The 43,444-nt window shown below is 33.7% G+C and carries 35 protein-coding genes, 7 tRNA genes and 1 pseudogene (1 of these 43 only partly in view); 28 read left to right on the top strand and 15 right to left on the bottom strand.

What is annotated here, in order from left to right; translation table 11 throughout:
• Positions 1-4: 4 nt before the first annotated feature.
• A tRNA-Phe gene (locus HX049_RS01650) sits at positions 5-77 on the bottom strand.
• Positions 78-103: 26 nt separating this feature from the next.
• Positions 104-176: transfer RNA gene (locus tag HX049_RS01645), tRNA-Phe, on the bottom strand.
• Positions 177-304: 128 nt separating this feature from the next.
• On the opposite strand from HX049_RS01645, the gene HX049_RS01640 reads away from it, so the two are divergent.
• The 7 genes from HX049_RS01640 to HX049_RS01610 all read left to right on the top strand — a co-directional run bounded on the left by HX049_RS01640 (position 305) and on the right by HX049_RS01610 (position 7,660).
• Positions 305-1,054 (top strand): type III pantothenate kinase, encoded by a 750-nt coding sequence (locus tag HX049_RS01640; RefSeq protein WP_286413558.1) that lies wholly within the window; start codon positions 305-307, stop codon positions 1,052-1,054.
• Positions 1,032-2,297 carry a hypothetical protein gene (locus tag HX049_RS01635; RefSeq protein WP_286413557.1) on the top strand — a complete coding sequence of 422 codons (1,266 nt, stop codon included), beginning with the start codon at positions 1,032-1,034 and terminating at the stop codon, positions 2,295-2,297. Before HX049_RS01640 ends, HX049_RS01635 begins: the two co-directional genes overlap by 23 nt.
• 18 nt (positions 2,298-2,315) lie before the next feature.
• The gene (gene lptC, locus HX049_RS01630) at positions 2,316-2,873 is read left to right on the top strand and encodes an LPS export ABC transporter periplasmic protein LptC (RefSeq protein ID WP_286413556.1); all 558 of its coding nucleotides are present in this window, start codon (positions 2,316-2,318) and stop codon (positions 2,871-2,873) included.
• 1 nt (position 2,874) lies between these two features.
• Positions 2,875-3,066, top strand: a complete 192-nt coding sequence (locus HX049_RS01625) for a hypothetical protein (RefSeq protein WP_286413555.1) — start codon at positions 2,875-2,877, stop codon at positions 3,064-3,066.
• 237 nt (positions 3,067-3,303) lie between these two features.
• A complete protein-coding gene (locus HX049_RS01620) occupies positions 3,304-5,409 on the top strand; it encodes a peptidylprolyl isomerase (RefSeq protein ID WP_286413554.1) in 2,106 nt (701 codons plus the stop codon).
• A 114-nt stretch (positions 5,410-5,523) separates the two neighbouring features.
• A complete protein-coding gene (fabD, locus tag HX049_RS01615) occupies positions 5,524-6,396 on the top strand; it encodes an ACP S-malonyltransferase (protein WP_006257278.1) in 873 nt (290 codons plus the stop codon).
• Between the two features lie 85 nt (positions 6,397-6,481).
• Positions 6,482-7,660, top strand: a complete 1,179-nt coding sequence (locus HX049_RS01610; RefSeq protein ID WP_286413553.1) for a multidrug effflux MFS transporter — start codon at positions 6,482-6,484, stop codon at positions 7,658-7,660.
• A 61-nt stretch (positions 7,661-7,721) separates the two neighbouring features.
• On the opposite strand, the gene HX049_RS01605 is transcribed toward HX049_RS01610, so the two are convergent.
• Positions 7,722-8,852, bottom strand: coding sequence for a DegT/DnrJ/EryC1/StrS family aminotransferase (locus tag HX049_RS01605; RefSeq protein ID WP_006257280.1), 1,131 nt, complete (start codon positions 8,850-8,852; stop codon positions 7,722-7,724).
• 170 nt (positions 8,853-9,022) lie between these two features.
• On the opposite strand from HX049_RS01605, the gene HX049_RS01600 reads away from it, so the two are divergent.
• The 3 genes from HX049_RS01600 to HX049_RS01590 all read left to right on the top strand — a co-directional run bounded on the left by HX049_RS01600 (position 9,023) and on the right by HX049_RS01590 (position 13,452).
• Positions 9,023-10,258, top strand: a complete 1,236-nt coding sequence (locus HX049_RS01600; RefSeq protein ID WP_435793521.1) for a 3-deoxy-D-manno-octulosonic acid transferase — start codon at positions 9,023-9,025, stop codon at positions 10,256-10,258.
• Positions 10,259-10,945: 687 nt separating this feature from the next.
• Positions 10,946-13,099 carry a S46 family peptidase gene (locus HX049_RS01595; RefSeq protein WP_286413551.1) on the top strand — a complete coding sequence of 718 codons (2,154 nt, stop codon included), beginning with the start codon at positions 10,946-10,948 and terminating at the stop codon, positions 13,097-13,099.
• 119 nt (positions 13,100-13,218) lie between these two features.
• The gene (locus tag HX049_RS01590) at positions 13,219-13,452 is read left to right on the top strand and encodes a hypothetical protein (protein WP_286413550.1); all 234 of its coding nucleotides are present in this window, start codon (positions 13,219-13,221) and stop codon (positions 13,450-13,452) included.
• A gap of 203 nt (positions 13,453-13,655) precedes the next feature.
• Here HX049_RS01590 and HX049_RS01585 read toward each other — a convergent pair whose 3' ends face one another.
• A complete protein-coding gene (locus HX049_RS01585) occupies positions 13,656-15,179 on the bottom strand; it encodes a GH3 auxin-responsive promoter family protein (protein ID WP_286413549.1) in 1,524 nt (507 codons plus the stop codon).
• Between the two features lie 111 nt (positions 15,180-15,290).
• On the opposite strand from HX049_RS01585, the gene HX049_RS01580 reads away from it, so the two are divergent.
• Entirely contained in the window at positions 15,291-16,088 is a 798-nt protein-coding gene (locus HX049_RS01580; protein ID WP_286413548.1) for a DUF2797 domain-containing protein, read from the top strand.
• Between the two features lie 49 nt (positions 16,089-16,137).
• On the opposite strand, the gene HX049_RS01575 is transcribed toward HX049_RS01580, so the two are convergent.
• Together HX049_RS01575 and sppA are read right to left on the bottom strand one after the other, a co-directional pair.
• Positions 16,138-18,768, bottom strand: a complete 2,631-nt coding sequence (locus HX049_RS01575) for an AsmA-like C-terminal region-containing protein (RefSeq protein WP_286413547.1) — start codon at positions 18,766-18,768, stop codon at positions 16,138-16,140.
• A 135-nt stretch (positions 18,769-18,903) separates the two neighbouring features.
• Positions 18,904-20,670, bottom strand: a complete 1,767-nt coding sequence (gene sppA / locus HX049_RS01570; protein ID WP_286413546.1) for a signal peptide peptidase SppA — start codon at positions 20,668-20,670, stop codon at positions 18,904-18,906.
• A 126-nt stretch (positions 20,671-20,796) separates the two neighbouring features.
• Between sppA and folK the strand changes: the two genes are divergently transcribed.
• On the top strand, positions 20,797-21,945 hold the full coding sequence (folK, locus tag HX049_RS01565; RefSeq protein WP_286413545.1) for a 2-amino-4-hydroxy-6-hydroxymethyldihydropteridine diphosphokinase: 1,149 nt from the start codon (positions 20,797-20,799) through the stop codon (positions 21,943-21,945).
• The gene (locus HX049_RS01560) at positions 21,935-22,495 is read left to right on the top strand and encodes a DUF1543 domain-containing protein (RefSeq protein WP_286413544.1); all 561 of its coding nucleotides are present in this window, start codon (positions 21,935-21,937) and stop codon (positions 22,493-22,495) included. The genes folK and HX049_RS01560 overlap by 11 nt, the downstream gene beginning before the upstream one ends.
• Before the next feature lie 45 nt (positions 22,496-22,540).
• Here HX049_RS01560 and HX049_RS01555 read toward each other — a convergent pair whose 3' ends face one another.
• The 6 genes from HX049_RS01555 to HX049_RS01530 form a co-directional block, all read right to left on the bottom strand.
• Positions 22,541-23,263 (bottom strand): DUF3667 domain-containing protein, encoded by a 723-nt coding sequence (locus tag HX049_RS01555; protein WP_286413543.1) that lies wholly within the window; start codon positions 23,261-23,263, stop codon positions 22,541-22,543.
• A 168-nt stretch (positions 23,264-23,431) separates the two neighbouring features.
• Complete coding sequence (locus tag HX049_RS01550; protein ID WP_286413542.1) at positions 23,432-23,962, bottom strand: YceI family protein; 531 nt, start codon at positions 23,960-23,962, stop codon at positions 23,432-23,434.
• A gap of 121 nt (positions 23,963-24,083) precedes the next feature.
• Entirely contained in the window at positions 24,084-24,929 is an 846-nt protein-coding gene (locus tag HX049_RS01545; protein WP_286413541.1) for a DUF3806 domain-containing protein, read from the bottom strand.
• 106 nt (positions 24,930-25,035) lie between these two features.
• Positions 25,036-26,088 carry a serine hydrolase domain-containing protein gene (locus tag HX049_RS01540; RefSeq protein WP_286413540.1) on the bottom strand — a complete coding sequence of 351 codons (1,053 nt, stop codon included), beginning with the start codon at positions 26,086-26,088 and terminating at the stop codon, positions 25,036-25,038.
• A 104-nt stretch (positions 26,089-26,192) separates the two neighbouring features.
• Positions 26,193-27,134, bottom strand: a complete 942-nt coding sequence (locus tag HX049_RS01535) for a DUF3806 domain-containing protein (RefSeq protein ID WP_286413539.1) — start codon at positions 27,132-27,134, stop codon at positions 26,193-26,195.
• Positions 27,135-27,531: 397 nt separating this feature from the next.
• Positions 27,532-28,056 carry an RNA methyltransferase gene (locus HX049_RS01530; protein ID WP_286413538.1) on the bottom strand — a complete coding sequence of 175 codons (525 nt, stop codon included), beginning with the start codon at positions 28,054-28,056 and terminating at the stop codon, positions 27,532-27,534.
• A gap of 232 nt (positions 28,057-28,288) precedes the next feature.
• Between HX049_RS01530 and HX049_RS01525 the strand changes: the two genes are divergently transcribed.
• The 9 genes from HX049_RS01525 to HX049_RS01485 all read left to right on the top strand — a co-directional run bounded on the left by HX049_RS01525 (position 28,289) and on the right by HX049_RS01485 (position 33,909).
• A complete protein-coding gene (locus HX049_RS01525) occupies positions 28,289-28,576 on the top strand; it encodes a hypothetical protein (RefSeq protein ID WP_286413537.1) in 288 nt (95 codons plus the stop codon).
• A gap of 163 nt (positions 28,577-28,739) precedes the next feature.
• Positions 28,740-29,258: an FUSC family protein gene (locus HX049_RS01520; RefSeq protein ID WP_286413536.1), complete on the top strand. Its 519-nt coding sequence runs from the start codon at positions 28,740-28,742 to the stop codon at positions 29,256-29,258.
• Positions 29,259-29,329: 71 nt separating this feature from the next.
• A complete protein-coding gene (gene mutS / locus HX049_RS01515; protein WP_286413535.1) occupies positions 29,330-31,927 on the top strand; it encodes a DNA mismatch repair protein MutS in 2,598 nt (865 codons plus the stop codon).
• A gap of 201 nt (positions 31,928-32,128) precedes the next feature.
• Positions 32,129-32,201 (top strand) — tRNA-Gly (locus HX049_RS01510).
• A gap of 9 nt (positions 32,202-32,210) precedes the next feature.
• A tRNA-Leu gene (locus HX049_RS01505) sits at positions 32,211-32,296 on the top strand.
• Between the two features lie 108 nt (positions 32,297-32,404).
• A complete protein-coding gene (locus HX049_RS01500; RefSeq protein WP_286413534.1) occupies positions 32,405-32,776 on the top strand; it encodes a hypothetical protein in 372 nt (123 codons plus the stop codon).
• Positions 32,777-32,923: 147 nt separating this feature from the next.
• Positions 32,924-33,009 (top strand) — tRNA-Leu (locus HX049_RS01495).
• A 387-nt stretch (positions 33,010-33,396) separates the two neighbouring features.
• Positions 33,397-33,482 (top strand) — tRNA-Leu (locus HX049_RS01490).
• 341 nt (positions 33,483-33,823) lie between these two features.
• Positions 33,824-33,909, top strand: a tRNA-Leu gene (locus tag HX049_RS01485).
• A 742-nt stretch (positions 33,910-34,651) separates the two neighbouring features.
• Here HX049_RS01485 and HX049_RS01480 read toward each other — a convergent pair.
• Positions 34,652-35,434, bottom strand: a pseudogene (locus HX049_RS01480) (recombinase family protein); the annotation flags it as partial.
• A gap of 61 nt (positions 35,435-35,495) precedes the next feature.
• Entirely contained in the window at positions 35,496-35,657 is a 162-nt protein-coding gene (locus HX049_RS01475) for a hypothetical protein (RefSeq protein ID WP_286413533.1), read from the bottom strand.
• 206 nt (positions 35,658-35,863) lie between these two features.
• Here HX049_RS01475 and HX049_RS01470 point away from each other — a divergent pair, with 206 nt between their 5' ends.
• The 4 genes from HX049_RS01470 (at position 35,864) to HX049_RS01455 (ending at position 38,185) form a co-directional block, all read left to right on the top strand.
• Entirely contained in the window at positions 35,864-36,259 is a 396-nt protein-coding gene (locus HX049_RS01470) for a helix-turn-helix domain-containing protein (protein WP_286413532.1), read from the top strand.
• Positions 36,260-36,396: 137 nt separating this feature from the next.
• Positions 36,397-37,080: a nucleotidyl transferase AbiEii/AbiGii toxin family protein gene (locus HX049_RS01465; RefSeq protein ID WP_286413531.1), complete on the top strand. Its 684-nt coding sequence runs from the start codon at positions 36,397-36,399 to the stop codon at positions 37,078-37,080.
• 39 nt (positions 37,081-37,119) lie between these two features.
• The gene (locus HX049_RS01460; protein WP_006260078.1) at positions 37,120-37,437 is read left to right on the top strand and encodes a DUF6922 domain-containing protein; all 318 of its coding nucleotides are present in this window, start codon (positions 37,120-37,122) and stop codon (positions 37,435-37,437) included.
• Positions 37,438-37,714: 277 nt separating this feature from the next.
• Positions 37,715-38,185 carry a JAB domain-containing protein gene (locus tag HX049_RS01455; protein WP_286413530.1) on the top strand — a complete coding sequence of 157 codons (471 nt, stop codon included), beginning with the start codon at positions 37,715-37,717 and terminating at the stop codon, positions 38,183-38,185.
• A gap of 79 nt (positions 38,186-38,264) precedes the next feature.
• Here the strand turns inward: HX049_RS01455 and HX049_RS01450 are convergent, their stop codons facing one another.
• The gene (locus HX049_RS01450) at positions 38,265-38,699 is read right to left on the bottom strand and encodes a DUF3408 domain-containing protein (protein WP_286413529.1); all 435 of its coding nucleotides are present in this window, start codon (positions 38,697-38,699) and stop codon (positions 38,265-38,267) included.
• Positions 38,700-39,452: 753 nt separating this feature from the next.
• Between HX049_RS01450 and HX049_RS01445 the strand changes: the two genes are divergently transcribed.
• Together HX049_RS01445 and HX049_RS01440 are read left to right on the top strand one after the other, a co-directional pair.
• A complete protein-coding gene (locus tag HX049_RS01445; protein WP_286386449.1) occupies positions 39,453-41,915 on the top strand; it encodes a hypothetical protein in 2,463 nt (820 codons plus the stop codon).
• Positions 41,908-43,444, top strand: partial view of a helicase-related protein gene (locus HX049_RS01440; RefSeq protein WP_286413528.1) — the beginning only. Its footprint extends 2,060 nt past the window's final position; only the first 1,537 of its 3,597 coding nucleotides appear in the window; the start codon lies at positions 41,908-41,910; its stop codon lies beyond the right edge, outside the window. Before HX049_RS01445 ends, HX049_RS01440 begins: the two co-directional genes overlap by 8 nt.

Genomic DNA, 43,444 nt, shown 5'->3' with positions numbered 1-43,444 from the left:
TTAGTGGTGCCTCCAGGAATCGAACCAGGGACACATGGATTTTCAGTCCATTGCTCTACCAACTGAGCTAAGGCACCTTTTATTTCGCTTAAGTTTAAATTAGTGGTGCCTCCAGGAATCGAACCAGGGACACATGGATTTTCAGTCCATTGCTCTACCAACTGAGCTAAGGCACCAATTGGCTTTTAGTATTGAACAATCTTGTTCTGTTAAGCGGTTGCAAATATAGAACAGATTTTCGTTCTTCCAAAACTTTTTAGAAAAAAAATCATTTACTACCTTTGTCTCACACAAGAAACACACTATGATTCTAGCAATTGATATAGGCAACACAAGAACCAAATTAGCTATCTTTGAAAAAGATACGATTTTAGAAACTCAAATTTTTGAAATAAATCTACTAGAAGAAAAAATAAAAAATATTTTAAAAAAAGATCAGCCTAAGCCTAAAGTTATACTCTCTTCTGTAGGAAAATTAGAATCTACAGCTTATAAATGGTTAATAGAAAATACAGAAGTAATAGAAATTAGTCATAAGAGCCCCTTCCCTTTTATAAATAAATATGCAACTCCTACTACTCTAGGTATAGATAGAATGGTACTTGCCGCAGGAGCTACTATACTATATCCAAATTCTAATCGTTTAGTTATTGATACAGGTACTTGTATCACATACGAAGTTATAAATAACAAAGATGAATATCTAGGTGGAGCTATTTCTCCAGGTTTAAGTATGCGCTATAAAGCTTTAAATCATTATACCGCAAAGCTTCCATTATTAGAGCCAGTTACTATAGATTATCTAATCGGAAACCAAACTGATCAATCTATTCACTCTGGTGTAATTAATGGTATAACACTCGAAATAGAAGGCATCATAAATCAGTATAAATCCTTATATCCTGATTTAAAAATAATTTTGACTGGTGGAGATACACTTTTTTTGGTCAAAAGATTAAAAAATGTCATATTTGCTAATTCAAACTTTCTACTAGAGAGTCTGAACAATTTATATCAATACACAATTGAAAATGATAAAAAAAATCTTCTTTAGCCTGAGTTTACTATGCGGTACAGCTGCTCTAGCTCAACAAGGCAATGCGTCTCCTTACTCTTATTATGGCGTAGGTAATATTAATTACAATGGTACGAATGAATACAAAGCTATGGGGGGAACAAATGTTTACGCAGATAGTATTCATATAAATTTAAAAAACCCTGCTTCATTTGGCAAGCTTAAGCTTACTACATTCTCACTAGGTGCGACAGGTACTTCTTATAATTTTAAGACTGATGCTGGTTCAGAAAATGCAAATAGACAGACAATAGACTACGTTGCTGTAGGATTACCTATCGCTAAGAAATTCGGTGTTGTTTTCGGTTTATTACCTTACTCTAATGTTGGTTATAAAATCAATGGTGAAAGAACCAATCCGCAAGGACAAAAGATAAACTCTAGATATGAAGGTGATGGTGGAGTAAACAGAGTATTTTTAGGTGCTGGATATGAAATCAACAAGAACTTTGCTGTTGGATTTGATGCTGGATACCACTTTGGTCATACTAACAATGATTTATACGAAAACATCACAGATATCGGAGATGGAACATCTCTTCAGAATATTACCAGAGAATTAAGAAGATTAGACTACAAGGGATTCTCTTTTAATTTCTCAGCACAATATACAGGTAAATTTAAAGGTTACGACTGGCAAGCTAACGTGACTTATAGTCCTGAAACTAAATGGACAAATGATAACCTTACGAAACTACAAGTTCTTAAAGGAAGTCAAATAGCTGATCAAAAAACAGTTATTGATGATTCTAAAAACATTACTAATCCTCAAGCTCTTTCGATGGGTCTAGGTTTTGGTAAAGAATTTAAATGGTTCATAGGAGGTCAATATACATTTACACAAACAAGTAAGTTAACTGACTCTTGGAATAAAACGAGTATCTCTAACTTTGAAAACTCTAACCGTTTCTCTCTTGGGGGATTCTATATTCCTAAATACAACTCATTTAGCAGTTACCTAGATCGCGTCGTATATAGAGCTGGTTTCAGATACGAAAATACTGGACTTATCTTACATGACAAGGCTATCAACGATATGGCTGTTAATCTTGGTGTAGGACTACCTATTGGAGAACGCCGTAAATTCACTAACCTTAATATTGGTTTTGAATATGGTAGTAGAGGAACTAAAAACAACGGATTAGTTAAGGAAAACTATTTCAGTGTTTATGTAGGATTCTCATTAAATGACCTTTGGTTCCAAAAACGTCGTTTTGATTAATTTGTAGCAAGCTAACAAATGAAATTACTTTCTAAATTATTAGGTACATTATTCTTCTTTTCAATCGCGATAAGTCTCTTTTCTTGTGAAAGTAACTTTAAGGAAATACAAAACTTCAACAAAGTAAGTTTCTTTCCAGCCAGTGAAGTAGAGAATATGCGCGGTCAATACATAGATTCAGGAAGAGTCAAAGCTATTTTAGTAAGTCCAAAAATGCTAGACTACAGCAATGTCAAATATCCCTTTACCGAATTTCCTGATGGAATTCACTTAACGATATATGACAAGGATAAAAATAAAAATACTGTAATAGCCGATTACGCTATCCGTTATACTAAGACAGACCTAATAGACCTACAAGGAAATGTGGTAATAACAACACATGATGGTAAGAAGCTTGTTTCTGATCAACTTTACTACGATCAAAAAAACGAATGGTTCTTTACAGAAGGCAAATACAGAGCCTCTACTGATAGCGAAAACTTCACTAGAGGAATAGGAATAGACTTTGACAGTAAAATGAGCAAAGTAAAAGCAACTAACAGTTACGCCGAAAGCGTAAAAAACAACGAATAAAATGAAAGCATTACGCATAATACCTTTCCTCTACTTATTTATCGCAGTATTATTTATATACGATGGTGTATCTAAAATAGTAGCTGGTGACACAGGATCTTGGTTGAATTTCTTAATAGCGGCAGTAGCAATATTCATGTTCTTCTTCCGAAGAAAATTCTTAAAAAAGATGGACGGATATAACAAAAAATAATATACTAGAAAAGGCGAGATATTGATAATCTTGCCTTTCTTTTTTTTACTAAACCTACACTAATAATCCTCTCTTATCTACTCTATTTCAACAATTATTATAAAAAAACAAATTAATTATTCTGAAATCTAAATAAAAACTTAACGAAAGCACTAAAATAATAGCACTACCCCTTTTATTATTAAATAGATAATTGTATTTTCGCTCACTGAAAAAAATTACACATAACAAAAAAGCATGGCAGTTTTATCAAAAATTAGACAAAAATCCGCTCTGTTAATTGCCGTAATTGGTATTGCTTTATTAGCATTCGTTATTGGCGACGTAGTAAGAAGCACGGGAGGTGGACTATCTAGAAACATTGGTAGCGTAGATGGTGAAGAAATTAATACTCAAGAATTCCTACATAAAGTAGCTCAGGCTGAGAAACAAGGTCAGATGAGTAATACTCAAGCAGGAGTAATGGTGTGGAACAGCGAGGTAAATAATATTTTACTTACTAACGAATTTGAAAAGTTAGGTTTAAGACTTGGTAAAGACCAATTAGTAAACGTTGTTAAAAACAACCCTACATTCGCTAACAATCCAGAATTCCAAAATGAAGTAGGACAATTCGACATCAACAAATTCAACCAATTTGTTGCTATGATGAAGAACGCTGGACAGGAGCAATGGAACCAGTGGTTAGCTTATGAAAAAGAATTAGAGAAAGTTGGTTTAGAGCAAATGTATTTCTCATTAGTTCAAGGAGGTATTTATACTACTAATCTTGATGCTAAAGCTGCATACTCTAACGAGAATGACAAAGTATCTTTTGACTATGTTACTGTTCCTTATTCTACTGTGAATAATGAAGAAGCTGCTGTTTCTAATACAGAGATATTAGACTACATGAAAAAACATGCTAACAGATTTAAATCTGAGCCTACTCGTGTATTACAATATGCTTTCCTTCCTAGTCAGCCATCTGCTGCTGATAAAGAAGCTGTAAAAGAAGTAATAGAAGGTTATTTAAAACCTACTGTACAATACAATGCTACAACTAAAAAGAATGATACTATCCCTGGTTTTAAAACTGTAAAAGATATTGAAACGTTTGTAAATACAAATTCAGATATCAAATTTGACAGTTTATACTACGCGAAGAAAGATCTTCCTTTAGAATACCAAGAAGAATTGTTCAACTTACAACCTGGTCAAACTTTCGGTCCATATATTATGGGAGATTACTACTGTATCTCTAGAATGATTGATAAAAAAGCAGGTCAGAGAGTTGATGCATCTCATATCTTAATCGGTTTTGCAGGTTCTGCAGCACCTGGTGCAACAAGAACTAAAGAAGAGGCTAAAGCAAAAGCAGAAGAAATTTTAGCTAAAGTAAAAGCTAACCCTTCTTCATTCGCTATGGAAGCAATGATGCAAACAGAAGACCCAGGTTCTAAAAACAACGGTGGTAAATACGAAGATATCCCAAGAGGACAAATGGTTAAGCCTTTTGACAACTTTATCTTTAACAATGCTACTGGAACTATCGGTTTAGTAGAAACTGACTTTGGATACCACATCATCCAAGTAAATAATAAAAAAGAAGGTGCTAAATTAGCAACTGTAGCTCGTAAAATAGAAGTATCAGACGTAACTGCTGATGACTTATTCACTAAAGCTACTCAACTAGAACAAGATGCTCCTACAGCTAAAGACTTTATCGCTACAGCTGAAGGACTAGGTTTCAACGCTCAAAAAGAGGTAACTATTCGTCCATTCGAAGAGTTCTTACCTGGAGTAGGTAACCAAAGAAGTATTATCTCTTGGGCTTTCAATAAAGAGACTAAAGAAAGTGCTATTAAGAGATTTGACAATGCTGATGGACATATCATCGTGAAAGTAACTTCTAAAAATGATACAGGTCTTGCACCAGTAGAAGAAGTAAAATCAATCATTGAGCCAATCTTAATGAACGAGAAAAAAGCAGTTGTCATTAGAAAGAAAATGACTGGAAATACTATTCAAGAAGTATCTAACAGTTCTAAAGCATCTATCGCATCAGTAACTGATGTAACTACAGGAGCTCCACTTATTACTAATATTGGTAATGAACCATTAGTGGTAGGAACAGCTTTCGCTACAGCAGTAAACAAGGATTCTAAATTAATCGACGGTTTGCAAGGTGTATATATGGTACAAACTAAAAATGTAGCTAAAGCTCCTGAATTACCTGCTGGTTATGCTAGCTATAAAGCTAAAATAGAAAACAGCGTTAGAGGTATGGCACAAATGCAAGTACTGAAAGTATTAAAAGACAATGCTAAGATTAAAGATAATCGTGTAGGTGTTATCCAATAATACAAAAACATATCATAACGAAGCCATCTGTATATCAGATGGCTTTTTTTATGTCTATATGGTTTACTAATAAAAATACCTTATTTTTGCCTTACAAAATTTAAAACTAAACTTATGAAAGCATACGTATTTCCAGGTCAAGGAGCTCAATTCACAGGAATGGGGAAAGACTTATACGAAAACTCACCTATAGCTAAAGAGATGTTCGAAAAAGCAAATGAAATCCTTGGATTTAGAATTACAGATATCATGTTCGAAGGTACAGCTGAAGAACTAAAAGAAACTAAAGTAACTCAACCGGCAGTATTCTTACACTCAGTTGTATTAGCTAAAACATTAGAAAACTTTACACCTGAAATGGTAGCTGGGCACTCACTAGGAGAATTTTCAGCATTAGTAGCTAATGGTACTTTAGCTTTTGAAGATGCACTTAAACTAGTTTCTCAAAGAGCGATGGCTATGCAAAAAGCATGTGAAATCACGCCTTCTACTATGGCTGCTGTACTAGGTTTAGAAGATAGTATCGTAGAGCAAGTATGTGCTGGTATAGATGGTGTAGTAGTAGCTGCTAACTATAACTGCCCTGGACAATTAGTGATCTCTGGTGAAACTACAGCTGTAGAAAAAGCTTGTGAAGCACTAAAAGAAGCTGGAGCGAAGAGAGCATTATTACTTCCTGTAGGTGGAGCATTCCACTCTCCTATGATGGAACCTGCTAGAGAAGAACTAGCTGCTGCTATCGAAGCAACTACTTTTAATACTCCTATCTGTCCAGTGTATCAAAACGTAACTGCTAGTGCAGTAAGCAATCCTGAAGAGATTAAGAAGAACCTTATCCTACAGCTAACTGCTCCTGTAAAATGGACTCAGTCTGTAGAACAAATGATTGCAGATGGAGCTTCTTTATTTACAGAAGTTGGACCAGGTAAAGTATTAGTTGGACTAATCAAAAAAATCAATAAAGAGGCAGAAACTCACTCTGCATAACAAATTGGTAAAACATACAACAATTATATCATAACAAAAATCCTTGGTTGTACGCTTCCAAGGATTTTTTTTTAAAACCTATATAGTGGACAAACTTTCAGCACAAGAATGGATACTTATCTTCACTCTAGTCAGCCTTACTGCATTAGGCCCATTAGCTATAGATATGTACCTTCCTGCATTCCCCAAAATAGCACACGATCTAAATACTGAGATCAATAGAGTACAGATATCACTCTCTACATTCTTAGGAGGATTAGCAATAGGGCAACTCTTTTGGGGACCTGTATCAGATAAGTATGGTAGTAAAAAACCAATTATACTATGTCTGTCTATTTTTATACTTTCATCTCTAGCCGTAGTATTTGTAAAGAACATTGAGGTCATGTGGCTATATCGTTTTTTACAGGCCTTCGGTAGTAGCGGTGGAGTAGTTATCGCAAGAGCCATTGTCAATAAAAGGTTTGACAAAGATCAGACACTTAAGATATTTAGTATACTAGCAGTGATCGGAGGTATAGCTCCTATCATCGCTCCTATATTAGGTAATATAGTCTTAAAGTATCTAGATTGGACACACGTATTTACTACGATGGCCTTGTTTGCTACACTGAGTATCGGTATGACTGTATTCTGTCTAAAAGAAGACTACACGAATAGAATACCTACTCTAAATGTAGGAGGTATACTAACGAATTATTTTAAGCTCTTTAAGAACAAGCTGTTTATAAGATATACTATTATCGGAAGTATAGCCTATAGCTGTCTAATGATCTACATCTCTAACTCTCCTGTGCTAGTAATGGAAGTAGGAGGACTATCGAGTACACACTTTAGCTTTGTATTCATGGCTAACTCATGTGGTCTAATGTTAGGGTCGTTCTTAACCTCTTCTATTTTGAGAAAAAGACTATCTCCTAAAAATATTATTAAGTTAGGAGCGAGTACACAGTTTATAGCTGCTTCACTACTATGGTTATTCATACAGTTAGATTTGAGCATATATATACAGTTAGTACCTCTTTTCTTCTTTGTGATGCCATTAGGACTACTATTCCCTACTACGACTACTTTAGCATTAGCACCCTATAAAGCAGAGTCAGGTATAGCGTCAGCTCTTTTCGGAGCTTCTCAACTAGCCTTTACCTTCATGACCTCTATCTTATTAAATAGTTTGAATAATGGCTCTATGAGCATCGTAGCACTCTCATTAGTAGCATGTGCACTTGTTTCGTTCACACTAATATCTACAACAAAAGAATAACATCTATACATAAAAAAAGCAGACCTTATCGGGTCTGCTTTCGTTTTATAGTACTATAAGACTATCCTAAGAATGCCTTAATCTCATCTGTTATAAACTTGATTTGCTCTTCGTCTAGCTCAGTGTGCATAGGTAGAGAAAGAACCTCTTGTACCAACTGATTAGTCACTGGGAAATCAGCCTCATTATAACGAGGATCTAAATATGCTTTCTGATTGTGTAATGGTATTGGGTAATAGATAGCACATGGGATACCTTTGCCTTGTAAGTGTGCTAATAATGCATTTCTATCAGCATTCACGATACGCAATGTATACTGGTGGAACACGTGACTATTCTCATCTCCTACTACTACAGGAGTAACGATATTAGGATGATTAGCTAAAGCAGCAGAATACATCTGAGCAGCAGTACGTCTAGCTACGTTATAAGCATCTAGATTAGGTAACTTAGCATTTAACACAGCAGCTTGGATACTATCTAGACGAGAGTTCACTCCTACTACATCGTGGTGATAACGCTCATACATACCGTGATTCACTATTCCTCTTAACGTATGTGCTAATGCATCATCGTTAGTGAAGATAGCTCCACCATCACCATAACATCCTAAGTTTTTAGATGGGAAGAATGAAGTAGCAGCTACATGTCCGATAGCACCTGTTTTTACCACTTTTCCATCAGGATAAGTATAATCTGCACCGATACCTTGTGCGTTATCTTCGATCACATATAAGTTATGCTTCTCAGCTAACTTCATGATAGCGTCCATATCAGCAGACTGTCCGAATAAGTGTACTGGTACGATAGCTTTAGTTTTAGGAGTAATAGCTTTTTCGATTGCTTCTATAGAAATATTGAATGTATCAGGACATACATCTACTAATACAGGAGTTAATTGTAATAAAGCGATTACCTCTACAGTAGCTGCAAAAGTAAAGTCAGCTGTGATTACTTCATCACCTGGTTTTAAACCTAATCCCATCATAGCGATCTGAAGAGCATCAGTTCCGTTAGCACATGGTATCACGTGTTTAACTCCTAAATATTGCTCTAAGTTTGCCTGAAATGCGTGTACTTGTGGTCCGTTGATAAAAGCAGAAGATTCTAATATTTCTTGAATCGACTGATTCACTTCTTCTTTAATTCCTTCATATTGACCTTTCAAGTCAACCATTTGAATTTTTTTCATTCTAATTGTCTTTTATATCTTTTGAACTATTCATATAATTACCAACAAGTTACCTATATAAATAGCACTTAATTTCGATATTAGTTATCACTACAAAAATAATAAATTCTTTGTGCCAAAGCTCAAACTTTATCAAAAGAAACGTAATTTCGCTCAATAAAGATTTACCTATGTTTTTCCTATATAATATACTGACCTATATTTCTATATTCTTCATCCGTATTATCGCTCTATTCAACAAAAAGTTAGGCTTATTCGTTGCAGGGAGAAAACAATCTTTTCGAATCTTAAAAGACAATATACTTCCTACTGATAAAGTGTTTTGGATACATGTAGCTTCGTTAGGCGAATACGAACAAGGGCTTCCTGTCATGGAGCAGCTAAAACAGAAGTACCCTACGCATAAGATAGTACTTACCTTCTTCTCTCCTTCTGGATATGAAGTGAAGAAAAACAATACTAACGCTGACGCCACATTATACTTACCTATGGACACACTAGCGAATGCTAAAAAGTTCTTAGCCTTGTGCCACCCAGAACAAGTATTCTTTGTGAAATATGAATATTGGCCTAATTATTTAAACCAATTGCGCCAACAGAACATTCCTACCTATTTAGTGTCAGGAATACTAAGACCAGATCAGGTATTCTTTAAGTGGTATGGAGGGTTCTACAGAACAGCATTAAAGGCATTTACATACTTCTTCGTTCAGAATGAAGTATCTAAGACACTTCTAAATCAATTGCAATATAACAATGTAGAGATAGTAGGTGATACGAGATTCGATAGAGTATCCCAGATATTAGAACAGCACAATGAATTGGCATTTCTAGAAGCCTTTACCTTAAATAAAATGGCGAAGACTATCGTCATCGGTAGTTCATGGCCAGAAGATGAAAAGATTCTAGCCAATTATATCAACAATACACAAGATAGTTCTATCAAGTTTATCTTTGCGCCACATAATATCAAAAAGGATCAGATAGATAATCTCGTTCAAAGCTTAAAGAAACCAACTGTACTACATAGCCAACATCAAGAGAAAAATCTTAGCCAGTACTCTGTCTATATTATAGATGCCTACTCTATATTGACTAAAGCTTATAGTTATGCAGATATTGCCTATATAGGAGGAGGTTTTGGAGCAGGTATTCACAATATCCTAGAAGCCGCGACCTATGGAGTGCCTGTTATTATTGGTCCAAATTATAAAAAGTTCCAAGAAGCTAAGGATTTGATAACATTAGGTAGCTGTATAGTAGTAAATTCACAATCAGAATTAGACCAAATCTTTGATGAATTATTATACAATGACGCTAAAAGAATCGAATTAGGTAAAACGAGCAATCATTTTATCCTTAAAAATAAGAATGCTACAGAAAAAATAATGAAGCATATACACTAAAAGTAAAAAGGTAAGTAATCAAAGTGGTTACTTACCTTTTTTATATGAATTAATAATTATACTAGTCGTGAACTTTTATATAAAAAGTCTACTCGATCGGATTTTAATCCCGATGTACCAATATAAGACAAAATATTGATTACTGCAACACCACAATCACTAATTATGATTTTTTCAACACACTAATTCTCTTTTTTGCGTTCTCACACACCTTTTTTTCGCATTAGAAACTACTTTTTTGAAAAGATAACACCTAACACAAGACAGGGTACAGTCTCATACCAAAAGGGTGCTATATAGACATAATTCCAGCAACACTTAGATTCGCCACTACACGTTCCTCTCCTTATATATACATAGTATTATAGTTGTCTTATCTCTCCCTCTAAACACACCTCTCTATCTATAAGATAAGGTAACTTCTCTCCATACTTACATTCTATCAAATAGGTGCTTATAATGAGTTTCAATAGGAATGAGTCCATAGTGAGTCTGTTATGAGTGCGTAGTAAGTCCGTTATCTAGGCTGAATAAACGGAATCGGTACAGACAGATTACTTTCTTATAAAACTAAAACTACGAATCATTATACTCCAACAGTACTATCACGTATTAACATATTTCGATTTTAGCGTTCCCATGTAATATTGTATCTTGCCAGCGAATTCAATTCTAACTAACACTTTTATGAATAAAAAGATTAAAAATCTATTTAAGGCACTTGTAGTATTGGTAGCTTTACCTATCTATGCACAACAAGGTGGGATGTGGATTCCTTCTCTGCTAAAGGGAATGAATGAAACAGAAATGAAAAGCCTTGGAATGAAGATGTCTATCGAAGATATCTACGATGTGAACCAATCTAGTATGAAAGATGCAGTACCTCACTTCAATGGTGGGTGTACTTCTGAAGTTATCTCTTCACAAGGTCTTTTACTAACTAATCACCACTGTGGATATGGACAGATCCAAGCACACTCTTCTGTAGAGAATGATTACTTAGCTAACGGATTCTGGGCTAAATCTATGGCTCAAGAGCTACCTAACGAAAACTTAGAAGTTACCTTCATCGTTCGCATAGAGGATGTGACTAAAGAAGTAATGGCTGGTATCGTAGCTAAAGATTCTGAAATAGAGAAACAAGCTAAGATCCAAAAGAACATTACTACAACAGTAGCTAAATTCCCTAAAGAAAAATGGCAAGACAATAAGATTAAATCTTTTTATGAAGGAAATCAATATATCTTATTCGTAACAGAGACTTTTAAAGATGTACGTCTAGTAGGTGCACCACCATCATCTATTGGTAAATTTGGTTCTGATACAGATAACTGGGTATGGCCACGTCACACAGGTGACTTCTCACTATTCAGAATATATGCTGACAAAGACAATAAACCAGCTGCATACTCAAAAGATAATGTACCTTACCGTCCTAAGCACTTCTTCCCTATCTCTCTTAGTGGTGTAGAAGAAGGTGACTTCACTATGGTATTTGGTTACCCAGGTAGAACACAGGAGTACTTACCATCTTATGCAGTAGAACAAATCGTAAACGATCTAAACCCTGTAAGAATCGGTATCCGTGATAAAGCACTTAAGATCACTGATGAGTTTATGCGTGCAGATCAAGCAATCAAGATTCAATATGCTTCTAAATATGCTAGCACAGCTAACTATTGGAAAAAATGGATCGGAGAAAGCCAAGGTCTAAAAAAGACTAACGCTATACAAGCGAAACAAGACTTCGAAAAAGACTTCATCGCAAGAGCTAAGAAAAATAAAAACACTAAAGCTTATGCTGATATCCCTGCTAAGTTTGAGAAACTTTATGGAGATATTAAACCTTATGCTATTAGTAAAGATTACTTCGCTGAAGTAGTACAACGCAATGCTGAACTTCTAGCTGCGGCTTGGAGAGTATATGCTTTAGAGACTTATGCGTCTAACGAACAAGCATTCAACAGCAGACGTGAGAACTTAATCAAAGGGCAAGACAAGTTCTACAAAAACTACAGCAAAGCAGTTGACGAGAAAGTATTCGAGGCTATCGTAGAAATGTATGCAAAAGATGCACCTAAACAATTCTTACCTAAAGAATTAAATGGAGCTAACATCTCAGCTATCACTAAAGATATCTATGCGAATAGTAAATTAACTACTTATGCAGGATTACAAGAATTATTAAAAGGTAATGCTGATCAAGTAGTAAAAAATATCAATAACGATAAAGGATACGCTTTTGCTAAAGCACTAATCGAAAACTATATTCAGAATGTATTACCTAAATACGAAGAATTAGAAAGAGAAATAGCAGCTTTACAACGTACGTTTATGAAAGCTCAGTTAGACTTATATCCTGATGCTAGAATATTCCCTGATGCTAATAGTACACTACGTGTTACTTATGGTAAAGTAGATGGGTACTTCCCTAAAGACGCTACGTACTACGAACCTGTAACTCATTTAGAAGGTATTATGGAGAAATATGTACCTGGTGACTATGAATTCGACGTACCTGCAAAATTAGTAGATCTATATAATAAGAAAGACTACGGACAGTATGCAGATAATGGTAAATTACCTGTGAACTTCATCGCTACTAACCATACAACTGGAGGAAACTCTGGAAGTCCAGCTATCGATGCAGAGGGTAATCTAATAGGGTTAAACTTTGACCGTGTTTGGGAAGGAACGATGAGTGATATATACTATGATCCATCTATTTGTCGTAACATTATGGTAGATGCTAGATACATTTTATTCATTATAGATAAGTTTGCAGATGCAAAACATCTAATTGAGGAGATGAAATTAGTAGAACCTAAGAAAAACAAGTAATTAAAACATTGGTTTACAACAACTTACTGATTAAAAAAAAATATTCAAAAAAAGTTTTGCGAACCAAAAAATTCATATATTTGTCACGAATTAATAATTAACTTTTATAATTTAGTAAGATGAAAAAAATCGCATTAAGCATCGCTTTAGTAGCAATGATGGGAGTATCTTTCGTTTCTTGTAAAGAAACTGCAAAAGAACCAGCTGTAGAAGAAACAACAACTGAAGAAGTAGTAACTGAGGAAGCTCCAGCTACTGAAGAAGTTGCTCCAGAAGCTACAGAAGAGGCTCCAGCTACAGAAGAAGCTCCAGCTACTGAGGAAGCTCCAGCTACAGAAGAAGCTGCTAAATAATTTTAGCAAAACTGTTCATAAAAAAGACCCTGCCAGGCAGGGTTTTTTTATACCCATATTTTTCTAGTCCAATACTTACCTCAACTTAAATACAATACTGTATTACAGTTAATTACAATCAATTCTTTTAAAGCACTAATAACTAGATATAAAAAAAGCATCCATTAAAATGAATGCTTTGATATAGATTTTATTCTAGTAGATTACACAAATATACGTTGCATTGATAGCAGTTCTTCTAATAATATACGTTCATTAGATAAACGTGGTACCTTATGTTGTCCTCCAAGTTTATTGTTATTCTTTAGCCAATCATAGAATAGATTTTTACGAGCACTGTGTAACACTAATGGATTTAAAGTCATATTATTCGTACGCTTCGCCTCATAATCTGAGTTGAGAGCTTGTAGATTCTTATCTAGTACTTCACTGAACAATTGTAAATTATCAGGAGCTTTACTGAACTCTACTACCCATTCGTGAGCACCTTTCTCTTTTCCTTCCATAAATATAGGTGCTACCGTGTACTCAGCTACCTCAGCATTAAATTCAGCACAGGTCTTTGCAAGTGCTCTGTCTGTATTCTCTATCATCAGTTCTTCACCGAATACATTGATAAAATGTTTAGTACGTCCTGTTATTTTAATACGGTAAGGTAATAGACTAGTAAAGCGCACTGTATCTCCGATTAAGTATCTTACTAATCCTGCATTAGTAGTGATCACTAGTGCATAATTCTTACCTATCTCTACTTCTGATAATGGGATTATCTTTTGATTAGAAGTTCCGAAAGTATCCATCGGAATAAACTCATAGAATATTCCGTAATCTAACATTAATAATAGTTCATTACAGTCATTCTGATCTTGGATAGCAAAGAAACCTTCAGAAGCATTATAGATCTCATAATATCTAAATCGATCACTAGGTAGTAGCTTCTTATATTGATCCTTATAAGGCTCAAAACTAACTCCTCCGTGGAAATACACCTCAGCATTAGGCCATAGTTCTAATAAATCTCCCCTACCTGTCTCTTGTATAATGCGGTTTAACAACACTAACATCCATGAAGGTACTCCTGCAAAACTAGTTACATTCTCATTCCTTACTTCCTTAATAATCGCATTCATCTTACTCTCCCATTCAGACATCAGTGATGTCTTATTACTAGGAGTACTACTTAACTCTGCCCAAAAAGGCATATTATCAATTAAGATAGCCGATAGATCTCCAAAGAAAGTATTCTTATCTTCATAAAGTTGTTTACTTCCTCCTAACCTTAAGCTCTTCCCAGTAAATAACTGTGAATCTTCATTGTTATTTAAATATAAACACAGTAAGTCTTTTGCTGCTTTATAATGACAATTCTCTAATGCTTCATTACTCACAGGTATAAACTTACTTTTTGCATTGGTAGTTCCACTTGACTTAGCAAACCAACGAATAGGCTCTGGCCAAAAGATATTATTCTCTCCTTGGCGTGCACGTTCTATATAAGGTTCGAACTCCTCGTACTTAAATAAAGGCACTCTCTCTGCGAAATCTCCATAGCTCTTAATACTATCGTAGCCAAACTGCTTTCCTAAGATTGTCTTCTCATTTGTCTTCATTAAATTCAAAAACAAGTCATTTTGTACTTCATTTGGGTATTTTCTAAATAGATCTATCTGGTGAATTCTCTTCTTCAATATCCAAGAAGCGATAGAATTAATAATTGTGAATGCCATATCTTATTAATTAGTCAAGTATCTAATCTTTTCATTATGAAAAGTTAGTAATTACAGTCGTAAATGTTTTTTCGTACTTTTACAACTTACCCAAAAATAACAATTTTATCTATGCAATACGAAGGAGTTTTAAACAAAATGCAGACGGAATTTAACACCCCTATTGAATACTATTTAGTATTTAAAAGCAACTTCATCAATATAAATCAGATTCTTGACAGAAACATAAAGATTGAGTTTACAGGATATGAATGTTTAAACTGTGGACAGCACAAAAAGATATTTAGACAAGGTTTTTGTTATGAGTGTTTTTACTCTAGTGCGCAAGTAGGTGATTGGATCATGAGGCCTGAGTTAAGTACAGCTCACCTAGGGATAGAAGATAGAGACCTAGAGTATGAAACGAAGGTACAGATACAACCACATATCGTATATCTAGCAGTGGCTAGTGATGTAAAAGTAGGGGTAACTAGAAAAACACAAGTACCTACTAGATGGATAGACCAAGGAGCTTCTAAAGCAATAGAGATAGTAGAAGTACCTAATAGATATTTAGCAGGAATCACTGAGGTAGCTCTAAAAGATATGTTTACAGACAAAACGAATTGGAGAAAGATGCTACAGAATGAAGTACTAGAAACCAACTTAGAAGAAATAAGAAATTCTCTAAAAGAGAAACTACCAGAAGAAGTAAGACCTTACTTTGATCAAACTGACTCTTCTATCATTAATCTAGATTACCCTGTCATACAGTTTCCAACAAAGATAAAAAGTCTTAACCTCGACAAAACTCCTTCTTATGAAGGTAAATTAAAAGGTGTCAAAGGACAATATTTACTATTCGAAGATGGTACTGTATTTAATATCCGTACTTATGAAGGATATATGATTAATATCGAAATCATTTAATACATACATAAAATAAACGAGCTCCATAATGGAGCTCGTTTATTTTATACTATTCTGTTTCTTCGGTCTTTTTCTTTTTACCGAACAGCCCTTTTAAGCCTTCACTAATTTTGTTGACTGTTTCTTCAGTTTCATTTTTCTTTGTTGTATTCTCTTCACCTGAGGTATTATTTTCCTTCTTCCCTCCTAAGATATCTAACAATGCATCTTTACCTTTTCCAACTAATTGATTCTTTTGTTCTTCTAAGATTTCATTTGTAATATTCTTTACTACATCAGCCATATTAGCAGACACCTTTGGGTTGGTAAAGTCACCTGTTACCCCTACTTTCACAGGTATTGCATCAAACTTATTACTAGATTTAGGTCCTAAAGCAGTCAATGCATTAGCGACATCATTACCTAGTAATTTAGCTGGTACTTTAAAGTCCAAAGCATAATTAAGACTTTGATCAAAGCCATGCTCTCCTGATACAGTCACTGCTAAGTCTTTTGTTTTTATATCAAAAGGTTTAAACTGTACACGTCCATTATTAAAAACAATATGCATCTTTTTATTACTCAAATCTAGATTCTTCAAATCAATGAAGTTCAACGCTCCATCTAATGAAGATAATAGTTTAGAATTCTGAGCATTAATACTAGCATTCGCTAAATCACCTTTTATATCACCTGACATTGTATTTAAATCTGGTGATAAATCTGCAGCATTTAACTTCCCTTTCATCACTACAGCTGCATTTACTTTTCCTGACATTACATTAGCAATAGGTGCTACAGCTTTTAAAAACCCTAAATCAGTAAAAGTCTGTTTGATATCTAAGCTTTGTAATCCTAAGTTCATATCAAATGTAGGTATAGCTTCTTTTGTTGACACATTTCCTCCAAAAGCTATTTTCCCACCAAAAAGATCTGTTGACATATTCTGAAGACGTGCAGCTTCATCCTTAATCACTAATGTTCCTTTTACATTTTTAAGTGTTAGGTCATCGTATACTACCGTCTTTGCATTTGCATTAATTGTACAATCTAAGAACCCTGGAATCTTTAATGGATCAGATGCTTTTGTCGTAGTTGATTTCTCTTTCTTATCTTCTACTTTAGAAGTGTCTTCTTTTAATAAATCAGCTAATACAAAATTATTAGAGTTTAAATTAAAGTTCCCTTTTAAGGTCTGTTTCTTAAATAAGAAACCATATAGGTTATCTAATCTTCCGTCTGCATTTAAATCTGAAGTACCCGTTTTTATAGCAAGCTTATTTAGCGTAACATTACTTGTATTAAAAGTAAGAGCTGCCTCTTGTATTTGCATTGGCTTAGCCATCGCATCTGTGCTAAAATTAAAACCTGTCAAAGATATGCTACCACTGTTTTTTATATTTTGATATTGCTCTTTCTCTACAGAGTTCATATCAAAATTAGTAGCTACTTTCGCTTTTAATATCCCTGTCAGTGGTGTATCTAGTTTCACAGGATATGCTTTAGATACATTTGCTAAATTAATAATCCCATCAAAATTTGCATCTACTAACGCATTCTCACTAATGTTCTTAATCTTCGCTTTCGCATTGAATACATCTTGATCTATCTTAAATGACAATTGGTTAATATCTACATACAGATCTTTCATTATCCCTGTCTCATTCATCACATTAACATCTAATAGAATATTTTGTACTGCTTTAGGAAGATCTGGGTACTTAAAAGAAGCATTTTTTGCATTCATGTGAATAGCTAGTGTAGGAATAGTCATTTCTGTCATTTTACCTTTTACCTTTCCTTCTACTTTAAAATCACCTGATGTAGTCACCCCTTTTAGATTACCCGCATAAGCTTCTGGTATTAATCCTAAGAAGTTTTTAAAGTCCGAATCAGGAGTAGCAAAACTCAAGTCAAACTGCTGTCCTTCATCTAATAACTGAACTGAACCATCAAATGCTAATGGCAACTGATTAATCAATGCTTTATTCTCTTTAAACGAATACAATTGCTTCGTCATATCCATTCCGATTAAAGCTTTCAATGATAAGTTGACCTCATTCAAAAACTTTGTACCATCCATTACAAACGAAACTTTTGCTTTAGACTCTGTATCTAAATCCAGTACATCATCTGATAGATTACCCGTCCCTTGGTGATAGAACTCGTTAATAGTAAACATCATCTTACTCCCTAAATCTTTATACGTTAGGTTTAGATTGTCTATCTTATAATGATCTAAAGCTAAAGAGAACGGATCTTTATCCGAAGAATCCTCATCCTCTTCATCTTCCTTTTTTAATGCTATATCATAGTTAGCTACTCCTTGTTCATTCACTATCACGTTAACTTTAGCATTCTCTACCAAGATATCTTCTATACTCATAGGCTTATCAGCTCCATTGAACAACTCCATAATAGACATCTTTAGTCCTATCATTTTTGCAGATACTAAGGTATCTCCTGCAAATGGTTCTTTATTCACAACAGCCAAATCCTTAATCACTACTGTTGCCTTAGGAAAGTTACGTATAAAGCTCAGGTCTACTTTCTCGAATGTCACCTTCGCATTTAAGTTGTCATTAATAGTTTTAAGCACTAAATCCTGTATCTTTCCCTTAAACAAAATAGGCGTTAGCATTAGTAAGATAAACAATCCCAACACTATACCTCCTGTCCACTTTAAAACCTTTTTATTCATAACTTTTCATTTTATTACAAAATAACAAAAAAAAAGAGTTATCCCTAGTTTAAAAGGATAACTCTTTATTCGATATTAATCAATTTATGCCTTCTTTAACTAAAGCATAAATTTGACTATAACATTATCTTATAACTACTCTATTTTTACTTCAAAAGGCAATATTGCTTGTACACCTCTCATATTGTTGAAATAGTTAAGTCTCTCTATCATTTCATAGTTAGCTTCACCTATCTTTTCTTTGATTAACTCTTCTTCTGATTTAAACACAGAAGCACCTAAATACCCTCTAAGCATATCTTCGAACTTCATTTTATACTCTGGGTAGTTTACTACTTTATAGTCGTCTATCTCTACCTTTTTAGCAGCATAAGCGATAGCTGTATCTAATCCTCCTAATTCATCTACTAGTTTATTTTCTAGTGCATCTTTTCCAGTCCACACTCTACCTTGCGCTAATTCATTTACTTGTTCTACTGTCATCTTTCTTCCATCAGCTACTCTCTGAACGAATGTAGTGTAAACATCCTCTATACCTTCTGTCACCATCATTCTAAAGCCTGGATCAACATCTCTAAACGGACTATAGTTAGCCGCATTATCATGTGTCTTCACCTGCTCTGCATTTACTCCATACTTTGTAGCTAATGCTTTAAAGTTCGGAACCATACCGAATACCCCTATAGAACCTGTAATCGTTCCTGGATCTGCGAAGATTCTATCTGCATTACTAGAGATATAATACCCTCCTGATGCAGCTACATCTCCCATAGAAACAATCACTGGCTTCACTTTTTTAGTCAACTCTATCTCTCTCCAGATTAATTCAGAAGTCAGAGCACTACCACCAGGGCTATTTACTCTTAGTACGATAGCTTTTATCTTATCATCTTTTCTTGCTGCTTTTAGAGCACGGTTGATAGATCCTTCACCGATATAGCTTACACTACCTTCACCATCTCTAATCTCCCCTTGTGCATAGATTACCGCAATACGGTCCTTAGCTGTTTTGGCACTATTTTTTACAATCACATCTTTAACGTAATCTAAGATATCTACGCTATTATAATCTTTATCTCCTTCTACACCTAATTCATGTTTGATAGCTGCATGATACTCATCCTCATAAGCTACTTTATCCACTAATCCTGTTTTTAAAGCTAATTTAGGTGTTCTAGCTCCTAGATTATTTGCTATCATATTTAAGCTATCTACAGATATCTTTCTGCTCTTAGAGATATCGTTAACTAATGTTTCCCAAATAGACTTTAAGAACACTGTTGTCTGCTCTCTATTCGCCTCACTCATATGTTCTTGTAAGAATGGTTCTACAGCACTTTTATATTTACCGTGTCTCATTACTTCCATTTGTACTCCCGTTTTGTCTTGTAATCCTTTTAAGTAAAGAATCTCTGTAGACAATCCCTTAAAGTCTAACCCTCCTACTGGGTTAACATAAATAGTATCTGCGATAGAGTTTAAATAATATTCTCCTTGTGAATATACATTAGCATAAGCCAATACGAACTTACCTGTTGCTTTAAACTCTTCCAGTTTATTTCTAATCTCGCGTTTCTGTACTACTCCTAGCATAGAGTTATTATTCAGAATAGAGATTCCCTTAATACGATCATCTGTCTTTGCATACTCTATAGCCGCTAGTACGTCAGACACACCATCTTTCCCAGCTTCTCTAAAGCCGAATTCTTTCATATTATATTTACCTGCATAGTCATATTTCACACTAGATAAATCTAAATTAATAACTGAACTATCTTTTACCGTAACAGTATCAGAACTACTTCCCATAGCTACGCCAATGATCATCAGTCCAAAAAATAATATTCCGAAGAATATAAACAGACCTACTATCGTAGCTAAAACATTTCTTAAAAACCTCATATTAAAAACAATTTATCTTATTAGTATTCAAATTATAAAAAAAGTTACAGATTATACCCGTAAATTTGCATTATTAACTGATACAAAAGTAACGATTATTCAATTTTCTTTTATTTACTTTGCCCCATGTTTACGCAAAATCAAATAGTATTATCAATAGGTTCTAATCAAGGAGATAAATTATCTAACATAGAGAAATCTATCGAGCTGATTAACAAGCATATTGGTACAGTCATTAAAATATCACCTATTTACGAATTTCCTGCTTGGGGTTTTGAGAGCGATCCTTTCTTTAATTGTGCTGTATTATTACACAGTACGCTAAAGGCTGAAACGGTCATTCTAAAGGTACTCGAAATAGAACAAATACTAGGCAGAATACGTCCACAGCACACAGTAGGGTATAGTGCTAGACTAATAGATATCGATATTATCTCTTATAACCAAGAAGTGTATAATACTGACAATCTATCTGTACCTCATCCCTTGATGCAAGACAGACAGTTCGTACTACAGCCATGCGCAGATCTAAACTTAGAATGGGCACACCCTATACTAAAACAAAGTTTCAAAGAATTATTGAATAACTGTAAAGATAAAACATCTTTTAAGATTGTAGGAGAGATAAAAAGTCCAATTCTTCAATATGGCTTTACTCATGTAAACTTTATCGCTATAGAAGGAAATATAGGTGCTGGTAAGACTACCTTAACTAATCGTATATCAGAAGACTTTAATGCAAAGAATATTCTAGAAGGTTTTGCGGACAACCCTTTCTTGCCTAAGTTTTATAAAGATGCTACTAGATATGCATTTCCATTAGAGATGTCATTCTTAGCAGACAGATACTCACAGCTATCGGATGACTTAGCACAGTTTGACCTTTTTAAAGAGTTTATCATTGCTGATTACTATATCTACAAGTCTATCATCTTTGCTCAAATTACTTTAGAAGAAGACGAGTTCAAGCTGTATCAGCAGATATTTGAGATTATGTATAAAGAGACCCCTAAGCCTGATCTATATGTATACCTATACCAGAACACAGATCGCTTATTAGAGAATATACAAAAACGTGGTCGTTCTTACGAAAGTGAAATACCAGGTACTTACTTAGATCAAGTGAACCAAGGCTATTTTAACTATATCAAGACAATGCCTGCAGACAAAGTATTGATCATCGACATATCAGACTTAGACTTCGTAGCTAATCAAGAAGACTATATCTACATCTTAGATAAGATCCAACATAAATTAGTGAAACATGACGAATAAACTATTTATGACCATGCTAGGAGTCACTCCTCCAGGACGTCATATAGAACAGCATGATATCTACTTCGGCATAGGTACACAGATGAAAGACCTCATCCCACAGATAGTTGACTTTTGGCCAGAAGCAGGGCCTAAACTACACGTAGATGCATGGAGAGAAGTAACATCTGTACAACGTCATCGCATAGAAGTAGTCTCTAGAGAAACGCACGAACCTAATGATCTAAAGTTATTCTTTATCAACCTAGGTGGATATAAACCAGGTATTTTTGACGAATTCCACCAGACGTGTCTAGTAGTCGCTAATAGTCAGAAAGAAGCCATCCAGTATGTAAAGAGTACAGACTTCTATGAAGAGTATAACCTGCCTCCGAGAGGATATAGTCACGTAGATAATAAGTATGGTCTAGATGTAGATGATATCTATGAGATGGAGGAAATCTTAAATGAAGATTTAAAACAGCAGTACGCTATCAAAATAACTCCTTCTATAGAACCTCTAACAGAAGATCACATAGAACTAGGATATATGAAGCTAAACAGTTTCTAACTATAAAGAACGTCCCATGATAGTATATCATGGGACGTTCTTTATTTACTTACTTTGGAGTATGACATAATCAAGTAGCTCTCCTATTATAATCACTAATACTGAGAATGTAAGCATCCCTAAAACATAAGCAAAGAAAGCTTTCAAATAACTCTTTATACTTCTCACTTCAAAGAACTGGCCTATTCCCCAAGTACAATAAAGCACTCCTACCACTCCTGCAATCGCCATTAGATTAACCTTTACTATCCCTTGTATAATAGCAAACACAGAAAATATCAACATAGACATTCCTGTCACAAAGCACAATAGAATCAATATCTCAAATAAATTAAAATAGTGTTTTTTAAATAACACCTTAGCCCATACCGCTATAAACACTCCTATAATTATATTCATATACCCTGAATGAGTATCTCCCCAGAGAAATATACTATCTGCCACTCCTCCACCTCCTGAATGATGGTAAGAAACAAAACTCTCTATGTGAAAATAATGAGCAATAAGGGAATAAATAAGAGAAGCTATAATAATGAATATAATAGGCTTTACTAATTTACTTCTATCCTCAGTAATAAACTTCTGAACTGTAATACCTGGTTTTAGCAATAGTTCTTTTATAGTATAGAATATACCTTTCTCAACGTGTAAAACGTGGCTTATCTCATGCAAAACATAGTGACTATCTATTCTCTTTAGCTTAATTGATTCTCCACAATCAGGACAATATCCTGTTGATAAATCTGTATGAGACGTTTTACAACTCATTATTCTCTGTATATTAAGTTCAGTTATCTTATATAGTCATTACATAGTGACTAAGAAAACAAATATAATAAAATCACTTAATTCTCAAATACAAAAAAAAGCCTTCAAAGGATCCCTTTGAAGGCTTTCGCACTTGTATATTAAAAATTTACATCTATGAAGACATCATTAAGCTTTAGCGAACTGCACTTCAGCGAATAACTTAATATCCTCTCCTACTAACACTCCACCTGTCTCTAAACCAGCATTCCAAGTCAGTCCAAACTCTTTACGGTTAATCTTAGACTCTAGAGACAGTCCTATCTTAGTATTTCCCCATGGGTCTACTAGTACTCCACTATATTCTGTATTAAATGCTACCTCTTTTGTCACTCCCTTTATTGTTAGCATACCAGTTACTACATAGTAGTTGTCTGTTTTTTTCTGAATAGAAGTAGAAGTAAACACGATATCTTGATAAAGCTCTGTTTCGAAGAAATCCGCACTTTTTAGGTGAGTATCTCTATCTGCATTATTTGTATCTATAGAAGCTACCTTTGCTGTAAATGATATTTCTGAAGTTTCGAATGCTGCATCTACATTCTTAATTGTCGATGTGAAGTCATTAAACTTACCTGATACATTCGTAAACATCATGTGTTTTACTTTAAATCCTATTTCTGAATGTGTAGGGTCGATATTCCAAACTGTATTTGTCATAATAATTCTATTTTTTAAGGTTATAACCACTGTCTTATCAGTAGCGTTTTGTATGAGACAAATGTATAACCTCTAACACCCTCATACACTTAACCTAAATTAAGAACGTATCTAGCTACACTTATTCATTCTCGAACTGATCTTCTACAGATTGAAATATTTTATCTAATAAACGTGCTATTTGGATATGTTCTCCTGCTTCTAATCGAGAGACTACTAGACTAATCGGAAAAATAATAACCTCTGTATCCTTATACTGTAAAGCGTACTCATAGCCTAGGTCACCTTCTACACCTACCCATTCAAAATCGATATAATAATAACGAAGTAATGCCCCAAATAACAACCCTAACTTACCTAGATATTCTTTATCCTTTAGATCAAAGCACTGCTCATCGAATAACCACTGCAGAATGTCTAACGCTTTACCAGAATCAAATACTGGTTTTAGCTCATATTTATTTGCTCCTAAGAGTGTGCTTACGCTAGACTCTATAAACTCGAGTTCTTCAGGAGTCAGTGTTTGACTACAGTGTTCTTCATTAAGGACTATCCCTACGTACTCTATCATCTGTACTACCTCTTCTAGATAATCTCTTTCTAACTCAGAATTTACATCTGACTGACTGATGAATAATTGTAGCTCAAAGCGTACATTGTTATACAGTACAGAATACTCATAGATATATAGATCTTCTATCTCTAGCTCTGTCATATAATAGAACTTATCTCCCACCTCCTTTACCTCCACTTCTATATGACTCGCTTCAGTAGTAAAGTCCTCTAACACCTGCTCGAAGTCAAAGTCGTCTCCCCCTACTGTTTTTATATCATACACAGAGATATAAGGCAGATAACTCACTCCATCTTTAGTCAAGAAAAACCCTCCATAATCTGCTAACTCTACATCATACTCATCAGGTATTACTAATACTAACTTCTCTACTCCTAAATCTATATATTGCATACACGTTACTTATGATCCTTAGATAAATATACCTTTTTTATTGTAGTCATAAAAGTTATATTACCATCTTATAAAAAAAGCTAACCATTGCGTTAGCTTGTCTATTTTAGTCCTTTTCTTTCAGCAGTTTATACTCTTTATGATACAGCATATTCACAATACTAAGAAACACCTCATTAGGTACCTGCTGAGCGTTACTACTATAAGCTATAGATACTTCATCATCAGGATTGTATACTAGCATCGTATGCGTCCCTAGTGTATCTCCACCATGTCCATAGAAGCATACATCGTCATAGACTAAATGCATTATACCTCTCCCATATTTACCTTCTATCTTTTTGGGCAACATTGATTCTAAAGATGCTGATGTAATTACTTTGCCTTGAAATAAATTATAAATAAAGATATTCAACTCTTTAGTAGTCGTAGTCAAATCTCCCACACCTATAATGTTCATCGGGTTAATGTCTACCATTTCTACCCATTTCCCATATTCAAACTGATATGGCTTATGCACATAGATAGGCATAGATTTAGCAGAGTATGTACTTTTTAACTGCAATGGATTCACGATGTACTGATTGATTAATAAATGATATGGCTTATCAGTCACCTTCTCTATTATTTTAGTCAATAGATAATAAGCCGAATTAGAATATGCTCTATCTGTATCAGGAGCAAACTTCACTCCTTGTTCTTTAATCAGATTAAGTATCTCCTGCTCTGTCACTTTCTCTGTTACCCACACTTCACCATTTTTGACTACATAGCTACCTAGTCCACTACTGTGATCTAATAGATTCTTGATCGTGATACGATCAGCATTAGGCATATCAGAGTAGAAGTCAGATAACTTAGTGGTCAATTCTAATTTGCCCTCTTCTATTAACTTAAATATAATCACAGCAGTATAAAGCTTAGTCACAGAGCCTATCTGATACATCTTATTCTCATCAGACGAGGTGTCAGGTAAATTATCATGTCCAAAGTCTTTATGATAGACTTCTTCTCCTTTTTTAAAAATAGAGAGACTACCTGCTTCTGTATTATTTTTAGAAACCTCGTCTAAATAATGATCTAACTTATACTTCTGTATCTCTTGTCCAAATACAACAGAAGATAGCATCAGCACGAGCAATAATATCTTGGTGTTCATCCTAATCATTTTAATGTATTATAATTAATTATGAGCTATTACACTAAAAATGTTACAGCTATACATAGGTAAAAAGAGAATCAATCTCTTGACCATTATTCTTATTAATAATTATACTCTAGTCGTGTATACCCTTTATCACGCTCTATTCCAGTCTCTATATGCTGTACCACATCCTCCATTAAGGCTATTACATCGATGTCTACCTCATCTTCTATTCGCTTAGTAATCATCGAAATCGGAAAACATTGCAAAGCATAATCTTGATATTGCAACGCCAACTCTCTACCATACTGATCATGTACCACTATCCAATGAAAATCACTGTACTGATACTGAAAACATGCTCCGAACAAGATACCTAGTGCCTGATGGTATTCATAATCATTCACCGCATACTCTCTTAGATTCAGTATTTCCTGTAACTTCGTTATAGAGTCGCCACTCTCGTGATAAGTCTGAAGGTCTTCTGCCGCTATCCCTAATATTTTAGCCGATGCTGTCTCTAGACGTACTACATCATCATACTTAGGCTCTAGTAATGGAAACTCTAGAGAAGATAGACTATCTATACTTCTGATCATTTCCTCTATTTCTTTTAGATAGACTGCTAACTCATCACTCCCACTATCCTCTTTATTCGCAGTCAATGATACTATGACAATATCATCACCATACATCACTTCGAATAGGTGCATATATAGCTCCTCTTCATCTTCATTAACATAAGAGAAATAACTTTTTCCTTTATATGTCACAGCCTCTGCATTCTTCTGACGGGCTTTATCCTTAAAGTCTTGAAGAAGGACTTTCTGTGTCACTCCCTCAGCTCTCTTAAAAGAGATGACACTAAATCTAATCAGAGGTTCATCATCATCCTCGCCTCTGTATAGTATCACAGTACTATCCCCATCATTACAACTATAATAATGACTTGGTCCTTTTATGACAGTCTGTCCATTTCCTATTTCGAATATCTTCATTACTTCTCTTTTATTTATCTCAAAGATATTATTTAGTCCATTACTATAACGTGATAATATCATTAAATTATACATGTTACCTTGCCTTATTTTGATTATTTTGACTGCTTATGACCATGCTGTATCCCACTCATAAACGTTATAAAGTCAATGAAATGCAATATTTGTACAGATGTTGTTCGGATACAGTTTTGCTATTCTTCGGTAAAAAGGTCTTTATCCGAGCAAAACCAAAGCTTCACCCAAGTACTACCCGAACGATTCTAGTCAAGAACAAAACAAACAACTAATTATCAACTAATTAATACAAATCATATTCTCCATATGAGGTCAATAACTCCATGATAATTCATTATCTCCACTAGAGGGCATTACAGGTCAATATTTTCTGCTATATAAACATAAAAAAAAGCTACTCCTGTATGAAGTAGCTCTTCGCTATATAATTGTTGTCTCAGTATTACATCTGTTGGAATAAGTCCCAGATTACAATCCCTGCACTTACAGAGATATTTAAAGAATGCTTCGTGCCTAGCTGTGGTATCTCGATCACTCCATCACTTAAGTTTACCACCTCTTGATTAACTCCTTTTACCTCATTACCGAATACTAATGCATATTTCGCTCCTTCTGATATCTTAAAGTCATTTAGCATCACGCTATTCTCTACCTGCTCTACAGACTGTACAGATACACCACTTTCTTTTAATGACTTCACTACCTCTACTACATCCTTAGCATATTCCCACTCTACAGTTTCGGTTGCCCCTAGAGCTGTTTTGTGTATTTCTTTATTTGGAGGGGTAGCCGTGATACCACATAGATATACTTTCTCAACTAAAAAAGCATCGCACGTTCTGAACACAGACCCAATATTATGTAAACTTCTTACATCATCTAAAACTACAATAATAGGTGTTTTCTCAGAAGCTTTAAACTCTTCTACATTTTTACGATCCAATTCGCTATTGGCTAATTTACGCATGACTTAAAAATTTTAGCAAAAATACTATTTATCAAATGGATTACTCTCATCTAGATTTTATTTTTAACTAATTATCCATTAATCAATAGAATTACACCTCATAAAAAGGTAACACTATTCAAACACAACAACCTCATTAATATACTTTTAAAACAATAACTACTCTCTCCTTCCTTACATTTTTCTCATACATTGACTAACTTTGTTATAAACCAACAAAGCCACCACCACCATGACTAAGAAAGTATTAAACCAACTGGCTCTGCTCACCGTATTAAACAATCTAGTTTTTGTGGTTATACTTCAGGGCTCACTTATTTCGGACTTTGTTCAAAGCCCTAAATATGTACATCTGATAGAATTAGCTTGGATATTGTCTCTGACAGGACTGATTATCTTTCCGACGATTATCTGTACCTTACTAGAATCTAAACAAATCTGTGTTCAGAAATTCCCAATACTAGCCATCTTACTATCCATTATCTCTATTATATTTTTTGCATGTACTAGTATTTCGTAATTTCTAGCTTGAGATAGACCTAAATTGTCATAAGTCTTCTTTATCTTGTTTTTTACTATTTTTTAACATTATTTCATACTTTTCAGCTAGATAAAAAACAGAAATAAGATATTATTGCAATATCGAATGAGAGTTCCTACCTTTGCACACTCAAAAAAAATCTATGGTAAGAACTCTCATAACTAGAATTATAACATCCCCAGTCATTATCTATACAACCAGATGCTTTATCGGGTTTTATATCGGATATCTACTATTCTTAAAATATCCTAACTATGAAATCCTGTGGACTTTAATCTCTATTATGCTAGTTATCTCACCAGAAGGTCAGAATTCTAAAAAGCTATCTGTAGAACGATTTAAGTCAAATCTAGTAGGGTCTGCTGTCGGCTTAGTCTGTTTAGAGATTCATCCTAATCCTGATTTTCTCATCAGTCTATTAGGTGTATTTCTGACTATTATGACTTGTTATTTATTCAAGATATTAAATATGGCTCGCGTAGCCTTAGTAGCCCTTATCATTATACTCGTACAGCCACATACTGCTAGCTCAGTAGAGGCTACTCCCCTGTTTAGATGCTTAGCAGTAACCTTAGGGTGTGTGATCGGTCTGACTATAACGGTGCTTACTTCTATGATCATACGCAGACTAAAAAGGTATTATGGAATACCACTCTCTTAGAAGTTCATTAAGCAAATAGCGTTTGTAAAATGTATCTGTTATATTTGTAATTTGAAACACAAAACTACATTATGACTGCTAAAGCGAAAGCACCTAAGGAAACTCCATTAATGAAACAATACAACGATATAAAAGCCAAGTATCCTGATGCTTGTCTATTATTTCGCGTAGGAGATTTTTACGAGACATTCGGTGAAGACGCTGTCAGAGCATCTAAAATATTAGGCATTACATTAACCAAACGAAGTGCAGGTACAGCTAGTGAAACAGAATTAGCAGGTTTTCCTCATCACTCGATTAATGTATACCTACCTAAGTTAGTCAAAGCTGGACTAAGAGTAGCTATCTGTGACCAGCTAGAAGACCCTAAGACAACTAAAACTATTGTCAAAAGAGGAGTTACTGAATTAGTAACACCTGGTGTTGCCCTAAATGATGAAGTATTACATTCTAAATCTAACAACTTCTTATGTGCAATACACTTTGCTAAAAAGACAATCGGTATATCATTCTTAGATGTTTCTACAGGAGAATTTTTGACTACTGAAGGAGATCAAGATTATATAGATAAACTATTACAGAACTTTGCCCCTAGTGAGATCCTTGTACAGAAGAGTAATAAGACACACTTCTTACAGAACTACGGGACTACTTATAATCTATTCTTACTAGATGACTGGGTATTCAAGACAGACTTTGCCTTTGAGTCTTTGACCACTCATTTTAAAACTAATTCCCTAAAAGGTTTTGGGGTAGAAGATTTAGTAGAAGGGACGATAGCTTGTGGAGCGATACTATATTACCTGTCAGAGACACAGCATACTAGACTAGAACATATCTCTAATATACAGCGTATCGCTGAAGATGCGTATGTGTGGATGGATCGTTTTACGATCAGAAACTTAGAGCTATACAACAGTGCTAACCTAAATGCGATAACGCTATTAGACGTGATAGATAAGACCTTATCTCCTATGGGAGGTCGTCTACTGAAGCGTTGGCTAGCGTTACCTCTTAAGGATACTAAAAAGATTACGGATAGACATAATATCGTAGAGATACTAAAAGAGAACAGTGAACTCCTGACACTCTTCCAAACCCAAATAAAGAAGATATCAGACCTAGAACGATTAATCTCTAAGATCGCTACTGGTAAGGTATCTCCTAGAGAGCTAATCTACCTAAATGATTCGTTAGATGCTATTATTCCAATCAAGGAGACTGCCCAAAAAAGTAGTAATGATTCTCTAAAACAAATGGGGAATACACTACATGGGTGTGAGCTACTAAGAGAAAAGATTAGAACTACCATAAGTGCAGATGCTCCTGTAGCTATAGCAAAAGGAAATGCTATAGCAGAAGGTGTACACCCAGAGTTAGACGAACTGCGCAAAATATCTACTTCTGGTAAAGAGTTACTAGAAGCTATGGAGGTTAGAGAGAGTGAGAAAACAGGTATTCCATCGCTTAAAATATCGTTTAACAACGTGTTCGGCTACTATATCGAAGTGCGTAATACGCATAAAAACAAAGTACCTGCTGAGTGGATTAGGAAGCAGACACTCGTGAATGCAGAGCGTTACATCACAGAAGAATTAAAAGAATACGAGACTAAAATACTAGGTGCAGAAGAGAAAATCTATAAGCTAGAGAACGAATTATTCGAACAGTTCGTAGCTTGGTGCGCTCAATATATCAAACCTGTACAGCTAAATGCTAATCTTATCGCACAGCTAGACTGTCTGAGCTCTTTCGCACAGCAGGCTATTGAGAATAACTATGTAAGACCACTGATAGACGACTCTTATGAACTAGATATAAAAGATGGCCGTCACCCTGTGATCGAGAAACAGCTAGCGTATGACACACCTTATATCACGAATGATGTCTATCTGAACAATAAGGAACAACAGATCATCATGATCACTGGGCCTAATATGTCTGGTAAGTCTGCTATCCTTAGACAGACAGCACTTATCGTACTGTTAGCTCAGATGGGTAGTTTTGTCCCTGCTAGAGAAGTACGCATGGGACCAGTAGATAAGATATTCACACGTGTGGGGGCATCTGATAATATCTCGATGGGAGAATCTACCTTCATGGTGGAGATGAATGAGACAGCCTCTATCCTAAATAATATATCAGATAGAAGTTTAGTCCTTTTAGACGAAATCGGACGAGGTACAAGTACCTACGATGGTATCTCTATAGCCTGGGCTATCGCAGAGTATCTACATCAGCATCCTGGTAAGCCTAAGACACTATTCGCTACTCACTATCACGAGCTGAATGATATGTCTCAAAACTTCGACGGAATAAAGAACTATAATGTCTCTGTCAAAGAGCTTAAAGACAATGTGCTATTCTTGAGAAAACTAGTACCTGGTGGTAGTGCACACAGTTTTGGTATCCATGTAGCTAAGATGGCAGGTATGCCTAACACAGTGCTAAAACGTGCAGAAAAGATGTTAAAGCAACTAGAGAAAGGACATGCTAAAGATCAGCAACCGCTGAAAGCAGTAGAAAATGATCTACAACTAAGTTTCTTTAATCTAGATGATCCTCTATTAGAAGAATTAAAAGAAGATATCCTTGCTATAGACGTCAATAATATCACACCAATAGAAGCGATTATGAAGATAAATGAGTTAAAGAAAAAACTAAAGTAATATAGAGAAGGAAGCTCGAATGAGCTTCCTTTCACTTTTTAAACAAAAACCTTTGTAAAAAGGCATGAACACAGGCTTTGTAAATCAATGAGTTAAAAAATATCTTTCTTTTTTAGTCATTTTTTATTTGGATAAACAAAAAAACGTTCTATATTTGCACTCGTAATACAGAAGTAAAGCGAAGTTCTTAAAAAACATTATGCGAAAATAGCTCAGTTGGTAGAGCGCAACCTTGCCAAGGTTGAGGTCGCGGGTTCGAACCCCGTTTTTCGCTCTACATCATGCTCGAGTGGTGGAAGTGGTAGACACGCTGGACTTAAAATCCAGTGGGTAGTAATGCCCGTGCGGGTTCAAGTCCCGCCTCGAGTACAAAATCCCAAGTTAACGCTTGGGATTTTTTTTTGTCCCCTTTAGAAATGTCATCCCCTTAGATATTTCTGTAAAAGTAAATTTCTTTAATTTTGTTTCTTAATTGATATGAGTGCATTCGTAATTAGTTTAAAAGATAACGGAAAGTATAAGTACACTTTTGAACACAGAAGAGGTAAAACATTAATGACTAGTGTAGAGTATCCTAGTGTAGAAGCTATTCATTCTACTATAGAATTTCTAAGAACTAACTATGATTCTCTAAACTTCATTAAGTTTAAAACTCCATCAGGTAAGTCTTACTTCAGACTAGCAATAGATAAAAAGATCTATGCCAACAGTAGAAGATTCAATACCGAACTAAGATTTGAAAAGGCAATGGACGAGATTAAATCAAACTTTGCTAACGCTGAGATACTTGATTTATCTTTAGATATCTTTGGAAGTTTCCCTTCAGAAGATATATTTGATACGGAGTAAGTATAATCTAGCTCTTATAAAAAACTGATTTACAGGACTCCATAAAATCGTTTAAAAAAAATAAAAAAAGTCTTTTTATTTAATAGAAAAACATTCTATATTTGCCCTCGCAATCACGAAAAAACGTGTGCAGTCAATGCCAATTGAGCTCGAGTGGTGGAAGTGGTAGACACGCTGGACTTAAAATCCAGTGGGTAGTAATGCCCGTGCGGGTTCAAGTCCCGCCTCGAGTACAAAGAATCCCAAGCTAACGCTTGGGATTTTTTTTGTTTATAAAAGTTATATTCGCCAACTAGATCATCCTATGACCTTCCCTTCTATTAACATCAATCTAATAGTCGTTACTCTGTTCATGTGAAATATAATTTTCCAATATTTTAATGAAAAAGAACAAATTCTATATAACGCTTAAAATCTAAATAGGCATTGTACTAGTAAAAGGGGATTAGCAAAAACATATATTCAAAACTTATTAAACTAACAGTAAATGAGTTAGAAGAACTGAAAAACAAAACAGAATAATTCTCAGTAAAAAACACTCTGTTTTTCTTGCACACTAAAAAACAATACTCTATTTTTGCACTCGCAATACAGAAATAGTATCGCAGTCTACAGAAGACGCTCGAGTGGTGGAAGTGGTAGACACGCTGGACTTAAAATCCAGTGGGTAGTAATGCCCGTGCGGGTTCAAGTCCCGCCTCGAGTACAAAGAATCCCAAGCTAACGCTTGGGATTTTTTATTTTATATACCCTGATCTCAATATCGACATCCGATAGAAAACACAATACTACAATAGTGTTGATTTCATAGAGCGAACACTCTTTCGCCTTACTAATTCCAATACATCAGTAAGCTTGATTAGAATTCAATTCCTCCTTATTAAATTATTTTCAAAAAGAACACTCAATAACCACCTATTAATCAACAAACAAGAATATTCTAATCTTTTTTATTTATAAAAACATATTTTATTAGTTGTATAGTAAAAAATAATATTCTACATTTGCACTCGCAATACAGAAGTAGTATCGCAGTCTACAGAAGACGCTCGAGTGGTGGAAGTGGTAGACACGCTGGACTTAAAATCCAGTGGGTAGTAATGCCCGTGCGGGTTCAAGTCCCGCCTTGAGTACTAAACGGGAGAATTGAATTTTTTGTTCATTTCTCCCGTTTTCATTTTCAGCTATTTCATTATTTATCAACAGGATAGACCTTACTAAAACATTAATTCTATCGGTTCGATAAATTTTCCCATCAAAAACTACTTTCTCTGGAAAGATTGAACCTATTATTCTTCTTTTCATTGATATATCTGCCTGAGCGTAGAGTGTACCTATGTTTGCAATTACTTCTATTGCTTTGTTCAATATTTTATTAATGTCAATCTTTACCTTGCTATTCTCTTTCATTAATTGTGTTTCTAACACTTCAAGTTCTGCTTTATTCGATTTTTTGATTTCAAGATAATCCTCATCATCAAGTGTTCCACTTAATAATTTTGTTCTTGCCATACTAAGTTGAGCGTTTATTCTTTCTATCTCATTTAGCAGTGTTTTCTTTTGATCAATTGGATTCTTTAATATCTTGTTATAGGTATCTAACAAATGTTTCTTTAAACGGATTAAAAATGCCTCGTTTAATTGTAATTGATGTAATCCCTCTTCAAATATTAAGTTTGCCTTGCTTGCACTATGTCTAAACCCACATGAGCCTATACAGTGATAGTAATAATAACTGTTGTTTCTACCCTTTGATAAACTACCTGTTAAGTTTCTACTACACTTAGGACAAACTAAAAATCCCCTTAGTGGTAAATTCTCATCTGATAATACTTTTGTGTTTGGTAGTTCCTTTCTTACTTTTCCATCTAATACTTCTTGAACATTATCAAACAATTCTGTTGTGATTAATGCTTCGTGTAGTCCATCGACAAAGTGAGCTTCTTCGTCTTTGTGCTTAGGTATAAATATCTTTCCACAATATAAAGGATTGCGAATCGCTACGTGAAAAGCACTCTTACTAAGGCTACGAGGACTAAACTTATTCATCTCTAAGCGTATCTGATTAGCGGCTAATAATCCCTTGGCAATTTCTTCAAAAGCCCAAACTAACGCTTTAGCTTCTAATTCCTTTACAGCGATATACTTTGTTCCATCCTCTTTACTCCTATTTATATATCCAAAGGGAGCTTTACCCATCAACCTTCCCTCCCTCTTAGCTCTTCTCATACCGTGATATACATTAAGTGCTCTACGGTCATTCTCTACCTCTGGAGCCGCTAAGTAAATCGCAAGCATTATTTTATTTTCGGGAATAGATAAATCTAAGGGTTGTTCAATAGCTTGTAATTCGATGCCTAATTTGGTTAATTCACTAAGCATTTGATACGCATCACCAGCGTTACGACTAAACCGATCCCACTTGGTAAATAACAACAAGTTGGTTTTATTGCTTCGCTTACGCAATTCTTTCATTAATGCAATCCAAGAGGGACGATTAAAACTTTTAGCTGAATGATCCTCTAAGATAACCTTGCCTACTTGAATATCGTTTGATTGGCAAAAGCGTCGAAGTCGCTCTTCTTGATCTCTTTGAGAATAACCTTTATCAGCTTGCTCATCCGTTGAAACACGGATATACAAATCTGCTATTTTCATAGGTTAATTATTTAATTTGACACAATTGTTTTGGTTGGAAGTGTATAAATATACAAATAACTTACTCTATATCAAAGTATTCCTTAAACACAAAGCGTGTTAATGTGTACAAAAACTCCAATACAATAGCTGTTTCTTCTTCTGTTAAATCTATTCCCTCTTTCTCAAAGTAAGTCCTTCCCTCTTCTATTGGAATTTTCGGAATTTCAAGTTTTGTTCTCATAATGTTACCTTTTACTGAAAAATAGCCAGTGGATTATCTCAGTATGATTTTTTGGCAATCATAGGTCGTACTTGGTGCTATACTGTACCCTTATTTCACGAAGCCGAATTAAATTTCTATTCTTACAGGATATTTTATAACTTTACCTTTCAATCTTTTTTAATCTTTGGCTTTCTTTTGAGCCTGCTTAATTCTGCTAATCAATTATGGAACATAAAATACATCAAGGAAGAAACGTAAAACGTTTTAGAGAAATGCTTGGAATCAAACAAGAAGTTCTTGCTTTTGACTTAGGAGAAGATTGGAATCAAAAGAAGATATCTGTTTTAGAACAGAAAGAGATAATTGATAATTCTCTACTACTACAGATTTCTAAGGTACTTAACATACCTGTTGAAGCATTTGAGAATTTTGATGAACAGCAAGCGATTAATATGATATCTAATTCTGTCTCATTTGAAAATTGTCAACAACCTTCTTTTTTTAATTATCAGCCAAATTTCAATCCAATTGATAAAATGATTGAATTATATGAGCGTATGTTGCAACAACAAAAAGAGATGATTGAAAAATTAGAGAAGATAATAGAAGATAAAAAATAACATTACTCAAGATATTATAAAAGCTTAATCTTTCGATTAGGCTTTTTTTGTGCATTATAAAGCCAAATAACTCCATAGGGAGTCAATAACATAACATGGGAGTTTTTCAGGAATACTTTTCTGAAAAATTTTAAATTATGTTACATAAAGACACCGTTATCAATGAGCTTTGGGATTTACTTCAAAAGCTTATGCAAGATGAAAAATTAAAAGATTTTATTCTTGTAGGGGGAACCGCATTAAGTCTACAGATAGGTCATCGAATTAGTATTGATATAGACCTATTTTCGACCAAAGATTTTGATTATAAATCGATCTCAAAACATTTAAAACAAAAACTTAATGCCACTGTAAAGGAAATGTTTAACAATACTATCTTAATGGATATCAATCAGGTTAAAGTAGACATTATTGCACATAAATACCCTTTACAAAAAGAAGTATTGCATATAGATAATGTACGATTAGCTTCACTGGAAGATATTGGAGCAATGAAACTTCATGCTATTTTTCAAAGCGGAACACGTATCAAAGACTTTGTTGATATGTATTTTCTTTTAGAGCACAATCCTTTGCAAACCTATTTAGATGCTTATAAAAACAAGTATAATGGTAATACAGCATTAGCATCCTATGCATTAACTTTTTATGAGAATATCTATCGAGATTTTGAGGTTACCTTGATGCATGGAAAAGAAAGTAATTGGGGTACAATGAAAGAACGTTTAGAAAAAGCTGTTGCAAATCCCTCTTTTAAATTCGATTTAGAACCCGATAAAAAAATAGAGCAACATGTTAGAAAAAGAGGAATACGCAGATAAACAGTTGCTTAACCTTCATAAAATCATTATATTTATAATATGAAAAAAGAACAAAAACTAACTGATATTTCAACTTTAGGAACTCAATTATTTTGGGACACTGACATTAATAAGCTTGATTATCAGAAAGCATATATTCCCATTATAGTACGTGTAATTGAACGTGGCGATCAGAGTGAAATAGATGAAATCGTTCGGTTGTATAGCAAAGAAAAAGTGCTTCTTACAATATGTAAGGAGATTAAGTTCTTACCTAATTACGCTATTGAAAGAGCCATTAGATTTTTTCCAGAACTTAGAAAAGAAGATATGCTTTGTTATCAAAACAGAAAAGATAAATCCTATCATTGGATATAAACAATAAAAAAAGGTAGAATTACTATGGACGGTATTCTACCTTTTTCTTTTTTAGATAGTATTGTAAAAGCAATTACTGAGCTTGGGTATTATTTATACATTAATTATAGTTTATTTTTTATTAATAATTGCACAAAGTTAGGCAATGCCCAGCGGTTCGCTAACAAGAAATTCCCCCATAAATGCTTGACTAAAGTCTTCGCTTTATTGCGTTGCTTCTTGCGCTCGCTAAGCCATTACCAATTGTGGCTCCATAATTAATTTAAAATTTAATAGTATGGAAACTACAGTTTTAAACAAAGAATGGCTTATCGCATCAGAAGTAGAATTGATCTACAAATCAAAAGTGAAGGCTTCACAGAGACCTCAAATTACATCTTCTTACAGTGCCTATCAAATAGCATTAAAGGCTTGGGATAGTAATAAGATTGAATTATTAGAACAGTTTAAAGTACTTATGCTTTCAAACAACAACAAAGTACTTGGAGTATTAGAAGTTTCCTCAGGAGGGATAACAGGTACAATAGTAGATTTAAGAATCATTTTCTCCGCTCTTTTAAAAGCGCATGCTACAGCATTCTTGATTGTACATAATCATCCGTCAGGAAAATTAGCTCCAAGTGATGCTGATAGACAAATTACAAGAAAGATTAAAGAAGCAAGCAAAATACTTGATATTACTCTTTTAGATCATTTAATTATAACAGCAGAGAGTTACTACTCTTTTGCAGATGAAGGCATCTTATAAGGTGCCTTTGTTTTTTTAAAGAAGTAAAACTGTAAAGGTGCTTTTACAGTTTTACTTCTTTATTTTTTTAGTGAAATACTTAAAAGATAGGTTTGTTCTTTTCATTAAAGCTTGTAGTTATCTGCTGTTCGAACTCATTGAAATGATGCTCTAGTAGATTATAGAGATAAGCATAGATAGTCAGTTTATCATCCGCAATGACCTGAACAATACGAGAAAGGATTTTGTGGTGTTCGGGGTCTATATACACCGATTTCCCATGACGTGCTGTACTTTTGACATCTTTTAAAAAGAATTCTTCATAATCTACTACTTTATATTCTTTAGTAGAGTTCTGTTCTTTTTTTACACGCTTTTGCTTCTTTGGTATCTCTTTAGTTTCTTCTTGCTCATCTCTTATACCAGGGGCATTGAGTTCAGCCTCTGTAAATCCATTAGGTCTTAGTCCATCAACCATTAGTGCCATCATTGCCTCTTCGTCAATTCTCTGTTTCTTTTTAAATTCTTCTTCCATAATTTCTAGTTCTTTTATCTGTTTATAATTCCGTTCATTTCTCTATGTTGTTAACCAATCGCAATTTTGTCTGTTTAGCTCTAACTCCAAAGTTTCAGACATTAAACTGTATAAAGGTTTTATCACAAGTCTATTTGTACGTTTAATCGTTGGGAGCTCTGTAAAGCCATAGCTACGATTTTACGCTTGTCTAACCAAAGCATTGATTGCTTTGACAAATAACTGTAAATAGAGACAAATAATACATAAAAAGGCACTTAAGTGGCGTAATTGACGTTAAATCATATAGTTACACAAAGTGTTTGCATTAGAAAAAACATATTGTAAATAAGTTGAAAAAGTTATCGAAAAGATAACAGCAAGTTATGTTTTGAGGCACTCGAAATTGAGTTCATGCCATCAAAACTACTTGCTCTTGCAGAGGGCTGGAAAACTACTCCGAAGTCGTTAGTTTTGTATTGAAATTGCAGATAGACTCAAAATATTGAGGGGTTTACGGATTTCCGTAATAGAGATTAGTGAAATTATATTATGTTTGAAAAGAATTAATATTATCTAATTATTTCGCTATCAAAATTTAAGTTAGTTTGTTAAGTATTTAATTTACAATAAACTAATTATATTAGTAGTGTATTATAAACAAATAAGTATATGGTTAGGCTTTTTTTGAAACTATGCTGTGGTTTGTTTTATAAAAAAACAATATTATACAACACTCTAAACGAACAGCATAGAAAACGAGAATGATATTAAATGAAAAAACAAATCAAAGACTATTTAAACCTTATTTATTCCGAAATAAAGGAATGTTACGCTGACGAAATCAATTTAAGAGAAACTGATTTTGAAAAGTACAGCATATTTGACTTTGCAAACTTTCATTTGATTTACCAGTATATCCTTAACGATAACGCTGAAAAAAAGGATTTTTTCATAAGCATACCTGAAGAAGAATATAGGGAAAACTTTTTTACTTCCATTTTTCATTCAATCGTATTAATCAAACTTTTCCAAAGTTTTTTCAATTACGAAAAAAACAGATTACCTATACTGAATAATGGAGATTTGATTTACAAAAAACACAATAAAGAACATCGGATTTTTATTGTAAAAAGCACTTATAATGAAAAAGTAAAAATAAACTTCCAATTTCCGAAAAAAAATGAACTTGGAATAGTTGATTTCTTTTTTGACAAACCTAATTTTACGAAGCTAAATCCGAATCTGGTTGATAATAAAAATGCTTCAAAAAACATAGATAGATATCGCTCATTTTTAAGTGCAACTTTCAATGAAAAATTTCCTTTTATAACAGATTTTAAAAATAGAACCTTAGTAATTGCTGAAAAATCATTTTTTAGAGAAAGTAATTTTTTGCCGATAAGATATACAAACAAGAACGGAAAAATCAGTAATGATTTACCATTTTTTAGTTATTTAGTTGAATGTTGTAACGACTTTAATTCTGCACAAAATTTTCTTTTAAACGGAAATCACCAATTTGATGAAATCATAATTATTGGTGACGCAAAATATAGAAATTCTTTTGACTTTATTCTTCAAGAAAAATACAGAGAAAAATACAAAAACATAATTGTAATCGGAACAGATAAACCAAATTCTGAAAATCAATTTTTGGAATGGTGGTGGTCAAATGATGAAGTAAAAATAGCAAACAACGAAATACCAAATGAAATAACGAAGGTCACATTAAACAATAGCAACCTATATTCTTCATTTATAGAAATTTTTAAAGAATGTGAGATACTAAAAGATGAAAGCAAGGTCAACTTCACTTTCATTTTGAAATACACCAATTTCTTTTTGAGAATGATTTTGGTAAATACTAATCTTTCAAAAGGAATTTATCAAGAATATTTAGATCGACTTAATCATTTTTTTCAAAGCGAAGCTTTTTTAGATGAGTTAAATAACTTTTTCTACGAAAAAAACATTTACAACCCTGATACAATCAAAGGCTATACTGACCGTATTTTTAATTTGTTCTCAAAACTTTCCTGTATATTGGAAAATGAAAATTTGAAATGGAATTATATCAAGCAGAAAGCAAAAGAAAGTAATCCTAAACCAGTTTATCTTGTTGTTGAGAAAAAAAATTATGATGCTGTTTACACTCAAATAAAAAATGAAAAGATAAATAATATCCATCTAATCAGTGATAAAAGGATTGATAATTTAAAACTATATTTAGACAAATGGATAAATGACAAGCAACAAAATTCGGAAAGGCAAATAATAATCATTCCCTATTTGAATAACATTAATTTATACTCAAAAATCAAATCTATAAAGGGTTATTGCGAAATTCTTAATTACAAAAATTTAGATGAAATTTCATTTGACAATGTCGAGCGAGCATACCAAAATCTAGAAAAAATAAGATTGAATCATAAGGACAGATTGATTTTTTTTAAAACAGATTTTGTTCATTCAACTGAAATAAATAAACGAGAATTAGATGATATATTTTCTTTTGATTTGAATAACGAAGAATTTAGAAACAATCCTTATGAAACTATTGATTTACCGAAAGGACATTCAATTTATGAGATTGAGTTTAGTGATGGAACTAAAGATAAGTTTGATTCTTCAAAAGGAGTATTTCTAGTAGAAAATAACGAACAAATCAAAACGACTATTGGTGAAGTCTATGAAAATGCCACTATACGTTTTTATCAAAATAATAGCAAAGATGAGTTTCTAAAAATTTTAAAAATATTTGACACAGAAAATTTATTGGACTCATTTGATAAATATGCAGACAGTTGGAAACAAACTTTGAAAGACCTATCAAAACAATTTAGCAATTTAGAAGAATTTTACAACTCATTATTTACGTCATTTAAAATCAATTTCAACACATTCCGTCTATATTTAGATGAAAAATCCTCGACAAGATTTCCAAGAGTTAAAACTTTGGAAGCCATTAGAGAATTATGTATAAATATGAATAATAACTGTTCATACGATTTAATCGTAACTGAATTTGAAAAATTTAAAATTTATTCTAAAAAAGACCATTCCATAAGACAACAAGCAGGAAAGATTTTGGGTAATGATTTGTTAGATTATATTGCTTCTAACAAAGAAGAAAAAAGCGATTCTCTAAAAAAATTACCGAATGAAATTTTAGAAAAACTAACCGCAACAATTCAAGAAAAAACAATAATTAAAAAGACTTTGGTAGATGAATAACTATTTAAACGAACCAAGATTGATATTTCGAGATAAAATCAAAGATAATTTGATTGGTCCCGGTTCTGATGTTTTTATTTCTGACAATGAAAATGAAATCATTTCAGATTATCCATTGAGTAGATATTATTCGGGTATTTTGTTTCCCGAACGTGATATGGAAGTTTCTATCGGAGAAAAAGAAACACACGATGCAAATGCAGAATTAGAAGACGATGACATTAACATTGAAAATAAAACACCCGAAACGAATAATGCTGATGAAAATGTTGATAAAGATATTGACAAAAGTAAAAATGTAGAACCTGAAAAAGAATATTCAGAAGCCAATCAATACTTTCCAACAAATTTTGGTTTAACTTTTTGCGTTCCAAAAGATGCAAAAACTTTAACCGTAACTTTCAGTTACGCAAAATATGCACAAATAGAACCAACATTGGCAACGATAGAAATTTCAGAAGAGGATTTCAAAAAGTTTTCTGAAAATCCATATAATTCAGTTACCAAGTATTTCAAATACGAAAACGGACTAATGTCCTTAAACAAAGAAGAATTTGATAAAGGCGGTTTATCTGTTCGCAATTATAGAAGCCGATTTAAAGAAAACGAACAACAAACAGAGTTGCTTGACAGCGTTGCATATAAAAAAGGAGAATTACTTTTAGGACGACTTTGGAAAAGAGTAAAAATAGAACCTAAAACTGTTGAACTAAATCTAACAGAGATAAATTTCGACGAATCAAAAGAATATCCTTTAGACCAAAATCAAGAAGATAATTCTATCATTACTTGCTATTACAAGAAAATTTACGAAACCCACTATGGCAAATTCATAAAAATTTTGTTAGCAAACAAATTGAATCACCCGAAAAACAAATTTTCATTTAGTAATCCAGAACTAAATCATAAAGCAATTTTACAAGGTGAAATTTCTATTTCGGGCGTGACGTTTTTGCCATACAAACAACTTTCTGAAACAAACCCTTTTGACGAAGAACTAAACTTAATCAACTTTCAATACAGAAAAGAACACTCTTTTGCAATTGGCCACGGTTGTGCAGTAAATTGGAATGACTATAAAAATCCAACGGAATTAAAAACTACGTTTTTGCCTGAAGTTGATATTAAAAATTACAGCAACGCTTTTAAAGAAGACTTTCCTGAAAATTTAAAAGATATTACTGAATTGAAAAACCTTTCAATTTGGACTGACTTAGATAAATCAACAATCATTCAAAAATTAATACTCTTTGCACAAGAGTATAAAGGTTGGATAACAAAGCAGGAAAAAACAAATGCAGAAGATAATTACAAAAAGTCTTTAAGCACAATTTTAGAAAAGCAGAACAGAACATACGAAAGGCTAATCAAGAATATAGACTTTCTAAGTGAAAATGAAATTGCTTTTAAATCCTTTTTGCTATCAAATACAGCAATGTATATTCAAATGCTAATCTCAAACAAAGATTTGTTTGGAAAGAAAGGAATTGAACTGTCTGAAATTGATGAAAACTTTAAATACAATGATT

The sequence above is a fragment of the Myroides odoratimimus genome (genome assembly GCF_030326305.1).
In the GTDB taxonomy this organism is placed as follows: Bacteria; Bacteroidota; Bacteroidia; order Flavobacteriales; family Flavobacteriaceae; genus Flavobacterium; species Flavobacterium odoratimimum_A.
Note: the sequence above shows the minus strand (reverse complement) of the source record. Positions and strands in the feature narration are given on the sequence as shown.

Excerpts from the sequence above, each read along its gene's own strand:
- HX049_RS01555 (WP_286413543.1), bottom strand. The coding sequence starts at position 23,263 with ATGAGTTGTAAAACGTCTCATACAGATTTATCAACAGGATATTGTCCT.
- HX049_RS01605 (WP_006257280.1), bottom strand. The coding sequence starts at position 8,852 with ATGAAAAAAATTCAAATGGTTGACTTGAAAGGTCAATATGAAGGAATT.
- HX049_RS01575 (WP_286413547.1), bottom strand. The coding sequence starts at position 18,768 with ATGAATAAAAAGGTTTTAAAGTGGACAGGAGGTATAGTGTTGGGATTG.
- HX049_RS01525 (WP_286413537.1), top strand. The coding sequence starts at position 28,289 with ATGACTAAGAAAGTATTAAACCAACTGGCTCTGCTCACCGTATTAAAC.
- HX049_RS01635 (WP_286413557.1), top strand. The coding sequence starts at position 1,032 with ATGATAAAAAAAATCTTCTTTAGCCTGAGTTTACTATGCGGTACAGCT.
- fabD (WP_006257278.1), top strand. The coding sequence starts at position 5,524 with ATGAAAGCATACGTATTTCCAGGTCAAGGAGCTCAATTCACAGGAATG.
- HX049_RS01475 (WP_286413533.1), bottom strand. The coding sequence starts at position 35,657 with ATGAGAACAAAACTTGAAATTCCGAAAATTCCAATAGAAGAGGGAAGG.
- HX049_RS01590 (WP_286413550.1), top strand. The coding sequence starts at position 13,219 with ATGAAAAAAATCGCATTAAGCATCGCTTTAGTAGCAATGATGGGAGTA.
- mutS (WP_286413535.1), top strand. The coding sequence starts at position 29,330 with ATGACTGCTAAAGCGAAAGCACCTAAGGAAACTCCATTAATGAAACAA.
- HX049_RS01620 (WP_286413554.1), top strand. The coding sequence starts at position 3,304 with ATGGCAGTTTTATCAAAAATTAGACAAAAATCCGCTCTGTTAATTGCC.
- HX049_RS01445 (WP_286386449.1), top strand. The coding sequence starts at position 39,453 with ATGAAAAAACAAATCAAAGACTATTTAAACCTTATTTATTCCGAAATA.
- HX049_RS01595 (WP_286413551.1), top strand. The coding sequence starts at position 10,946 with ATGAATAAAAAGATTAAAAATCTATTTAAGGCACTTGTAGTATTGGTA.
- HX049_RS01540 (WP_286413540.1), bottom strand. The coding sequence starts at position 26,088 with ATGAACACCAAGATATTATTGCTCGTGCTGATGCTATCTTCTGTTGTA.
- HX049_RS01640 (WP_286413558.1), top strand. The coding sequence starts at position 305 with ATGATTCTAGCAATTGATATAGGCAACACAAGAACCAAATTAGCTATC.
- HX049_RS01585 (WP_286413549.1), bottom strand. The coding sequence starts at position 15,179 with ATGGCATTCACAATTATTAATTCTATCGCTTCTTGGATATTGAAGAAG.
- HX049_RS01520 (WP_286413536.1), top strand. The coding sequence starts at position 28,740 with ATGGTAAGAACTCTCATAACTAGAATTATAACATCCCCAGTCATTATC.
- HX049_RS01550 (WP_286413542.1), bottom strand. The coding sequence starts at position 23,962 with ATGACAAATACAGTTTGGAATATCGACCCTACACATTCAGAAATAGGA.
- HX049_RS01455 (WP_286413530.1), top strand. The coding sequence starts at position 37,715 with ATGGAAACTACAGTTTTAAACAAAGAATGGCTTATCGCATCAGAAGTA.
- HX049_RS01500 (WP_286413534.1), top strand. The coding sequence starts at position 32,405 with ATGAGTGCATTCGTAATTAGTTTAAAAGATAACGGAAAGTATAAGTAC.
- HX049_RS01580 (WP_286413548.1), top strand. The coding sequence starts at position 15,291 with ATGCAATACGAAGGAGTTTTAAACAAAATGCAGACGGAATTTAACACC.
- sppA (WP_286413546.1), bottom strand. The coding sequence starts at position 20,670 with ATGAGGTTTTTAAGAAATGTTTTAGCTACGATAGTAGGTCTGTTTATA.
- HX049_RS01560 (WP_286413544.1), top strand. The coding sequence starts at position 21,935 with ATGACGAATAAACTATTTATGACCATGCTAGGAGTCACTCCTCCAGGA.
- HX049_RS01545 (WP_286413541.1), bottom strand. The coding sequence starts at position 24,929 with ATGCAATATATAGATTTAGGAGTAGAGAAGTTAGTATTAGTAATACCT.
- HX049_RS01600 (WP_435793521.1), top strand. The coding sequence starts at position 9,023 with ATGTTTTTCCTATATAATATACTGACCTATATTTCTATATTCTTCATC.
- lptC (WP_286413556.1), top strand. The coding sequence starts at position 2,316 with ATGAAATTACTTTCTAAATTATTAGGTACATTATTCTTCTTTTCAATC.
- HX049_RS01470 (WP_286413532.1), top strand. The coding sequence starts at position 35,864 with ATGGAACATAAAATACATCAAGGAAGAAACGTAAAACGTTTTAGAGAA.
- HX049_RS01465 (WP_286413531.1), top strand. The coding sequence starts at position 36,397 with ATGTTACATAAAGACACCGTTATCAATGAGCTTTGGGATTTACTTCAA.
- HX049_RS01450 (WP_286413529.1), bottom strand. The coding sequence starts at position 38,699 with ATGGAAGAAGAATTTAAAAAGAAACAGAGAATTGACGAAGAGGCAATG.
- HX049_RS01460 (WP_006260078.1), top strand. The coding sequence starts at position 37,120 with ATGAAAAAAGAACAAAAACTAACTGATATTTCAACTTTAGGAACTCAA.
- HX049_RS01625 (WP_286413555.1), top strand. The coding sequence starts at position 2,875 with ATGAAAGCATTACGCATAATACCTTTCCTCTACTTATTTATCGCAGTA.
- HX049_RS01535 (WP_286413539.1), bottom strand. The coding sequence starts at position 27,134 with ATGATATTATCACGTTATAGTAATGGACTAAATAATATCTTTGAGATA.
- folK (WP_286413545.1), top strand. The coding sequence starts at position 20,797 with ATGTTTACGCAAAATCAAATAGTATTATCAATAGGTTCTAATCAAGGA.
- HX049_RS01530 (WP_286413538.1), bottom strand. The coding sequence starts at position 28,056 with ATGCGTAAATTAGCCAATAGCGAATTGGATCGTAAAAATGTAGAAGAG.